The organism is Labrys sedimenti, assembly GCF_034424805.1.
GTDB lineage: Bacteria > Pseudomonadota > Alphaproteobacteria > Rhizobiales > Labraceae > Labrys > Labrys sedimenti.
In genome coordinates this window covers 283766-341148 of sequence record NZ_JAXOUF010000004.1, presented here as the reverse complement: position 1 = coordinate 341148, position 57383 = coordinate 283766, and the positions used below count along the sequence as shown (strand labels likewise).

At 63.8% G+C, this 57383-nt stretch carries 50 protein-coding genes and 1 pseudogene (2 of these 51 running past the window's edge); 28 read left to right on the top strand and 23 right to left on the bottom strand.

All coding sequences use genetic code 11. The annotated features are described in order from the left end of the window. The 5 genes from U1R88_RS16595 to U1R88_RS16575 all read right to left on the bottom strand — a co-directional run. Positions 1 to 1304, bottom strand: the 5' portion of a protein-coding gene (locus tag U1R88_RS16595) for an efflux transporter outer membrane subunit (RefSeq protein ID WP_322432224.1). Its footprint begins 214 nt before the window's first position; 1304 of the gene's 1518 nt are visible here — the first part of the coding sequence; it begins with the start codon at positions 1302 to 1304; the stop codon falls past the left edge of the window. Next, entirely contained in the window at positions 1305 to 4451 is a 3147-nt protein-coding gene (locus U1R88_RS16590) for an efflux RND transporter permease subunit (protein ID WP_322432223.1), read from the bottom strand. Positions 4452 to 4467: 16 nt separating this feature from the next. Next, entirely contained in the window at positions 4468 to 5688 is a 1221-nt protein-coding gene (locus U1R88_RS16585) for an efflux RND transporter periplasmic adaptor subunit (RefSeq protein WP_322432222.1), read from the bottom strand. Between the two features lie 214 nt (positions 5689 to 5902). Further along, entirely contained in the window at positions 5903 to 7873 is a 1971-nt protein-coding gene (locus U1R88_RS16580) for a MacB family efflux pump subunit (RefSeq protein WP_322432221.1), read from the bottom strand. A gap of 2 nt (positions 7874 to 7875) precedes the next feature. Next, a complete protein-coding gene (locus U1R88_RS16575; protein WP_322432300.1) occupies positions 7876 to 9054 on the bottom strand; it encodes an efflux RND transporter periplasmic adaptor subunit in 1179 nt (392 codons plus the stop codon). A gap of 494 nt (positions 9055 to 9548) precedes the next feature. On the opposite strand from U1R88_RS16575, the gene U1R88_RS16570 reads away from it, so the two are divergent. From U1R88_RS16570 to U1R88_RS16505, 14 genes and pseudogenes are all read left to right on the top strand, one after another. Beyond that, positions 9549 to 10310: a response regulator gene (locus U1R88_RS16570; RefSeq protein WP_322432219.1), complete on the top strand. Its 762-nt coding sequence runs from the start codon at positions 9549 to 9551 to the stop codon at positions 10308 to 10310. Beyond that, a complete protein-coding gene (locus U1R88_RS16565; protein WP_322432218.1) occupies positions 10310 to 11662 on the top strand; it encodes an ATP-binding protein in 1353 nt (450 codons plus the stop codon). The genes U1R88_RS16570 and U1R88_RS16565 overlap by 1 nt, the downstream gene beginning before the upstream one ends. Before the next feature lie 65 nt (positions 11663 to 11727). Beyond that, entirely contained in the window at positions 11728 to 12636 is a 909-nt protein-coding gene (locus U1R88_RS16560; protein ID WP_322432217.1) for a hypothetical protein, read from the top strand. 354 nt (positions 12637 to 12990) lie between these two features. Beyond that, positions 12991 to 13294: pseudogene (locus U1R88_RS16555) on the top strand (transposase); the annotation flags it as partial. 187 nt (positions 13295 to 13481) lie between these two features. Continuing rightward, positions 13482 to 14561 (top strand): YkvA family protein, encoded by a 1080-nt coding sequence (locus U1R88_RS16550; protein ID WP_322432216.1) that lies wholly within the window; start codon positions 13482 to 13484, stop codon positions 14559 to 14561. A gap of 279 nt (positions 14562 to 14840) precedes the next feature. Continuing rightward, positions 14841 to 15722 carry a glycosyltransferase family 2 protein gene (locus tag U1R88_RS16545; RefSeq protein ID WP_322432215.1) on the top strand — a complete coding sequence of 294 codons (882 nt, stop codon included), beginning with the start codon at positions 14841 to 14843 and terminating at the stop codon, positions 15720 to 15722. After that, positions 15691 to 16647 carry an NAD-dependent epimerase/dehydratase family protein gene (locus U1R88_RS16540; RefSeq protein ID WP_322432214.1) on the top strand — a complete coding sequence of 319 codons (957 nt, stop codon included), beginning with the start codon at positions 15691 to 15693 and terminating at the stop codon, positions 16645 to 16647. Before U1R88_RS16545 ends, U1R88_RS16540 begins: the two co-directional genes overlap by 32 nt. Positions 16648 to 16935: 288 nt before the next feature. Beyond that, complete coding sequence (locus tag U1R88_RS16535; RefSeq protein WP_322432213.1) at positions 16936 to 17763, top strand: phosphogluconate dehydrogenase C-terminal domain-containing protein; 828 nt, start codon at positions 16936 to 16938, stop codon at positions 17761 to 17763. A 144-nt stretch (positions 17764 to 17907) separates the two neighbouring features. Continuing rightward, on the top strand, positions 17908 to 19257 hold the full coding sequence (locus U1R88_RS16530) for an MFS transporter (protein WP_322432212.1): 1350 nt from the start codon (positions 17908 to 17910) through the stop codon (positions 19255 to 19257). An 89-nt stretch (positions 19258 to 19346) separates the two neighbouring features. Next, positions 19347 to 20288: a D-ribose ABC transporter substrate-binding protein gene (locus U1R88_RS16525; protein ID WP_322432211.1), complete on the top strand. Its 942-nt coding sequence runs from the start codon at positions 19347 to 19349 to the stop codon at positions 20286 to 20288. 343 nt (positions 20289 to 20631) lie between these two features. Then, complete coding sequence (locus tag U1R88_RS16520; protein WP_322432210.1) at positions 20632 to 21291, top strand: DUF2291 family protein; 660 nt, start codon at positions 20632 to 20634, stop codon at positions 21289 to 21291. After that, positions 21288 to 22868, top strand: a complete 1581-nt coding sequence (locus tag U1R88_RS16515) for a sugar ABC transporter ATP-binding protein (RefSeq protein WP_322432209.1) — start codon at positions 21288 to 21290, stop codon at positions 22866 to 22868. Before U1R88_RS16520 ends, U1R88_RS16515 begins: the two co-directional genes overlap by 4 nt. Further along, positions 22865 to 23929 carry an ABC transporter permease gene (locus U1R88_RS16510; protein WP_322432208.1) on the top strand — a complete coding sequence of 355 codons (1065 nt, stop codon included), beginning with the start codon at positions 22865 to 22867 and terminating at the stop codon, positions 23927 to 23929. Before U1R88_RS16515 ends, U1R88_RS16510 begins: the two co-directional genes overlap by 4 nt. Next, on the top strand, positions 23929 to 24957 hold the full coding sequence (locus U1R88_RS16505; protein ID WP_322432207.1) for a Gfo/Idh/MocA family protein: 1029 nt from the start codon (positions 23929 to 23931) through the stop codon (positions 24955 to 24957). Before U1R88_RS16510 ends, U1R88_RS16505 begins: the two co-directional genes overlap by 1 nt. A gap of 84 nt (positions 24958 to 25041) precedes the next feature. Here U1R88_RS16505 and U1R88_RS16500 read toward each other — a convergent pair whose 3' ends face one another. Beyond that, complete coding sequence (locus U1R88_RS16500) at positions 25042 to 25764, bottom strand: transcriptional regulator NanR (RefSeq protein WP_322432206.1); 723 nt, start codon at positions 25762 to 25764, stop codon at positions 25042 to 25044. A gap of 205 nt (positions 25765 to 25969) precedes the next feature. Between U1R88_RS16500 and oiaX the strand changes: the two genes are divergently transcribed. Then, the gene (oiaX, locus tag U1R88_RS16495; protein ID WP_322432205.1) at positions 25970 to 27238 is read left to right on the top strand and encodes a 3-oxo-isoapionate-4-phosphate decarboxylase OiaX; all 1269 of its coding nucleotides are present in this window, start codon (positions 25970 to 25972) and stop codon (positions 27236 to 27238) included. 19 nt (positions 27239 to 27257) lie between these two features. Continuing rightward, positions 27258 to 28589, top strand: a complete 1332-nt coding sequence (locus U1R88_RS16490; RefSeq protein WP_322432204.1) for a four-carbon acid sugar kinase family protein — start codon at positions 27258 to 27260, stop codon at positions 28587 to 28589. A 50-nt stretch (positions 28590 to 28639) separates the two neighbouring features. Here the strand turns inward: U1R88_RS16490 and U1R88_RS16485 are convergent, their stop codons facing one another. The 4 genes from U1R88_RS16485 to U1R88_RS16470 all read right to left on the bottom strand — a co-directional run bounded on the left by U1R88_RS16485 (position 28640) and on the right by U1R88_RS16470 (position 33139). After that, positions 28640 to 29368 (bottom strand): CBS domain-containing protein, encoded by a 729-nt coding sequence (locus tag U1R88_RS16485; protein ID WP_322432203.1) that lies wholly within the window; start codon positions 29366 to 29368, stop codon positions 28640 to 28642. 138 nt (positions 29369 to 29506) lie between these two features. Next, positions 29507 to 31873, bottom strand: a complete 2367-nt coding sequence (locus tag U1R88_RS16480; RefSeq protein WP_322432202.1) for a phosphoketolase family protein — start codon at positions 31871 to 31873, stop codon at positions 29507 to 29509. 60 nt (positions 31874 to 31933) lie between these two features. Then, positions 31934 to 32638 carry a helix-turn-helix domain-containing protein gene (locus U1R88_RS16475; RefSeq protein WP_322432201.1) on the bottom strand — a complete coding sequence of 235 codons (705 nt, stop codon included), beginning with the start codon at positions 32636 to 32638 and terminating at the stop codon, positions 31934 to 31936. 99 nt (positions 32639 to 32737) lie between these two features. Continuing rightward, positions 32738 to 33139 (bottom strand): response regulator, encoded by a 402-nt coding sequence (locus U1R88_RS16470; protein WP_322432200.1) that lies wholly within the window; start codon positions 33137 to 33139, stop codon positions 32738 to 32740. 213 nt (positions 33140 to 33352) lie between these two features. Here U1R88_RS16470 and U1R88_RS16465 point away from each other — a divergent pair, with 213 nt between their 5' ends. After that, the gene (locus tag U1R88_RS16465; protein WP_322432199.1) at positions 33353 to 34003 is read left to right on the top strand and encodes a BON domain-containing protein; all 651 of its coding nucleotides are present in this window, start codon (positions 33353 to 33355) and stop codon (positions 34001 to 34003) included. Positions 34004 to 34050: 47 nt separating this feature from the next. Here U1R88_RS16465 and fixJ read toward each other — a convergent pair whose 3' ends face one another. The 3 genes from fixJ to U1R88_RS16450 form a co-directional block, all read right to left on the bottom strand. Then, the gene (gene fixJ / locus U1R88_RS16460; protein WP_322432198.1) at positions 34051 to 34668 is read right to left on the bottom strand and encodes a response regulator FixJ; all 618 of its coding nucleotides are present in this window, start codon (positions 34666 to 34668) and stop codon (positions 34051 to 34053) included. Continuing rightward, positions 34658 to 36163: a sensor protein FixL gene (fixL, locus tag U1R88_RS16455; RefSeq protein WP_322432299.1), complete on the bottom strand. Its 1506-nt coding sequence runs from the start codon at positions 36161 to 36163 to the stop codon at positions 34658 to 34660. The genes fixJ and fixL overlap by 11 nt, the downstream gene beginning before the upstream one ends. A gap of 76 nt (positions 36164 to 36239) precedes the next feature. Then, positions 36240 to 36536: a hypothetical protein gene (locus U1R88_RS16450; protein ID WP_322432197.1), complete on the bottom strand. Its 297-nt coding sequence runs from the start codon at positions 36534 to 36536 to the stop codon at positions 36240 to 36242. 115 nt (positions 36537 to 36651) lie between these two features. Here U1R88_RS16450 and U1R88_RS16445 point away from each other — a divergent pair, with 115 nt between their 5' ends. Then, complete coding sequence (locus U1R88_RS16445) at positions 36652 to 38142, top strand: bifunctional aminoglycoside phosphotransferase/ATP-binding protein (protein WP_322432196.1); 1491 nt, start codon at positions 36652 to 36654, stop codon at positions 38140 to 38142. Between the two features lie 36 nt (positions 38143 to 38178). Continuing rightward, positions 38179 to 39438, top strand: coding sequence for an MgtC/SapB family protein (locus U1R88_RS16440; RefSeq protein ID WP_322432195.1), 1260 nt, complete (start codon positions 38179 to 38181; stop codon positions 39436 to 39438). A 55-nt stretch (positions 39439 to 39493) separates the two neighbouring features. Here the strand turns inward: U1R88_RS16440 and U1R88_RS16435 are convergent, their stop codons facing one another. Then, on the bottom strand, positions 39494 to 40681 hold the full coding sequence (locus U1R88_RS16435) for an acetate/propionate family kinase (protein ID WP_322432194.1): 1188 nt from the start codon (positions 40679 to 40681) through the stop codon (positions 39494 to 39496). Positions 40682 to 40998: 317 nt separating this feature from the next. Between U1R88_RS16435 and U1R88_RS16430 the strand changes: the two genes are divergently transcribed. From U1R88_RS16430 to U1R88_RS16420, 3 genes are all read left to right on the top strand, one after another. Further along, positions 40999 to 41856 carry a universal stress protein gene (locus U1R88_RS16430; protein WP_322432193.1) on the top strand — a complete coding sequence of 286 codons (858 nt, stop codon included), beginning with the start codon at positions 40999 to 41001 and terminating at the stop codon, positions 41854 to 41856. Between the two features lie 146 nt (positions 41857 to 42002). Then, positions 42003 to 42410, top strand: a complete 408-nt coding sequence (locus U1R88_RS16425) for a YeeE/YedE family protein (RefSeq protein WP_322432192.1) — start codon at positions 42003 to 42005, stop codon at positions 42408 to 42410. Further along, positions 42407 to 42847 (top strand): YeeE/YedE family protein, encoded by a 441-nt coding sequence (locus U1R88_RS16420; protein ID WP_322432191.1) that lies wholly within the window; start codon positions 42407 to 42409, stop codon positions 42845 to 42847. Before U1R88_RS16425 ends, U1R88_RS16420 begins: the two co-directional genes overlap by 4 nt. Before the next feature lie 25 nt (positions 42848 to 42872). Here U1R88_RS16420 and U1R88_RS16415 read toward each other — a convergent pair whose 3' ends face one another. From U1R88_RS16415 to U1R88_RS16400, 4 genes are all read right to left on the bottom strand, one after another. Then, positions 42873 to 43982 (bottom strand): calcium:cation antiporter, encoded by a 1110-nt coding sequence (locus U1R88_RS16415; protein WP_322432190.1) that lies wholly within the window; start codon positions 43980 to 43982, stop codon positions 42873 to 42875. 173 nt (positions 43983 to 44155) lie between these two features. Next, on the bottom strand, positions 44156 to 45268 hold the full coding sequence (locus tag U1R88_RS16410) for an ABC transporter substrate-binding protein (RefSeq protein WP_322432189.1): 1113 nt from the start codon (positions 45266 to 45268) through the stop codon (positions 44156 to 44158). 257 nt (positions 45269 to 45525) lie between these two features. After that, entirely contained in the window at positions 45526 to 45813 is a 288-nt protein-coding gene (locus U1R88_RS16405; RefSeq protein ID WP_068284402.1) for a hypothetical protein, read from the bottom strand. A 174-nt stretch (positions 45814 to 45987) separates the two neighbouring features. Further along, positions 45988 to 46881, bottom strand: coding sequence for a LysR family transcriptional regulator (locus U1R88_RS16400; RefSeq protein ID WP_322432188.1), 894 nt, complete (start codon positions 46879 to 46881; stop codon positions 45988 to 45990). Between the two features lie 163 nt (positions 46882 to 47044). On the opposite strand from U1R88_RS16400, the gene U1R88_RS16395 reads away from it, so the two are divergent. Together U1R88_RS16395 and U1R88_RS16390 are read left to right on the top strand one after the other, a co-directional pair. Then, complete coding sequence (locus tag U1R88_RS16395) at positions 47045 to 47821, top strand: class I SAM-dependent methyltransferase (protein WP_322432187.1); 777 nt, start codon at positions 47045 to 47047, stop codon at positions 47819 to 47821. A 6-nt stretch (positions 47822 to 47827) separates the two neighbouring features. Beyond that, positions 47828 to 48475: a pyridoxine/pyridoxamine 5'-phosphate oxidase gene (locus tag U1R88_RS16390; RefSeq protein ID WP_322432186.1), complete on the top strand. Its 648-nt coding sequence runs from the start codon at positions 47828 to 47830 to the stop codon at positions 48473 to 48475. A 158-nt stretch (positions 48476 to 48633) separates the two neighbouring features. On the opposite strand, the gene tsaA is transcribed toward U1R88_RS16390, so the two are convergent. Beyond that, positions 48634 to 49128: a tRNA (N6-threonylcarbamoyladenosine(37)-N6)-methyltransferase TrmO gene (tsaA, locus tag U1R88_RS16385; protein ID WP_068284414.1), complete on the bottom strand. Its 495-nt coding sequence runs from the start codon at positions 49126 to 49128 to the stop codon at positions 48634 to 48636. Positions 49129 to 49643: 515 nt separating this feature from the next. On the opposite strand from tsaA, the gene U1R88_RS16380 reads away from it, so the two are divergent. Next, complete coding sequence (locus tag U1R88_RS16380; protein ID WP_322432185.1) at positions 49644 to 50405, top strand: FkbM family methyltransferase; 762 nt, start codon at positions 49644 to 49646, stop codon at positions 50403 to 50405. Positions 50406 to 50637: 232 nt separating this feature from the next. Here U1R88_RS16380 and U1R88_RS16375 read toward each other — a convergent pair whose 3' ends face one another. The 4 genes from U1R88_RS16375 to U1R88_RS16360 are packed head-to-tail and all read right to left on the bottom strand — an operon-like array spanning position 50638 to position 53644. Next, positions 50638 to 51423: an alpha/beta fold hydrolase gene (locus tag U1R88_RS16375; protein WP_322432184.1), complete on the bottom strand. Its 786-nt coding sequence runs from the start codon at positions 51421 to 51423 to the stop codon at positions 50638 to 50640. Between the two features lie 60 nt (positions 51424 to 51483). Further along, positions 51484 to 52011: an isoprenylcysteine carboxylmethyltransferase family protein gene (locus U1R88_RS16370; protein WP_322432183.1), complete on the bottom strand. Its 528-nt coding sequence runs from the start codon at positions 52009 to 52011 to the stop codon at positions 51484 to 51486. A gap of 32 nt (positions 52012 to 52043) precedes the next feature. Continuing rightward, positions 52044 to 52565, bottom strand: a complete 522-nt coding sequence (locus U1R88_RS16365; RefSeq protein ID WP_425545445.1) for a cytochrome P460 family protein — start codon at positions 52563 to 52565, stop codon at positions 52044 to 52046. A gap of 38 nt (positions 52566 to 52603) precedes the next feature. Continuing rightward, positions 52604 to 53644: an alpha/beta fold hydrolase gene (locus tag U1R88_RS16360; RefSeq protein ID WP_322432182.1), complete on the bottom strand. Its 1041-nt coding sequence runs from the start codon at positions 53642 to 53644 to the stop codon at positions 52604 to 52606. A 315-nt stretch (positions 53645 to 53959) separates the two neighbouring features. Between U1R88_RS16360 and U1R88_RS16355 the strand changes: the two genes are divergently transcribed. The 3 genes from U1R88_RS16355 to U1R88_RS16345 form a co-directional block, all read left to right on the top strand. Then, positions 53960 to 55261, top strand: coding sequence for an epoxide hydrolase family protein (locus tag U1R88_RS16355; RefSeq protein ID WP_322432181.1), 1302 nt, complete (start codon positions 53960 to 53962; stop codon positions 55259 to 55261). Between the two features lie 342 nt (positions 55262 to 55603). Beyond that, positions 55604 to 56818, top strand: a complete 1215-nt coding sequence (locus U1R88_RS16350) for an ABC transporter substrate-binding protein (protein WP_322432180.1) — start codon at positions 55604 to 55606, stop codon at positions 56816 to 56818. Between the two features lie 69 nt (positions 56819 to 56887). After that, on the top strand, positions 56888 to 57383 hold the 5' portion of the coding sequence (locus U1R88_RS16345; protein ID WP_322432179.1) for a branched-chain amino acid ABC transporter permease. 404 nt of this gene lie beyond the right edge of the window; the window shows 496 of its 900 coding nt (coding positions 1-496); its start codon is at positions 56888 to 56890; the stop codon falls past the right edge of the window.

The window sequence follows — 57383 nt, the reverse complement described above, 5'->3', positions numbered from 1 at the left end:
TAGAGCGTGTGGGAGAGCCTGGCCGCTTGCTGGTAGCCCTTCACCGCCTGGCCGAGTTGCTGGGCGTTGCGGCGCTGGGTCGCAAGATTGACGAGCGCGTCCTCGACGTCCCGCAGGGCCGTCAGCACCGCAGAGCGCAGGGCGATGAAATACTGGTCGCGTTGGGCCTGCGCGACCTCGACGGCCGCGCGCAACTGGCCGCCCTGGAAGATCGGGACGGTCAAGGTCGGCCCGAACGACCAGCTGATCGAGGAGGTCTTGGCGAGGTCGCCGATCTTGGTGCCCGAGGTCGAGAGCGAGCCCGTCAGGCTGACGCTGGGATAGAGTGCGGCCTCGGCCTGACCGACCTTCGCCGTATATTGGGCGAGCTGGCGTTCGGCGGTGCGGATGTCGGGCCGGGAGGAGAGGATGTCGGCGGGAATGCCGGTGGGCAGGGCCCGTCCCGGCATCGGGATGGGTGCGGTCCGCTTGAGGCGTTCCGCCAGCGCCGACGGCTCGCGGCCGAGCAGGACGCTGAGCTGGTGCACGTCCTGGGCGAAGGATTGCTCGTAGATGGGAATGTTGGCGGCCGTAGACGCAGCCTCGGCCTCGGCATTGGCGGTATCGACCGCCGAAGCCGAGCCGGCCTGGAGCTTGGTGCGGGTCAGCGCGGCGGTCTCGCGCTGCGAGGCCGCTGTGCGCCGGGCCAGCGCGATGCGGGCCTGGTAACCTCGCGCATCGACATAGGCTGTCGCGACATCGCCGACGAGCGTGACCAGCGTGGCCCTGAGATCGGCTTCGGCCGCGTCGACACCATAGGTTGCCGCCTCGACATTGCGATGGTTGACGCCGAACAGATCGAGTTCCCAGCTGGCGTCGAGGCCTGCGCTGAAGGCATTGGAGGTGCTGCTGCCGCCCGCGCTGCTTGTCGACGTGCCGCCAACCCGGCTACGCGAGGCATCGCCCGAACCGCTCAACGTGGGATAGAGACCCCCGATCGCCTCACGCCGGCTGGCGCGCGCCTCGCGGATCTTGGCCTTGGCCGTGGCCACGTCGAGATTGCCGGCGACCGCCTCCTCGATCAGGCCGTTGAGGATGGGGTCATTGAGGTGTCGCCACCATTGCGAGAGCTCGGGCTTGCGCCGCTGCTGGCTTGCGTCGGCGCCGCTCCAGCGCGACGGCATGGTGAGGCCGGGGGCCTTGTAATCAGGTCCGACCATGGCGCAACCGGAGAGCACGATGGTGGCGGCAAGCAGTGTGGCGATATGCAGGCAAGACCGGAGCGAACCCGGCTTGTCCGACGCCGATTGATTGAGGGACTGCATTCACATCGCTCCTGCGGCTGAATTGGAGTCGAGCTTTTCCTGGGTCTGCGAGGGACGGTGCGAGAAGAGGCGCCGGACCACGACGAACAGGAGCGGGATGAAGAAGACGCCGAGTACGGTGGCGGCGAGCATGCCGCCCATCACGCCGATGCCGATCGAATTCTGGCTGCCCGAGCCGGCGCCCGAGGCCACGGCAAGCGGCGTCACGCCGAGGATGAAGGCGAGGGACGTCATCAGGATCGGGCGCAGTCGTTGGCGCGAAGCATCCAGCGTCGCCTCGATCAGGTCCTTGCCGGCCTTTTGCTGCTCCATCGCGAATTCGACGATCAGGATGGCGTTCTTGGCCGCGAGTCCGATCGTGGTCAGCAGGCCGACCTTGAAATAGACGTCGTTGGACTGGCCGAACCAAGTGGCTGCCAGGACCGCGCCGACGATGCCGAGCGGCACGGAAAGCAGCACGGCAAAGGGGATCGACCAGCTCTCATAGAGAGCGGCGAGCGCCAGGAACACCACCAGCGCGGAGATGAGATAGAGCTGCGTCGCCTGGCTGCCCGACAGGCGCTCCTGTGCGGAGAGACCGGTCCATTGGTGACCATAGCCCGGCGGCAATTGCGCCACCATGGCATCGATCGCGTTCATGGCGTCGCCTGAACTGACCCCTGCGGCGGCCGCCCCCTGGATCTCGACGGCGGAGGCGCCGTTGTAGCGTTCGAGGCGCGGGGAGCCGTAGCTCCACTTGCCGGTGGCGAAGGCCGAGAAGGGCACCATCGCGCTATCGGTGTTGCGGACGAACCAGCGGCTGAGATCCTCGGGCTGCATGCGAAAATCCGCAGCCGACTGCAGATAGACCTTCTTGACCCGGCCGCGATCGATGAAGTCGTTGACATAGGTGCCGCCCCAGGCGGTGGACAGGGTGGCGGTGATGTCGGACAGGCTGAGGTCGAGGGCGCTGGCCTTCTCCTGGTCGATGGCGACCGAATATTGCGGCGTATCCTCCTGGCCATTGGGGCGTGTGCCGACCATGAGGGGGTTCTTGGCGGCCATGCCGAGCAGTTGGTTACGGGTCTGCATGAGCTTGTCGTGCCCGGCGCCGTTGAGGTCCTGGAGGAAGAAGTCGAAGCCGCCGGTGTTGCCGAAGCCGGTAACCGCCGGCGGCGTGAGGGCGAAGACATTGCCGTCGCGGATCTGCGCGAAGGCCTTCATGGCACGGCCGACGATCGCCTGCGCCTTGCCGTCGGGAGCCGTCCGTTCGCTGAAATCCTTCAGCGGGATGAAGGCGAGGCCGACATTCTGGCCCGCACCGCCGAAGCCGAACCCGACCACGGAAAAGACGCCCTCGACATAGGCCTTCTCGTCCTTGAGATAGTGGTTGGTAACCTGTGCCAGCACCTTTTCCGTCCGGTCCTGCGTCGCGCCGGGCGGCAGGGTCACGCTGGTGATCACCACGCCGGTATCCTCCTCCGGCAGGAAGGAACTGGGCAGGCGATCCAGCAGGAAGAACATGCCGCCGGCGATGGCCACGAAGACCGAGAGGAAACGCCAGGGCCGCGCGAGCACGCCGGCAACGCCGGAGCGATAGGCCGTCGCGCTACGGTCGAAGCCGCGGTTGAAAAGACCGAAGAAACCCTTCTGGGTGGCGTGGTCCTTGGGAGGCTTGAGGATGGTGGCGCAGAGCGCCGGGGTGAAGACCAGGGCCACCAGAACCGAGAGCACCATGGCCGAGACGATGGTCACCGAGAACTGGCGATAGATCACGCCCACCGAGCCCGAATAGAAGGCCATCGGCACGAAGACGGCGGAGAGCACCGTGGCGACGCCGATCAGGGCGCCCGTAATCTCGCCCATCGAGCGTAACGTCGCCTCGCGTGGTCCCAGGCCCTCCTCCTGCATGACCCGCTCGACATTCTCGACCACGACGATGGCGTCGTCGACGAGAAGGCCGATGGCGAGCACCATGGCGAACATCGTCAGCGTATTGATGGAATAGCCGAACAGAGCGAGGATGCCGAAGGTGCCGAGCAGTACGATCGGCACGGCGAGGGTGGGGATGATGGTGGCCCGGATGTTCTGCAGGAACAGCAGCATCACCAGGAAGACCAGGACGATGGCCTCCGCCAGCGTCTTGACCACATCCTCGATCGACAGGAGCACGAAGGGGGTGGTGTCATAGGGGTAGTAGACCTTGAGCCCCTCGGGGAAGGTCTGCGCCAGGCCGTTGATCGTCGCCTTGACGGCGTTCGAAGTGCTGATGGCGTTGGCACCCGTCGCCAGGCTGATCGCCAGGCCGGCGGAGGGCTTGCCGCTATATTTGGAGTTGCTGGTATAGCTTTCGGCACCCAGTTCGACGGTTGCGACGTCGTTGAGGCGCACGATCGAGCCCGAACTCGCGCTTTTGAGGATGATGTTCTCGAACTGCTTAGGGGTCTGCAGGCGGCTCTGGGCCGTCACGGTGACGTTGAGCTGCTGGCCCTTGCGCTGGGGATTGTCGCCGAGCTGGCCGGCGGCAACCTGGGTGTTCTGCGCCTCGATCGCCGAGGAGACGTCGCTCGGTATCAGCGCATATTTGGCGAGCTTGTCCGGGTCGAGCCAGATCCGCATGGCATAGCCGGCTCCGAACAGCTGGGTGGTGCCGACGCCCTCCACGCGCGACAGCGTGTCGTTGAGGCTGCTCTTGACGTAGTCGGCCACGTCGGTGGCGGTCATCTTGCCGTCGGTGGAGACGAAGGCGACGACCATCAGGAAGCCGGTGGAGGCCTTGGCCACGGTGATGCCCGTGTTCTGCACGGTTTGCGGCAACTGCGCCTCGACCAGCTGCAGCTTGTTCTGCACCTGCATCTGCGCCACGTCCGGATCGGCGGCGCTGGTGAAGGTCACGGTGATCGAGGCGCTGCCCGAGGAGGTCGAGGTCGAGGTGATGTAGTCGAGATTGTCGATGCCCGTGAGCCCCTGCTCGATGACCTTGGTCACCGAGTTCTCGACGGTCTGGGCGTCGGCGCCCGAATAGGTGGCGCTGATGGAGACCGAAGGCGGTGCGATCTGCGGGTATTGCTCGATCGGCAGGGTGGTGATGGTCAGGATGCCTGCGAGCATCACCGATATGACGATGACCCAGGCAAAGATCGGGCGGTTGATGAAGAAACGTGACATGGCGATGCTCCCGGCCCTATTCGGCCCGGACGGGCGCCGAAGCGTCCGACGGCCTGTCGAGGGCTGAGCTCTGGGAGAGCGGGCGGATATCGCCGGTGGCATCGTCCACGCTCACCTCGGTGGCCGTCACCTCCTGGCCGGCCCGAACCAGCTGGATGCCTTCGACGATCACCCTGTCCCCATCCGATACGCCGGCATCGACAAGCCAGTTGTTGCCGACATTGCGCTGAACCGAGAGGACGCGCTGGACGACCTTGCCGTCACCGCCAACGAAACTCGCGGTCGCCTCGCCCTTGGTGTTGTGGCTGACGGCCCTCTGCGGCACCAGGAAGCTGTTCTGGGCCAGCCCCACCTCGAGGATGGCGCGGGCATACATGCCCGGCAGGAGTAGGCGATCGGGGTTCGGGAACTCGGCCCGCACGGTGAAGGTGCCGGTGGTGGTGCTGACATTGGCCTCGACGAAACGAAGCGTGCCGGCATGGGCGTAGGTCGCACCATTCTCCAGCTTGAGCCTGACGGAGACGCCCGGGCCGGTGGTCTTGATCCGGCCCGATTTCACCGCCTCCAGGAAGTTCAACAGGTTCGCACTCGATTCCGTCACATCGACATTAATCGGATCGAGCTGGCGGATCGTCGTCAGGGCTGTCGACTGCCCTGAGCTGACCAGGGCGCCCTCGGTGATGGTGGAAGCATCGACCCTGCCGCCGATCGGGGCCTTCATCGTGGTGTAGTCGAGGTTGATGCGTGCCGTTTCCAGCGCTGACTTGGCGGCGGCGACATCGGCCTTGGCCTGGGCCAGCGTGGCGCGGGCATCGTCGAGGTCCTGGCTGCTGACGGCGTTCTGCTTGATGAGGTTCTGGTAGCGGTCGACCTTGGCCTGGGCGCTGGGGATGGCCGCCTGGTCCTTCTGCAAGGTGGCCTCGGCACTGTCATAGCTTGCCTGGTAGCTGGCCGGGTCGATCTGGTAGAGCGCGTCGCCGGCCTTGACCTCGGTGCCCTCCTTGAACAGGCGTGTCTTGATGATGCCGGTTACCTGCGGCACGACGTCGGCGGTCAGCGAGGCGCCGACGCGCCCCGGCAGCTCCGCGGTGATGGCGACGGCGCGCGGATGGAGCGTGATCACGCTGACCTGGGGGCGGATGGCGCCGGCCGGTGGTTGAGCCCCCTGTTGCTCCTGGTTGCAGCCGACGACCAGGATGCAGACGGACAACAGCCCGGCCCGACCGAGCATGCGCATGGCGTCTTGATAGCACGGACCAGGTCTATCTGTCCTGCCGGATCGATGTATTTCTGAGTATATATCTAAATTGAATTTGTAATTTTTGGAATTATTTTCATGTAATTTCAATATATTCATCTAATTTCTTTCTAGAATATACGTATTAAGGTCTGGAAAGGCTGTCGGTCGATCTGAATTGTTCGGCAGTTGTGCGGGCAGGGGAGGCCTCGATCTATTCCCGGGCCAGCGCCGTCGCGGGATCGAGGCGAGAGGCGTTTCGCGCCGGCATGTAGCCGAAGACGACGCCGATCAGCATCGAGGACAGGAAGGCGATAGCGATGGAGGCGAGGGAATAGTGCAGGCTGAAGGTCGTGCTGACCGCGTTGAATACGGCCCCGAGGCCGAGTGCCAGGCCGATGCCGGTCAGTCCGCCGATCAGGCAGACCAGCACGGCCTCGATCAGGAATTGCTGCAGGATGTCGCTGCGGCGCGCCCCGACGGCCATGCGCACGCCGATTTCGGCGATACGCTCGGATACCGATACCAGCATGATATTGGTGACGCCGACGCCGCCGACGACCAACGAGATGCCGGCGATCGCCGCCACCAGGAGCGTCAGGACCTGCGTGGTGCTGGTGATGGTGCGACGAATGTCATCCGTGTTGAGAATGAAGAAGTCCTTGGCATTGTGCCTGGCGGCGAGGAGGGAGGAGACGGCCTGCTCGGCGCGATCTGTTGGTGCCTCGTCGACGACGCGCACGGAAATGCTGCGCAGGGAGGTCGTGCCCAGGAAGCGGGCCTGGACCGTCGTATAGGGCAGGTAGACCGACGGGTTGGCGCTCGAGCCGAACCCGCCTTGCTGCGGGCGCGTCAGGCCGACGATGCGGCAGGGTACCTGGCCCACCAGGATGATGCGTCCGACCGGGCTGGTTGAGGCCCCGGCGAACAGCGCCTTGCGGGTATTGTCGTCGATCACCACGTCCTGGGCGATGCGGCGGACACTGTCGGCGTCGAAGAAGGCGCCTGCGGCAAGCTTGGTACCCTTCACCGCGAAATAGTCTTCGCCGACGCCATTGATCTGGGCCGTAACTTCGACCGAACCCAGGCGCAGGGTCTTGCTGGTCGAGACCGTGGGGGAGGCGGCGGCGACATAGGGTTGGCCGGCGAGCGCCTGGGCATCGGTGAGCACCAGCGTGGTGATCTTGCCGGAGCGGACGTCGCCGAAATCCTTGCCGGGAAACACCTCCAGCGTGTTGGTGCCGAGGCTGTTGATGTCGGCCAGGACCTTTTGCTGCGTGCCCGCCCCGAGTGCGACGACGCCGACGACGGAAGCAACGCCGATGATGATGCCGAGCATGGTCAGGATCGTCCGCAGGCGATGGGCGTTCATGGACCGCAGCGCCATCCGGAAGGCTTCCCGGAACTGGTCGATCCGGACGCGCCATGCCGGCGTGGACGCCCGGGCCGCGCCGCCGACCCCGGTGCCGGGTGTGGACGGTTCGGGTTGCGGTCCCCGCCGATTGGACCGGTCGGAGACCACCGCGCCGTCTCGCAGCTCGATGATGCGCTCGGCGCGGCGGGCAACCGCCATGTCGTGCGTCACGATGATGATGGTCTGGCCGCCGGCGTGGAGTTCGTCCAGGATGCGCAGCACTTCCGCGCCGCTGGTGCTGTCGAGGGCGCCGGTTGGCTCGTCGGCGAAGATCACGCCGGCGCCGTTCATCAGGGCCCGGGCGATCGAGACGCGCTGCTGCTGGCCGCCGGAGAGTTGGGTGGGGCGGTGGTCCAGACGATCCGCCATGCCGAGGCGGTGCAGCAGGGCTTGCGCGCGGACCTGCCGTCTCGACGGCGGCAGGCCGGTATAGATCGCCGGCATCTCGACATTGCCGATCGCCGTCATTTCCGCCAGCAAATGGTAGCGCTGGAAGATGAAGCCGAAATATTCGCGCCTGAGCGCTGCAAGCTCGTCCGCCGTGAGCGTGCCGGTGTCGCGGCCGGCGACGCGGTAGCTGCCGCCGCTTGGCCGGTCGAGGCAGCCCAGGATATTGAGCAGCGTCGACTTGCCGGAACCGGAAGTGCCGACGATGGCGACCATCTCGCCGGCCGCGATCGACAGGTCGACATCGTGCAGTGCCACGACCGATCCCTCGCCTGAAGGATAGGCGCGATGCACCCCTTGAAGCAGGATCAGGGGCGATGCCATGGTCACATGCCTCCCGGTGGAGGTCCGGCCATCGTCTTGGTGGCGACGGTCCCCGTCTCGCCGATCACCACGCGCTCGCCCGCCTGCAGACCTTCTCGAATCTCGGCGGTGATCTTGTTGTCGAGCCCTCGCTTGACCAGCCGGCGCGCCACGGTGCCGTCGGCCTCGACGACCCGTAGGCTGAAGGAGCCGTCCGCCTCCGGTCCGCCGAGGGCAGCTGCCGGGACGGTGAGGACGTTCTGGGCCTCGCGGAGCAGGATATGCACCTCGGCCGTCATGTAGGTCTTCAGTTGGCCGTCGGCGTTGGGCACGTCGAAGACGCCGTTGTAGTAGATGGCTTCCGATGAACTGGAAGAGGACGAACTGCTCGTGGAAGTGCTGTCGGTCGAAAAACTGCTGTCGGTCTTGACGGATTCCGGCGCGGGCTCGATCGAGCGCAGGGTTGCGTGCAGGCGGTGCTCCGGGGCGCCCAGAATGGTGAAATAGACCTGCTGGCCCGGACGGACCTTGACCACGTCGGCCTCCGAGATCTGCGCCCGGATCGTCATGGTGTCGAGATCGCCGAGCACCACGAGCGTCGGCGCCGACTGGGTGGCATTGACTGTCTGGCCCTCCTGGACGCCGACCGCGAGCACGGTGGCATTGATCGGAGCCGTGATCCTCGTATAGCCGAGATTGACCTTGGCGGTTGAGACCGAGACCTCGGCTTCGATGATCTGGGCATCGAGCTGGGCAATCTGGGCCTGTGTCGCCTTCACGTCGGCCACGGCGGAATCATAGTCCGCGCGCGAGGAGGCATTCTGAGCGAAGGTCAGCTTCTGCCTGGCGAGCGAGGCCTCGTTCCGTGCCAGGGTTGCTACCTTCTCGTCGCGCTGGGCCCGGACATTGTCGAGCGTGGCCTGGGCGGAACGCAGGTCGTTCTCCTTGGTCAGGGCGTCGATCTCGGCAATGAGTTCCCCGGCCCGAACCTTCTGTCCGACGGTGACCTTGAGGGCGGTGATCCGGCCGGAGACCTGGGCGCCGACGGCGATGAGCCTGACCGGCTTGAGCGTGCCGGTTGCCACCACGCTTTCTTCGATATTGCCGAGCACGGCCGGTGCGGTGATCAGGTCGGCCGCGGGGGCGGGTGATAGCTGCGTCCTGGCAAGCCAGCCGAGCAGCGTGGCGGCGCTCGCTATCATGATCAGGCTTGCAATCCGTCGCCGCCAGTGCCCGCCGCGCGGCGGAGCAGGACTTGGCGATCGGGCGTGCAGCGTCTCGGCGCCGGGCCGAGTGGCTTCGGATCCGTGCTCACGCTTGCCCGGAAGGGCATCGCGCAGGGCGGCGGTACTCTCAGTCCTGGGCATGATCGCGATCTTCGGGCAAGGCTGCCGGTTTGGTTGCCAGGCGCTTGCCGCGCTGACGGCTTTGGGCACGTATGCGACAATCGCCATGCAGTCTCGGACGCTGGGCTGTTCGTGCAGATGAATTCATCTGGAAAAGAGTGGCTCCTGCCGAGGCGGCGCTGGCATCATGCCGCCGCTCGATGGGAAGCCAGGATAGTCCTTGTCCCTGGGGGCTGGGATTAAGTCATGTTACGAATTGTTGCCTTGCTCAGGCGGCAGCTGTGCGGGGCGCAACAAAAAATTATAATAAGGCCGCTGCCGCTCAGGCAGCTCGACGCTAAGATGGCACCATGCCAGCCGAACAGACTTTCATTTCTTCCGTTTCCCAGACCGCGCCGATGGCGAGGCCGCACATACTTTGCGTCGAGGACGACGTCGAGATTGCCCGTCTGCTTGCAGACGTGCTGGAGGAGAACGGTTTCGCCGCCTCCTGCGTCGGCTCGGCGGCGGAGATGGACAGGGTGCTCGAGCGCGGCGGCGTCGAACTCGTGGTGCTCGATTTGATGCTGCCGGGCGAGGATGGCCTCAGCGTCTGCCGGCGGCTGCGGGCCGTATCCGCCATCCCGATCATCATGGTCACGGCGCGCAGCGACCAGATCGACCGTATCGTCGGCCTGGAGATCGGTGCCGACGACTATGTCTCCAAGCCCTTCAATTCGCGCGAACTGGTCGCCCGCATCCGGGCCCTCCTGCGCCGGGCGGCGGCCACCGCGCAAACAGGGCCTTCGCGCGAACGCGGCCTGTGCTTTGCCGGCTGGCGTGTCGATCCAACGGCCCGGGAACTCTATGATCCGGCGGGCGTGCGCATCTCGTTGACCAGCGTCGAGTTCGACCTGCTTCTCGCCTTCTGCCGCCATCCCGGCCAGGTCCTGTCGCGCGAGCATCTTCTCGAACTCGTCCATGGCGGTTCGGTCGGGCCGATCGAACGCAGTATCGACGTGCATATCAGCCGCATCCGCCAGAAGATCGAGGCGGATCCGCGTGATCCCCTGATGATCAAGACCGTGCGGCTGGGCGGCTACGTCTTCACGCCTGCCGTCGGGCCGGACTGATGCAAGCCTGGGAACGTCTGGTCCCGCGCAGCATCACGACGCAGGTCACCGGTCTCGTCGTGGTTTCGGTGCTGCTGGGCACGATCATCAACATCGTCCTCGCGCTCCTGCTGTTCAGCGCGCCACCGCCGGACGATTCTCCGCCAGCGGTGGCCTCGCGCATCGTGCGGGTCACCCAGTTCATCAAGGCGGCGGGAACACCAGCGGAAGCAGACATCGTCCTGGCCGCCATCCGTAACGCGGGCGTGCAGGTGGAGCGGGTACCCCTGTCGGATCTGGCGTCCGCGCCGGAGAGTGCCCACTGGTCTCTATGGAGCAGCCCGGTCTTGCGGCACGTCCGGTCGGGAAATGGCATCGAGGTCCTCGAAGGGCGGCGCTACGCGCCCGGACCTTCGCAGCAGATCGCGGTGCGGCTCGACGCGGCCCATGCCCTGGTCTTCGACGCCGCGATCGGCGCGGCGCCTTGGCCCCTGTTCCTGACGCCGACGGCCCTGGTTCTCTCGATCGTGCTGATCTTCGTGATGCTGCTGTCCGTCTATGCGGTGCGCTCGATCACCGCGCCATTGGCGGCCGTCGCAGCGGCGGCCCAGTCCTTCGGTCGTTCCCCGCAGGATGTGCAACCCATTCTCGGCGGAGGCCCCCGCGAGATCGTGCAGGTCACCGAAGCCCTCAACGATATGCGTACCCGTATCAAGGCCCTGCTGGACGATCGCACGCGCATGCTGGCCGCCATCAGCCATGATTTGAGGACACCGCTCACCAGGCTCCGGCTCCGTGCCGAGCGTGTGCCGGAAGACAGGCTCCGCGAGGGGATGCTGACCGACCTTGCCAATGTCGAGCACATGCTCAACGAGACGCTGGACTATCTGCGCGAGGATGGCCGGTTCGAGGCGATGTCGCGGATCGACCTGCCGAGCCTGCTCCAGACGATATGTTCCCAGTTCGTCGACGTGGGTCATGCGGTGACCTATCAGGGCCCCGCAAAGCTGACCTGGAGCGCGAGGCCCAGGGAACTGACCCGAGCTATCACCAACATCGTCGAGAATGGCGTCAAGCATGGCGGTGTGGTGACCGTCACGCTCATCGACCGTCAGCCCCAGCCTCAGGCCCAGATCGAGATCGACGACGACGGGCCAGGCATTCCCGCCGATCTGCGCGAGCGGGTGTTCGAGCCTTTTTTTAAAGCTGATGCTGCCCGCACGCAGGACGGCGGGGGTTTCGGGCTGGGATTGTCGATAGCCAGGGATATCGTGCGGCGGCACGGCGGCGACATCGTCCTCGCAGACCGTGTTCCGCATGGCCTCAAGGTCAAGCTCTTCCTGTCCGCCGGCGCACTCGATCATCCGCGCTGAACCGTCATGCGCTCGCGCAGCGGGCTTCGGGAGCTTCGCATCGCGTGTCTCACAATGAGGACTTCGTGCCCCGCATTACCGTCCTGTATCTTTGGCGACACGGGAACGATCTTCGTTACGCCAGCGCCTTCTTTCGCAGCATCAGGCGCTTTCCGGCTGGCGCAGAGTATGATTTCGTCTTTGCCGCCAAGGGGTATGCCATCGGCGACCGGCTTCCGCACCAGCCCGACCTCGCGGCTTTGCCCTGCGCCTCCGCCAAGGTGATGCACTTTACCGACGAACGCACGCCCGTCTCGATCTATCGGGAGGTTTCGGAAAGCTGCGGCACCGAGTTCATCCTGGTTTTCAATTCGTGGAGCCGGGTCCTCGCCGCCAATTGGCTCGCGCATTATGTCGGAGTGTTCGATCGCAATGCCGATTGTGGCTTGGTCGGTGCCACCGGCTCCCATGAAGCGGCCTGGGACCAGCCCTTTCCCAACATGGCGATCCGCAGCAATGCCTTCATGGTCCGGACCGTGCTGTTCAACGCATTCGCCCTCGGCGATCCCAGGACGGTCCTGGACGATCACCTGTTCGAGGCTGGTCCAAATGGGATGACCAGGCAGGTCATGGCGCGGGGCCTCACGCCTTTCGTCGTCGATCGCTTCGGCGCCGCCTGGCCGCCGGGGCGCTGGATGCAGAGCCGGACATTTCGCGCTGGGGAGCAGGGAGGGCTCCTCGTCGCAGACAATCGAACGAGCCAGTATGCCTGCGGAAGCCCACGCAAGCGGGCTCGCCTGATCATGCGGGCCTGGGGGAACGATGGGGTGGCCAGCAAAGGCTCGTTCGCCAGGCGGACCGCAGTCTGGCTGTGGTGGCATTATCCAAGAGGTCCGCTTGACATGGTCGGGGACGGCTTTGCCGCTCTCGACCAGTTGTTGCGCAGAATGACCGGGCGGCCAGCCAACCCTGGACGCAGAGTGTTCCCCAACTGAACGCCTGCCGGAAAATCGAGCATCGATTACCGGGCAGAAATGGCCGCTTTCCGCAACCATGGAAGGTCGCTCCAGGCATGACTCGGATCGACCTCGCTATTCCGTAATATTTCTTAATATCTTGAATTGTAAGTAAATAATTTTGAATATTTATTATAGCAAATATATGTCAATATATAGTAATTGTAGTTCAATATTATTTATCAATTATCTTTAATAAATATACGATCCTAAAAGCAATTAATTTTATAGGGGCGATTATTGGAAAGTTAATCCGCGCATTTTGCGAAGGCGGCTCTGCCTGGTGCGCGTACTCATATGCCTGGGCCGGAGTGAATCTCGAGAGGACGTGATATGGCGGAGAGCCTCTATTGGCTGTCAGATGAAGCATGGGGGGGCTCTTGAGCCGCATCTTCCGTACGGGGAGGCCGGAAAACCCCGTGTCGACGACCGTAGGGTGATCTCGGGTATACTCCATGTCCTGAGGACGGGCTGTCGATGGTGCGACGTGCCGTCTGTCTATGGCCGGCCGAGCACGATCTACAATCGTTTCCATCGTTGGTCGCAACGGCATGTCTGGCACCGGATTTTTGCCGGGCTGGCCGCGGCGGGGCCCGTGCCGAAGGACCTTTCGGTCGATGGCGAACATATCAGGGCGCGCCTGTTTGCGCCTGTCTCCAGATGGCGCCGGCAATCTGCGTCCCCCTTTGCCGGAGAGCGCTTGGAATTTCCGGTCGGGTCAAAGGTGGTCGTGAACAAGCCGGATGTCGGCTGAGTCCGGCCGGGATCCGGCATTCGCACCTCAGTCCCCTTCAAACGACCAAATATGCCAACTGCGAGAGACGATGACCGAAAACGGAAAGCGGCGCACTCACATCCTTCTGGCTTGCATGCCGAAGTCCGGATCGACCTTCCTTTCGGACATCATCAGCGAAATCGGAGACTTCAAGCGAGCCGTTCCGCTTCCGGCCGCCGGACGCAGGGAGCAGGAGCTCGACGAATTCTATCTGCAACAGATCGATGATCAGGACTATGTCGCCCAGCTGCACATCCGAAACCATCGCTGGACCGAGGAGATGTGCCAGGACTATGGCATCACCCCCATCGTTTTGGTTCGGAGCCTCTTCGATTGCGTCGTCAGCCTGCGCGATCACATCCGGCGCGAGGGAAATCTGTGGCCGATGATCTGGCTGAGACCGGAACATGCGCATCTGGACGACGCGACCCTGGATCGCATGATCGCTCGCCTCGCCATTCCCTGGTACCTGAACTTCTATGTCAGCTGGCGCAATGCCCCGAACAGATTGCTGATTACCTATGAAGAACTGATCGAGGGTCCTGTCGAGATCACCAAGGAGGTGCTGAACTTCGCACAGGCCGCCGTCTCCGATGACCAGATCAGGCAGGCAGTTCAAGCCGTACAGGGCAAGGCGGCCAGCCGCCTCAATGTCGGGGTTCGCGGCCGCGGCAATGGTCTCGACCACGAAACGGTGAGGGGCATTCTCGAACTGCTGGATTTCTATCCCGAGTCCGCCGACGATCCCTATTTCCAGATGCTCAGGGAGCAGGGGCGCGACATCCTGTCCGGCGATGCGCCGGCACGGCCGAAGAACCTGGCTGGGAGCCGGTCATCCCGGGTGCGGATCGCCAGGAAGCGCAGGCGACGGTGGAAGAACGACCATCTTGTCCGCTTTGTGGCACCGGTGCTGCTCGGTATCGCGGCCGTTTCCTACAGCCTGATGCCCAATGACCTGATCCCCGATTCCGCCTTCTACGGATATGTCGACGATGCGATCATCATCGCATTTCTCGCTTTCCTGGCAGGCCGGCTGACCAAATATAAACGCGGCGGCAGCTCGCTTGCGCGCCGAAGGCCCGATAGCGCCTCCGTGCAGCGAATGCTGCGGCGGCTCGAATATCAGTAGATCAGCAGTAACAACCTCACGTCGGCGAGAGATATTCCTGCGACATAACAAATCGTAATAAGTCTTAATCGAGATGCCAAGTTTCAGTCACCGTTCACGTCCTTAGTTCTGATGTTCCGGCCACCCAAGGCCGAGAATACGGATCATACGAAGGTTGCAAGACTTTAGAGTTCCGGCCGGTGCCTTCCGTTCAATCCCACAACGTTCACGTGGTGCGCTGCACGGCGCCCGGGATGCCGGGGCGCTTTTCTGTCCATCGGGTGCAGGTAGATAAATGCAATGACTGCGAAAGTGATAGTAGGTGTTCCAGTCTATAATGGCGCGGAGCAGCTGCGAGACTGTCTTGAGTGCCTGATATCTCAGACATTTCGAGATATCGAGATACGCATATACGACAACGCTTCTCAGGACTCCACGCCGGAGATTGCGCAGGAGTTCGCAGCCAGAGACAGCCGCGTCAAATATATCAGGCATCCGGAAAATATTCGGGCAATGCCCAATTTTCTCAGTGTCCTAAGAGATTGCGAAGCCGAGTTCGTCATGTGGCGTGCTCATGATGATCTGTGCGCGCCGGACTATATCGAGAGGCTCTACGTTTCTCTCGTGGCTGAGCCGAGCGCAAACGTTGCCGTGCCGACCACGCGCACGCAAACCCTCAGCAGGACAGTGCGCGTCAGCCGCCCAAAGCCCTTTGTCGGTAGATCAAACCTGATCTCGATCATCCAGCTCATGTTCAATTCGCATGCCGGATGGTTCTACGGTCTGTGGCGCCGGGACCGGCTGCTTGCGGATTTCGAGGAATGCTGGCGCGCATTCTCCCACCCTTGGGCCCTCGATCATTTGATCCTGTTCCCGTCGCTGCTCGAGAAGGCGGTCGTCGTCGTGCCCGAGGCGCTCTTCGTTCAGCGCTTGGTCGTCAAGGGTTATTCGCCCCAAAAGGGGACCTCTCCCCCGCTTGCATTGATGACCGAGCTTCGCAAGAAATTTTCCGCGCAGTGCCGCCTCTATATCGAACGGTCTCAGTATTCCGAGGTTGAGAAGCTGATCTTGCGATCAATATTGCCAATCTATGTTGACCGTCGGGTCTACAAGATTCGCAAGGTTATAAAGAGAAAGCTGCTCATGGATCTTGGCGGCGCCAGCTACAATACAGATTTCTGAGCAATATCATGGGCAGGCAATAATGCGTGTACTCGTTACAGGCGGGACGGGGTTTATTGGCAGATGGGCTGCCGCGTCGCTCGCGGCGGCGGGGCACGAAGTCTTCGTCGTCTCGCGTAAACTCGCGACCATGCCGGGATGCAAGATCATCGTCGCCGACCTGCTCGATCCCTCGATGGCGGAGGTCGCCCTTGCCATATCCAAGCCGGAAGTCGTGCTTCACCTGGCCTGGGATGTGGAACATGGAAAGTTCTGGGACGCGGAGGCAAATCTGCGATGGACGGTGGCGACGATCCAGCTCGTTTCCGCCGCCCACCAGTCGGGGGTGCGGCGCATCGTGTGTGCAGGCACCTGCATGGAATATGACCTCTCGTCGGGTCATGCCTGCAGCGAAGTGGAAACCAATATTCGACCAAGCACGCTCTATGCTGTTTCCAAGGACGCCGCGCGCCGGATCATCGAGGAATTGGCCGCAACGCGCGGTATCGAGTTCGCCTGGGGCAGGTTGTTCTTTTTGTTCGGGCCGAATGAACACCCTAACAGGCTGGTCTCCTCGATCGTCATGAATCTTCTGGCCCGGCGTCCCGTGCTGATGTCCTCGGGCGTGCAGGTCAGGGATTTCTCCAATGTGCGCGACGCCGGCGAAGCCCTGGCGAGGCTTGCCGTGTCGAGGGTCAACGGCGCGGTCAACATCGCTTCGGGAGAAGCTTTGTGCATCAAGGAATTGGCTGAAGAGATCCGCGCGGTTGCGGGCGGTGTCGGAGAGCTCCGCTTCGGCGCCCTGCCGGATCGCCCCAACGAACCGCCGGTCATCGTTGCCGATGTGACGAGGCTGCGCAACGAGGTCGGATATCGACCGATGGGGACCATGCGCGACCGGCTATCGGAGACGATACAATGGTGGCAGGCGCGCCTGGAAGCGTAGCGCCAACACAGCAGTCTGCCTAAGGCACGTCGCCGCCATTGGCGAGTGATAAGCGTTGCCTTTGCTTCCTGATGATAAAATTACAAAATTCCCAATAAGACATTGATATATTTATAATAATCTATCTGCCGCGTGCGTTGTCTCGCGCGGCAGGTGGCCGTTCGCCGGCATGGTGGCATCGGCACCCGTGAGCGGAGAAAATGGCGAGAGAACATCATTATCATAAGTGATGATTGACTCATCATACCAGTAGATCTATAAGCCTCTCGAATTCGAGAGGAGATCTGCATGACGACGATCGCGCTCTTTGGCGCCGGGGGAAAGATGGGCTACCGGCTGGCCAGCAACCTCAAGGCATCCCGCTTCGAGGTCCGGCACGTCGAGGTGAGCGCGGCCGGCCAGGAACGTCTCAAGACCGGACTTGGCCTCGACAGTGCCGCGCCGGATGCGGCTCTGGACGGGGCCGACGTGGTCGTCCTCGCAGTGCCCGATACGCTGATCGGCAAGGTTGCGGCCGGCATTGCCGACAAGCTCAAGCCCGGCACCATGGTGGTCGTGCTCGACGCCGCCGCGCCTTTTGCCGGTCACCTGCCCGATCGCCCCGACCTGACTTATTTCGTCACCCATCCCTGCCATCCGCCGATCTTCAATGACGAGACGGAGATGGCCGCCAAGAAGGATCATTTTGGCGGGATTGCTGCCAAGCAGCACATCGTCAGCGCGTTGATGCAGGGCCCGGAGAGCGCCTATGCGATCGGCGAAGAGATCGCCAAGGTGATCTGGGCTCCGGTGATGCGCTCCCATCGCGTCACCGTCGAGCAGATGGCGCTGCTGGAACCGGGCCTGTCGGAGACCGTCTGCGCGACCCTTCTGGTGGTGATGCGCGAGGCCATGGACGAGGTCGTGGCACGGGGCGTGCCCCATGAGGCGGCCCGCGATTTCCTGCTCGGGCACATGAACGTGCTGGGCGCGGTGATCTTCGACGAGGTCAAGGGTGTGTTCTCCGACGCCTGCAACAAGGCCATCGCCTTCGGCAAGCCGGCCCTCATGCGGGACGATTGGAAGCGGGTCTTCGAGCCGAGCGAGATCGCCGACAGCATCCGCCGCATCACCTGAACCGGATCCTGCAGCAGCCGTCACCCCTGGGTGGCGGCTGCCTGCTTTCGACCAGGCTTGCCGACGATCCGTCGAGCAGCCAGCCGCCGGCGCCCTCCATACAAGAACATAGGGGAGGAAGCGCTTTGCTCATTGGGAGGAAAAATGAGCTCGAACACCCTCGCGATCGCCCCCGTCGAACGGTCGGCCATTCGTAAGGCCACCTGGCGCCTGGCGCCGTTCCTGGGCCTGATGTTCTTCATCAATTTCCTGGACCGGACCGCAATTTCCTTCGCCGGCCCACACGGCCTGACCAAGGACCTCGGGCTTACCGCCACGCAATTCGGCTTTGCCGCCGGCATCTTCTTCATCGGCTACATCCTGCTCGAAATTCCCAGCAACCTGGCCTTGCACAAATTCGGCGGTCGCCGCTGGCTTGCCCGCATCATGGTGACCTGGGGCATCGTCTCGGTGCTGTTCACCTGGGTCAGCGGGGTCACCGAGCTTTATGTCCTGCGCTTCCTGCTGGGCATTGCCGAAGCAGGCTTCTTCCCGGGCGCGATCCTCTATCTCAGCACCTGGGTGCCGGCCCGCCACCGGGCCAACATCCTCGCCCTTTTCTACATCGCCCAGCCGATGACGACGGTGATCGGCGCGCCGCTGGCCTCCTCGCTGATCCAGGCCCATGGCTTTTTCGGCCTCGAAGGCTGGCGGATCATGTTCTTCGGCGTCTCGATCCCGGCCATCCTGGTCGGCATCGTCACCTGGTTCTACCTGCCGGACTCGCCCAAAGATGCGAAGTGGCTCAGCGCCGAGGAGAAGGCCTGGCTCACCGGCGAACTCGCCCGCGAGGACAGCACCAAGCGCGAGCCGCACAATGGCTCGATCGGCGCGGCCCTGTCGAGCGGCCGGGTCTGGATCCTGGCGCTCATCTATTTCGGCATGATCTATGGCCTCTACGCGCTGGCCTTCTTCCTGCCCACCATCGTTTCCGGTTTCGAGGCGAAGTTCGCCACCAAATTCACGGTGTTCCAGGCCGGGTTGGTCATTGCCGTTCCCTATCTGCCCGCGGCCATCGCTCTCTATCTGTGGAGCCGTGACGCGACGAAGCGCGGGGTTCGGGCCTGGCATATCGGTATTCCAGCCCTGATCGGCGCGGTCAGCATCCCGCTGGCGCTCTATATGCCATCGCCTGAGACCACGGTTGCCTGCATCACCGTCACGGCCTGCGCCATCTTCTCGGCCTTGCCGAATTTCTGGTCCCTGCCGGGGCGTTTCCTGTCGGGCGCGGCGGCCGCCGCCGGCATCGCCCTCATCAACACCATCGGCAATGTGGCCGGCTTCGCCGCGCCCTATGTCACCGGCGCCGTCAAGGACTACACCGGCCTCTACCAAGCCCCGATGATCATCGTGGGAGCCTTCATGCTGCTCTCGGCCATCCTCGCCTTCCTCGTCGGGCGGGAGATCAGGAAAAGCGGGGAGGGCGCGCGGGCCTATGCGCCCCTCAGGCCCTGAGGGCGGCCCGCATCCTGGCAAAGAATGATCCGCCGGACACAACCGGCGGCCATCCGGACTGAACCGTCGACACATAATGGGAGGACGACATGAGCTTGAAACGACTTCTGCTGGGAGCCGCGCTCGCCGGCGTCATGGCATCGGCGACAATGGGCACGGCCCTGGCCGCCGATCTCATCGCCATCATCACGCCATCGCACGACAACCCCTTCTTCAAGGCGGAAGCGCAGGGGGCCGAGGTCAAGGCCAAGGCGCTGGGCTACGACACGCTGGTGCTGGTGCATGACGACGATGCCAACAAGCAGTCGCAGCTGATCGACACAGCCATCGCCCGCGGTGCCAAGGCCATCATCCTCGACAATGCCGGCGCCGCCGCCACGGTGGCCGCCGTGCAGAAGGCCAAGGATGCCGGCGTGCCCTCCTTCCTGATCGATCGCGAGATCAACGTCGCCGGCATCGCCGTCGCCCAGATCGTCTCCAACAACTACCAGGGCGCCCAGGCCGGTGCGCAGGAGTTCGTCAAGCTGATGGGCGAGAAGGGCAATTATGTCGAGCTGGTCGGCCGGGAGGCCGACACCAATGCCGGTATTCGCTCCAAGGGCTACCATGACGTCATCGACGACTATCCGGACCTCAAGATGGTGGCGCGCCAGTCGGCCAATTGGAGCCAGACCGAGGCCTATAGCAAGATGGAGACCATCCTGCAGGCCAATCCTGACATCAAGGGCGTGATTTCCGGCAACGACACCATGGCGATGGGCGCGATCGCCGCGCTGCAGGCCGCTGGCCGCAAGGATGTGATCGTGGTCGGCTTCGACGGCTCCAACGATGTGCGCGATTCCATCAAGCAGGGCGGTATCAAGGCCACCGTCCTGCAACCCGCTTATCTCCAGGCCCAGACCGCCGTCGAGCAGGCCGACACCTACATCAAGACCAAGAAGGGCCCCGCCCAGGAAAAGCAGCTGATGGATTGCGTGCTGATCACGCCCGACAATGCCGGCAAGCTCGAAACCTTCGCGCTGGCGAATTGACGTTGCGATGAAAGTCGCTCGGGACCCGCCTCGCGATCTATCGACTTCGACTTCACACATCTCGACCAAAACGAGTAAGGCGCCGCAATCCCTCCCCGACTTCGGGGAGGGTGGGCCGGCAAAGCCGGCTCGGGTGGGGTCGAGTGGCGCGATCTCACCAGGTTCGGACCTGCAGGCGTCACTCTCCCCCTTCCGTCATTTCTACGAAATGACACCTTCCCCGAAACCGGGGAAGGATCGTCGCACTCTTTCTTGCGAAGTTGAGATGTGTGACTGCGATAGGCCTCGCGGGAGGCGTCCCGGGCCTGTTCCTGATCCCGACAATCGAGGCCGGAGCCAATCCATGCCCAGGCTTGCCAACAGGCTGATGATCGCCGCGATGGCGCTCACCCTTGCAGCATGCAAGATCGTGCCGACCGCCGAGGTCGAGGCCGCCAGACAGGTCGGCGCTTCGGGCGCGGGCCCCGTCTTCGACCCGGACAAGGCCGTCGACGCGATCTGGGCAGCCAAGGTCCTGCCCCATCTCAAGGCGAAGGCGGGCGACTTCGTCGTCGTCCGCGACCTTGCCGCCAAGAGTGCGGACGAGGCCGGGCAGAAATATGGGTATCGGGCCAAGGAGGGCACCGTGCCCTGGACCTATGTGGTCAAGGCCGAGGGCCGCATCGTGGCAGCGAATACCGGATCGCGCGCCGCCACCATCGACGTCGATGTCGATGGGGACGGCAAGGCCGACATGGTGGTGCAGATCGGACCGGCCGTGCGCGGCACAGCCCTGCGCGACAGCCTGGATTTCGTGTCCTTCAATGCCTTCACCAACCAGATCGAATACGCCCAGTTCGGCAAGGCCTTCAATGCCCGGGTCAATGCGGACGTGCTGCAGTCCCTGCCGCGCGAAAAGCTGGCCGGTCGCTCCGTGACGGTGCTCGGTGCCTATGTGTTGGAGCCGGGCGGCAAGCCGCCGCTGGTAACGCCCGCCGAACTGAGCCTCGGGGCAGCGTCATGACGGGGGAGGGCTACCCTGCCGCGCCCGATGACGACGTCGTCCTGCGCCTGGAAGGCGTGTCGAAGGTGTATTCCGGCACGGTCGCCGTCAGGCATGCCGATTTCGACGTGCGCCGCGGTGCCGTGAACGTGCTGGTCGGCGAGAACGGCGCCGGCAAGTCAACGCTGATGAAGATCATTGCAGGGGTGGTGCAGCCCACCGACGGGCGCATCCTGCTTGACGGCAAGCCCGTCGCCTTCCGAGATGCCGGCGAGGCGGTGGCGCATGGCATCGGCATGGTGTTCCAGGAGCTCAACCTGTTCGGCAATCTCTCCGTCGCCGAGAACATCTTCGCCGCCCGCGAAATCGTGCGGCTGCCCTATGGCATCGACCATCGCGAGCAAGAACGCCGCGCTGCCGAGTTCCTGGAGCGGCTCGAGGCCGGCATCGATGCCCGCACGCCGGTGGAGGATTTGCGCATCGGCCAGCAGCAACTGGTCGAGATCGCCAAGGCGGTGGCGCAGGACGCCCGCATCCTGATCATGGACGAGCCTACCTCCGCGCTCAGCGCTGCCGAGGTCGAGATCCTCTTTCGCGTCATCGCCGACCTCAAGGCGCGGGGCGTCGCGATCGTCTACATTTCCCACCGGCTCGAAGAGCTCATCCGCATCGGCGACTACATCACCGTGCTACGCGATGGCCGCGTCACCGGGCAGGAGCGCATCGCCAATGTCGACGTGCCCTGGATCGTGCACCAGATGATCGGCTCCGACGCCAAGGACTTCGCCAAGACCGAGGATCATCCGCTCGGTCCGGAAGTCTTCCGCGCGGAGGATGTCTGCCTGCCGCGCGTGAGCGGGGGCCTCGCGGTCGACCATGTCTCGCTGTCGGTCAGGCAGGGCGAGATCGTCGGCATCTATGGATTGATGGGCGCCGGGCGCAGCGAATTCTTCGAATGCGTGATGGGACGCCATCGCCATGCCACGGGCCGCCTCTTCGTCGACGGCAAGCCCGTGGCGGAAAAGGACGTGACGGGACGCATCCGCCGGGGCCTGGCCCTGATCCCGGAAGACCGTCAGAGGGAGGGGCTGGTCAGCATCCTTTCGATCGCCGCCAACCTGTCCATGGCCGCCCTCGGCCGCTTTCTCGCCGGCTTCCATATCCGGCGCGGGCGCGAGCAGGCCGCCATTCGCGCCGCCGTCAAGGACCTGTCGATCAAGGTGGCCGATCCCGAGCTGGAGGTGAATTCCCTGTCCGGCGGCAACCAGCAGAAGGTGGTGATCGGAAAGGCGCTGATGACCGGCCCGAAAGTGCTGCTGATGGACGAGCCCAGCCGCGGCATCGATGTCGGCGCCAAGGCCGATGTCTTCCGCACCATGCGGCGGCTCGCCGCCGATGGTCTCGGCATCCTGTTCGTGACATCGGACCTCGACGAGGTGATGGCGCTGTCGGACCGCATCGCCGTGATGAGCAACGGCAAGCTCACCGCCCTGTTCGAGCGGGCCGAGGCCACGGCCGCCAAGGTGGTAGCCGCCTCCGCGCTCGGCCATGGCCCTGTTCCTACTTCTTCTTCTGCCAATCACGGAGCGCAGGCATGACAGTCGCGCAGGAAACCTTGAACAATCCGTCCGCGGGAAGCGGCTCGCTTGCCCTGAACCTGATGAAGCTGCGCACCTTCATCGCCCTGTTCGCCGTACTGATCTTCTTTTCGCTGGCGGCGCCGAACTTCCTCAGCACGGCCAATCTCATCCTGATGTCGAAGCATGTGGCGCTGAATGCCTTCCTGGCGATGGGCATGACCTTCGTCATCGTCACCGGCGGCATCGACCTGTCGGTCGGATCGATCGTTGGCCTGTGCGGCATGGTCGCCGGCGGGCTGATCCTCAACGGCCTGGACCTTCGCATCGGCTACACCATCTTCTTCAACATCTACGAGGTGATGGCGATCACCCTGCTGGTGGGCATCCTGATCGGCGCCGTCAACGGATTGCTGATCACCAAGCTCAATGTCGCGCCCTTCATCGCGACGCTTGGCACGCTTTATATCGCCCGCGGCCTGGCGCTTCTCTCATCCGATGGCGCGACCTTCCCCAATCTGGTCGGCCGCGCCGATTTCGGCACCCAGGGCTATGCCGTCCTGGGAGCAGGACGCCTCCTCGGCCTGCCGGCCTCGGTGTGGATCCTCGCCGTGCTGGCGCTGGCTGCCGCCTATATGGCGCGCTGCACACCACTCGGCCGCCATATCTTCGCGGTCGGCGGCAATGAGCGCGCCGCGGGCCTGTCGGGTATCCGGGTCAACCGGGTGAAGCTCTTCGTCTACATGTTCTCGGGCTTTTGCGCCGCCGTCGTCGGCCTGGTGGTTTCCTCCGAATTGATGGCGTCGCATCCCGCCACGGGCGAGAGCTTCGAACTCAACGCCATCGCCGCGGCGGTGCTCGGCGGTACCTCGATGTCGGGTGGGCGCGGCACCATCGGCGGCACCGTCATCGGTGCCTTCGTCATCGGCATTCTCTCCGACGGGCTGGTGATGATGGGGGTCAGCGAGTTCTGGCAGATGGTGATCAAGGGCCTGGTGATCGTCATTGCCGTGGTGGTGGACCAGGCCCAGCGCCGGCTGCAGCAGCGCGTTGCCTTGCGCCAGATGGCGAGGCTGGCCTGATGGAGTCCTATCGAGGTGCCCTGATCGGTTGCGGCTTCTTCGCCATCAACCAGCTCCATGCCTGGCGAGACGCCGAGGGCGTCGACATCGTTGCCCTCTGCGACCGCGATCCGGAACGCCTTGCCCAGGCGGGCGACCTTTTCGGCATCGACAGGCGCTATGGCGATGCCGAGCAGATGCTCGAGGCGGAGAAGCCGGATTTCGTCGATATCGCCACCACTGTGGCGAGCCACCGCCCGCTGGTCGAGCTCGCAGCGAAGATGAGAATTCCCGTGATCTGCCAGAAGCCCTTCGCGCTTTCGATGGCGGATGCGCGCGCGATGGTCGAGGCCTGCCGCCTCGCCGGCGTACCGTTGATGGTGCACGAGAATTTCCGCTGGCAGAGTGCGATCCAGGCCGTGAAGACGCGTCTCGACGCCAATGCCATCGGCCGGCCTTTCTGGGCGCGCGTGTCCTTCCGTTCCGGCTTCGACGTCTTCAGCGGCCAGCCCTATCTCGCCGAAGGCAAACGTTTCATCGTCGAGGACTTGGGCATCCATATCCTCGACATTGCCCGCTTCCTGTTTGGCGAGGTGACTCAGCTGAGCGCGCGCACCCAGCGCGTCAACCCCGCCATCAGGGGCGAGGATGTCGCCACGATGCTGCTCGATCACGAGGGCGGCCTGTCCTCTGTGGTCGATTGCAGCTATGCCACCAGGCTGCCGGTCGATCCTTTCCCCGAGACGCTCGTCGAGATCGACGGTTCGGCGGGCACGCTGCGGCTCGGTACGGGCTATCGCCTTGTCGTGAACGGACCCGGCGGGCGGGAGGAGGTCGACCTGTCGCCGCCATTGCTGCCCTGGGCCTCGCGCCCGTGGCACAACATCCAGGAGAGCGTGCTCGCCATCCAGCGCCATTGGCTGCATTGCCTGCACAACGGCGAGGAACCCTCCACCAGCGGGCGGGACAATATCGCCACGATGGCCCTGGTCGAGGCGGCCTATGCCAGCGCCGCCAGTGGCCAGACGATCGAGATGGCCTCGATCTGATTCAACCGACACATAGATGACGTGCCTCCCTGGGGTCGCAGGCGCGGAGCGCTTGAGTCTGCGCCTCGCTTCTTCGACGCTTTCTCACGCCAACGCTACGGTCTGGTGAACGTAGAGCGAGGCGGAACGATCGAGGTGCCTGACCATCGCCTGTTCGGCCCCGTCCGGATCGTGCGCGATGATGCGATTGAGGATGTCCTCATGCTCGGACAAGGTGTAGTTCTCCTTGCCGGTCCAGATCAGCAAGTCGGTGTGATACTGCTTCAGCCAGCCGAGCATGGCCTCGCTCATCGCCTCGAACAGCGGGTTGCCGGAGATGGCGGCGATGCGCGTGTGGAACAGCATGTCCGCATTGATGAAGGCATCGGCGTCGCCAAGGCTTGCGCGCTGGCGCGCCAGGGCTTCCTGCAGGCCGATGACCGCCTGTGCGTCGGCCTTCTGCGCCGCCTGACGCACCATGCCCAGCTCGAAGAAGCGGCGCGCCTCCTTCAGATGCTCCAGCGAGGCCGGGGAACTCGACAGGAGCACGCTGGCGGCATCGTCGACCTGCTGGAAGATCGACCTGGCGGTCGGCTGGCGAACGCGTGCCCGCTCGCCGTGAGAAATGGTGAGCAGGCCGAAAATGCTCAGCTGCTGCATGGCTTCGCGGATGGCGGGACGGCCGACACCGAGGCGGTCCATCAATTCGCGTTCGGAAGGGAAGGGGTCTCCCGGCTGCAGTTCCCCGCCGGTGATCAGCGCCTTGAGGCGGTCGAAAACCTCATCGGAGAGCTTGCGACGGACAATGCGTTGATCGGTGAGGGGCATGGGGCATTCCGATTGAGGCCGTGGGTTCGGCGGTCTTTGCCGCCTGTTCTTCCGCGAGGCAAGTCCGCTCCTGCAACAGTGCCACCGCTGTCTGGAAACAGACAAGGCGAATTTCCGTTGCTTCAACTTAAGTCATGATATACTCATCATACCTGTTAAGCAATTCCAGACCAGGCGCTGTGAGCGCCCAGACTGAATGGGTACCATGTCCGTCATCCGCATGACCTATCGCATCGAGACGGCCGGCGATGTCGAGAAGCTGGCCGCCAAGATTGCCAGCGATCAGTCGACCGGTACCTTCGTCAGCCTGCCGGGCGAGACGCCGGAGCTCAAGGCGCGTGTCGCCGCACGCGTCGTGGCGATCCGCCCCCTGGAGGCCTTGGATGTTCCCTCGATTCCCGACCCGTCGGCACCGGTCGGCGCAATCTACAGGCGTGCCGATGTCGACATCGATTTTCCGATCGAGGCGATCGGCACCGATCTGGCGGCTTTGATGACGATCACCATCGGTGGCGTTTACTCGATCAAGGGGTTCAGCGGCATCCGCGTCACCGGCATGCAATTGCCGGGGGCCTTCACGGCTGCCTATCCCGGCCCGCAATTCGGCATGGCGGGTACCCGGCGGCTGACCGGCGTCGTCGACCGGCCGGTGATCGGCTCCATCGTCAAGCCTGCCTTGGGGCTGCGCCCGCCCGAATCGGCCGAGCAGGTGCGCGAACTCGTCGAAGCCGAGGTCGACTTCATCAAGGACGACGAGAAGCTGGCGAGCCCGGCCTATTCCAGCCTCGAGGATCGCGTGAAGGCGATCATGCCTGTCATCCTCGATCATGAGCAGAAGACCGGCAAGAAGGTGATGTATGCCTTCGGCATCTCGCACAGCGATCCCGACGAGATGATGCGCAACCACGACATCGTCGTGCGGGCAAGTGGCAATGCCGCGGTGATCAACATCAATTCGATAGGCCTTGGTGGCCTGTCCTTCCTGCGCAAGCGCTCCCATCTGGCGTTGCATGCCCATCGCAATGGCTGGGATATCCTCACGCGGCATCCCGGCCTCGGCATGGATTTCGAGGTCTACCAGCAGTTCTGGCGGCTGCTCGGCATCGATCAGTTCCAGATCAACGGTATCCGCGCCAAATACTGGGAGTCTGACGAATCCTTCGTGCGCTCCTTCCAGGCCGTGACGACGCCTCTGTTCGAGGGCGATGTCTGCCCCGTGCCGGTCGTTTGCTCGGGCCAATGGGGTGGCCAGGCGCCGGATACCTATGCCCGCACCCGGCAGACCGTGGACCTGCTCTATCTGTGCGGTGGCGGGGTGGTCAGCCATCCAGGCGGTCCGGCGGCGGGTGTGCGCGCTGTCAGACAGGCCTGGGAGGCCGCCGTCGAGGGCGTCCCACTCGACGCCTATGCGCGCGAGCATCGCGAACTGGCGCAGTCCCTGCAGAAATTCGGCACCGACGCCGCCGCGTCCTGAGATCTCCAAGGAAAGAACGATGTCGGGCTTGCTGCTCTCCTATTATGGCGACGACTTCACCGGCTCCACCGATGTGATGGAGGCGCTGGCCTCCCATGGCGTGCGCACCACCCTGTTCCTGCAGCCGCCCACCGCGGCGCAGCGCGAGCGCCTGGGTGAGTGCGACGCCATCGGCCTCGCCGGCACCAGCCGCAGCCAAAGCCCGGCCTGGATGGATGCCGAGCTTACCCCGGCCTTCGAATGGCTGAAGCAGCTCGGAGCAGGCGTCTGCCACTACAAGGTCTGCTCCACCTTCGACTCCAGCCCGGCGATCGGCAATATCGGCCGCGCCATCGAGATCGGCAGCAAGGTCTTCGGACAGCACCAGGTCCCGCTGGTGGTCGGCGCGCCCCAGCTTCGGCGCTATACCAGCTTCGGCACCCTGTTCGCCGCCTATCAGGGCCAGGTCTATCGCATCGACCGCCATCCGGTGATGAGCCGCCATCCGGTGACGCCGATGGATGAGGCGGACCTTCGCCTGCACCTTGCTCGGCAGACGAAGGGGAGCATCGGCCTTGTTGACATTGCGGCGCTGGTGGCGGTCGATGCCGACGGCATCGTCGATGCCGTGCTGGCGAGAGGCGAGGACATCGTCCTCCTCGATGTCAACGACGATGCCACCCAATTGCAGGCAGGGCGCCAGCTCCTGCGCCTGCAGCCAAGGCTCGGGCCCTTCGTGGCCGGGTCTTCGGGGGTCGAATATGCGCTGCTGCGCGCCTGGCAGGAAAGTGGCTTGGTCGGCGGGAAAAGCTCCTTTGCCGCGCCCGGCATTGCCGATCGCATCGCCGTGGTATCGGGGAGCTGCTCCCCCACCACGGAGCGGCAGATCCGCCATGCCACCGCTAACGGGTTCGACGGCGTTGCGCTGGATCCGCGCGCGCTCATCAGCCATGGCGAGGCGGCCATTGCCGAAGCCGTCGCCAGCGGCCTTGAAAGGCTGGAGCAGGGACGCAGCGTTATCCTCTACACCGCGCTCGGACCGAGCACCGATATTGGTGACGGGTTCGAGGATGACGGGGACCGCAACCGCATCGGCGTGGCGCTGGGCCGGATCCAGAAGGCCCTCGTCGAACGGGCGGGCCTGCGCCGGGCGGTCATTGCCGGCGGCGATACGTCGAGCCACGCCTTGCGCGAGCTCGGGATCTTCGCGCTGACGACGAGGCTGCCCTTGCCCTCCTGTCCTGGCTCCCCCCTATGTACGGCCTATGCGGACGCGCCGGCCTTCGAAGGGCTGGAGATCGCGCTCAAAGGCGGGCAGGTCGGCGGCGACGACTATTTTTCGATGATACGCGACGGCCGTGGCTCGGCTTGATCACGACGGCCGGTCGCGTTTCTCTCATCCGGTGCAAAGCAGAGAAGGGCTCAGTGCGTCTTGTCCTGGGTTTCCGGGGCAGACAGGACAATACCCGTCATCGGTTCGACCCAGCTGATATTGTCGCGCACCGATTGCACGCCGGGCGTGTTCTCGGCGATGATCCGGATGGCGTTGCGCTGGTTTTCATCGGTGATGATACCGCTTAGTTCCACCCGGCCATTCTGGACCTCGACCCGGATGGCGCCGGCCGGCGCCCATGGCTGGGCCTGGAATTCGGCCTCGATGGCGGCCTTGATGTCTTCGTCGCTCACCGGTTGCTCTTCATAGGGCTGGCGCAGGAACTCGGCCAGGGTCCGCACCAGATCCGCGCGGGACAGCAGGCCGACGACCCTGTCGTTTTCGACGACGGGCAGGCGCTTTATGCCGTGCTGCTCCATGAGGAGCACGGCTTCCTCGAGCCGCTCGTTCGGGGCGACGACGATGACGTCCCTGGTCATCACCTCATCGACCCGGCGCCCATGGGTCTGCGCATAGGCCTGGGCCAGGTGCCCCGCTTTGAACAGGGAACTGAACCAGCTTGCCCCGATCTTCTCCGTGCCGAGCTCGGGGCGGCGAAGCAGGTCCCCTTCGCTGAGAATGCCGGCCAGCCGGCCGTCTTCACCGATGACCGGCAGGGCGCTTATGTGCGAGTGGACCATGACGTCGATCGCCTGGGATAAAGTGGTTTCGGGTGTCACGCTGACGATGTTGCGTGTCATCACGTCTGCGACCCGCATGGTGGCCTCCTTGCTGTTGGTGGGCGGCTGGCATAGAGCGCGACCCGGTAGTTGCTGTTGGATACCGCGCTGACGCGTGGATCGCGTTGATCTCACGCAAACCTGTGTTGCTGCTGCTGTAGTAGGGCCGGGCAAGCCTCAGTTCGTGCCGTGCGGCCAGACCCAGTTCTTGATCTCGGGCATGTCGTCGCCATGGCGCCGGACATAGTCCTCATGCTCGATCAGCTTGTTGCGCAGCGCCTGCTTGACATGGGCGGCCGCCGGCAGCAGGCCGGGAATGCGATCGATGGCGGCAATGGCGAGATGGAACCGGTCGAGACCGTTGATCACCGTCATGTCGAAAGGCGTCGTCGTCGTGCCCTCTTCCTTGAAGCCATGCACGTGGAAATTGTCATGATTGGTCCGCCTGTAGGTCAGGCGATGGATGAGATAGGGATAGCCGTGATAGGCGAAGATCACGGGCTTGTCGGTGGTGAACAGCCCGTCGAATTCGCGCTGCTCGAGCCCATGCGGATGCTGGCTGGGATCCTGCAGGGCCATGAGATCGACAACGTTGACGACGCGGATCTTCAGCGAGGGGCAATGCTGGCGCAGGAGATCGACGGCGGCCAGCGTTTCCAGCGTCGGCACGTCGCCGGCGCAGGCCATCACCACGTCCGGTTCGCTGCCCTGGTCGTTGCAGGCGAAATCCCACAGGCCGATCCCGGCGCGGCAATGGCGCACCGCCGCTTCCATGTCCAGCCATTGGGGAGCGGGCTGCTTGCCCGCCACGATGACGTTGATGCGGTCATAGGTGTGCAGGCAGTGGTCCGCGACGTAGAGCAACGTGTTGGCGTCCGGCGGCAGATAGATCCGGACGATGTCGGCCTTCTTGTTGGCGACGAGATCGATGAAGCCCGGATCCTGATGGCTGAAGCCGTTATGGTCCTGGCGCCAGACATGGGAACTGAGCAGATAGTTGAACGAGGCGATCGGCTGACGCCAGGCCAGCTCGCGCGACACCTTCAACCATTTGGCATGCTGGTTGAACATCGAATCGACGATGTGGATGAAGGCCTCGTAGCAATTGAACAGGCCGTGGCGGCCCGTCAGCAGATAGCCTTCCAGCCATCCCTGGCACAGATGCTCGCTCAGCACCTCCATCACGCGCCCGTCGGGCGACAGGTGGACGTCTTCGGGCAAGCGTGGCTCCATCCAGGTACGGTCCGTTACCTCCAGCACGGCGTCGAGCCGATTGGAGGTGGTCTCGTCGGGCCCCATGATGCGGAAATTGCGGGCCTCGGCATTCAGGCGCATCACCTCGGCCAGATAGCGCCCGAGGACCCGGGTCGCTTCCGCGCTGGTCTGGCCCGGCGAGGCCACCGTCACGGCAAAGGCGCGCGGGTCCGGGCAGCGCAGATGAGATTTCCGGCCGCCATTGGTGTGGGGATTGGCACCCATGCGCCGGTCCCCCTTGGGAGCCAGTTCCTTCAGCTCCGGCAGGAGACGGCCTTCGGCATCGAAGAGCTGGCCGGGCTCATAGCTTCGCATCCAGGATTCGAGCAGAGCGAGATGGCCGGGCTTTTCGGCGAGGCCGCTGAGCGGCACCTGATGGGAACGCCAGAAGCCCTCGGTCTTGAGGCCGTCGACCTCCTTGGGGCCGGTCCAGCCCTTGGGACTGCGCAGCACGATCATCGGCCAACGGGGACGTCCTGTTTCGTCCCTGGTACGGGCTGCATGCTGGATGGCGCGAATACGGGCAAAGGCCTGGTCGAAGGCTCCCGCCATGGCCTGATGCATCAAGGCCGGCTCCGAGCCCTCGACGAAGAGGACTTCGTGACCGAGGCCTTCGAAAAGCTTGCGGATTTCATCGTCTTCGAGGCGCCCTAATATGGTGGGGCCGGCGATCTTGTAGCCGTTGAGGTGAAGGATCGGCAGCACCGCGCCGTCATGGACGGGATTGACGAACTTGTTGGAGTGCCAGGAGGCGGCGAGGGGCCCGGTTTCAGCTTCGCCGTCGCCGACCACGCAGGCGACGATCAGGCCCGGATTGTCGAAAGCCGCGCCATAGGCATGGACTAGGGCGTAGCCCAGTTCACCGCCTTCGTGGATCGAGCCGGGCGTATCCGGAGAGGCGTGGCTGGGAATGCCGCCCGGGAAGGAGAACTGGCGGAACAGGCGGCGTAGCCCATCTTCGTCCTCCGCGATCTCCGGATAGATCTCGCTATAGCTGCCTTCCAGATAGGTATTGGCCACCATGGCCGGTCCGCCATGGCCCGGTCCGCAGATGAAGACGATGTCGAGATCGTCCCGCCTGATGATGCGGTTGAGATGCGCATAGAGGAAGTTTAGGCCCGGCGTGGTGCCCCAATGACCGAGCAGGCGCGGCTTGACATGGTCCAACGTAAGCGGATCGCGCAGAAGCGGATTGTCGAGAAGGTAGATTTGTCCGACCGATAGATAATTGGCGGCGTGCCAATAGCGGTCGATGAGGGCGAGTTCTTCGGGCTTCAGGGCTGCGGTCATGGCAAGGTCTTCGAGATTTCCAGGAGGGCGGGACAGGGTGCTGGTCGAAGGTGCTTCCAGTTAAACGGTCATGGCGCCGAGAAGTTGCCGATTGCGCAAAACGATCCGACGGGCATTGGATAGGCCGAGGATGCCCCTGCCGTGAAGCTGGGAGATGACGCGTGACACGGTTTCGAGTGTGAGGCCGAGATAATCGCCGATATCGCGGCGGCACATCGGCAGTTCGAACATGCCGGCCACGGCAAGCCGCCGATCCATTTCGAGCAGGAAGGTGACGACACGCTCGAGCGCCGTCTTGCGGCCGAGCAGGATCATGTGATCTTCGGCATGTCTGAGATCCCGCAAGGCGAGAGTGCGCAAGGCATTGGCAACGCCGATATCCTTGAGGGCGGTCGCTTCCAGGCTCTTGCGCCGCACCAGGCGCAGCATGGTATCGGTGACGGCGTCGGCGGTCATGCGATGCGTCGAGTCCGTTTCCAGGCCGAAAATGTCGCCGGGCAGATGGAAGGCACCGATCTGCCGGCGGCCGTCGTCCAGGAGCTTGCAGGTACGAACCGCGCCGCTGATGACTTCGTAGACATAGTCGGCAGGTTCGTCGTCACCGTAGATCTCCTCGCCCTTGTCGTAACTATGCACCGTTCCAAGCAGGCTGGGCAGGGGCGTGAAGCAGGAAGAGCCGACGGGTGCGATATCGGTTGCGATTGGCGGAAGTGCATTGGGCCTAACTGCATTCGACCGGGCGGGCATCTGGTTGCTTGAGAACATCGTGGCCATCTCCTGGGCGCGTCGGATGACCAAGTCGTAGGCCTGAATGGGGGCCTCGAAAATTTCGGTCGACCCCCTAGGGGACGGCCCCTAAGGGCCTTAACGGATATCGCGAGGGAAACCTTTGTCGGCGATGGCGGCCCGGACATTCGCCACTAGGCTTTCCGCAATGTGGGGCTTGAGGACGACGTGCTGGATGCCCGCGCGATGGGCTTTGTGTTCGATCATCTCGTCCGGATAGCCGGTGATCAGGACCACCGGACCGTCCTGCCCTCCTTTGCGCAAAAGCTGCGCGAGCTGGAGGCCGTCCATCCCGTCCATTTTGTAGTCGATGACGAAGCAATCGGGTGCGAAAGAAGCCATTTGCGACAGGCAGTCGGCGCCACTCAAATAGGTCTGAACCTTGAAGTCCTCGGCCTCCAGCAGGAAACGGAGCGATCCGAGCACGTCACGGTCGTCATCGATAACGGCAATAAGACAGAGGGGTTGAGAGGACGTCATTGGCGGTTCCCGGCACCGCAAGAACCCGGGCGGTGCAGCGAGAGAGAATACCTCTTCTTGCGCAGCCGGAATTGACTCAGCGCAAGGTCCGGTCTGTCCCATCCCCCGGCTTGATCGGCATCAAGGTAGGTTCCTGCGCTTAATGAAACCTTGTCGAATGCCGGGCGGCGCGCCGAGCGCCTGGGCCGGCAATGGGATGATGAGGAAAGGCCAATGTCGAACGATAGCAAACTGCAGCAGGCCGTGTTTGATGAACTCGCTTGGGAGCCGAGCGTGTCGGCCGCCCATGTCGGCGTGACGGCCGTGGATGGCGTGGTGACGCTCACGGGACATGTTTCGAGCTTCGCCGAGAAGAGCGCAGCGGAAGCGGCGGCCCGGCGAGTCAAGGGCGTCAAGGCCGTGGTCGAACATATCAAGATCAAGCTTCCAGGAGATATCCGTATCACCGACGACGAGATTGCCACCTCAGCCGCTGCGCGCCTGAGCGAAGATGTCTACGTGCCCGCGGACTGTGTTCAGGCCGTTGTCGAGGAGGGCTGGATCACACTCAATGGCGAAGTGGCCTGGAACTATCAGAAGGAAGCGGCCGAGCAAGGCGTGTGGCGACTGCCAGGCATTGTGGGCGTCACCAATCTGATACCCATTAGGCCCACGGTAGATGTCTCCAATATCCGGGACGACATCACCCATGCCCTGAACAGGTCATGGTTTTTCGATCCGCAGACTATCGAGGTGCGGGCCGAAGGTGGCCGGGTCAAATTGAGCGGTACGGTTCAGTCACAGCATGAACGTCAAATTGCTGCCGCAACCGCCTGGCGCGCACCGGGGGTGACGGAGGTCTTCAACGATCTGGTGGTGGCCTGACCTGAAGCAAGGGCTCTCCAGCGGTGCCCGAAAAGATATGCGATCAATCAGTCGCCCAAGGCACCGCTGCGTATCGCCTGCCTGACCAGTTCCGAGATGCTGCCTGCCTGCATCTTCATCATGACATTGGCACGGTAGACCTCGACCGTGCGCGGGCTGATCTCGTATTCCCTGGCGATCTCCTTGTTCGAGAGACCGGCAACCAGGCCATCCAAGACCTGGCGCTCGCGCGGGCTGAGGGAAGCGAGCCGGGCGGCGAGGTCGCTTGCGTCCGCGGCGACTTTCGTAGCTTTCGTGCTTTGTTCGAACGCCGCATGCAGGATATTGATGAGCCGCTCATCCTCGAACGGCTTCTCCATGAAGTCCATTGCACCCAGCTTCATGGCCTCGACGGCGAGAGGGACATCGCCATGGCCGGTCATGACAATGACCGGCAGATGAGCGGCCGTGGCCTTCACACGCTTGAGCAGTTCGATGCCGTCAACATCAGCCATGCGAATATCGGTGATCACGCAACCGAAGCCGAGCCGGGGCAGGGCATCGAGAAAGTGCTCGGCCGTCTCGAAGGGCGTGACGGCAAAGCCGGAGGTCGACAGGAGAAAGGCCAGCGAATCCCGCACGGCCGCGTCGTCGTCGATGATAAAGACCCTTGCATTATTCGGCATCGGAAGAGGTCTCTGTCAAGTTCTGGGAGTCGGCGACAGTGCCGACTGGCAGGGAGAAATGGAATGTGGCGCCACCGGATTGATTGGTCTCGGCCCACATCTTTCCGCCATGGGCTTCGATGATGGAGCGACTGATGGAAAGACCGACGCCCATTCCAGTCTGCTTGGTGGTGAAGAAGGGCTGGAACAGGTTTGACCGGACCTCCTCGGCAAAGCCATGGCCGGTATCCTCCACGCGGATGCGTATCATGTCGTCGTCGATCGGGGCGTTGGCAACCGTCAGCTCGCGCCGTGCGGATCCCTGCATGGCCTCGAGCGCATTGCGGAAGAGGTTCACAAGGACCTGCTGGATCTGGACCCGATCCGCCAGAACGAGGTCGCAGGATGGATCGAGATCGAAACGCAGGACAATCCCCTGCTCGCGGGCGCCGACCAGGCCGAGTGCCCCCGCCTCCTCGACCAACTTGGCGATGCTCTCGATCCTTTTCTCGGTCTCGCTTCTCGTCACGAAACTCCGCAGGCGCCGGATGATCTGTCCGGCCCGCAGAGCCTGTTCCGCCGCCTGGTCGAGCGCGGTTTCGATCCTGTCGAGGCCCTCAAGGTTAGAGGCGCTCAACAGGCGTCGCGAGCCCTTGAGATAGTTGCTGATCGCGGCCAGCGGCTGGTTGAGCTCATGGGCGAGCGCGGACGCCATTTCTCCCATGGCGCTCAGCCGCGACATATGAACCAGTTCCGACTGCAGTTCGGAAAGGCGGGCCTGTGTTTGCTGATATTCCGTCAGGTCCCGCACGAAACCGGTGAAGTAGCGGCGCCCGCCCGACTGCATCTCGCCGACCGACAAATGCATCGGAAAGGTGGAACCGTCCTCGCGCTTGCCGGTAACGATGCGACCGATGCCGATGATATGGCGATGGCCGGTATCCTGATAGCGATGCAGATAATCATCATGCCGCAAGCGGTCCGGTTCCGGCATCAGCTGCTTGACGTTCCGGCCAATGGCTGTGGAGCCGGTATATCCAAACAGCCTCTCTGCAGCCCGGCTGAAATACTGCATGATACCGGCCTCGTCGATGACGATCATGGCATCGGGAACGGTTTCGAGGATCGAGCGGAGATGCTCCTCGCGCGTGCGCAACGCTTCTTCCAGCTGCTTCTCTTCATCGATGTCGATCACAATGCCGCCCAGACAGGCGGGCGCGCCGTCCTCGGCCTTCAGGACGCCCCCCCGAAGCCGCAACCAGTGGCTGGCTTTGTTGGGAGCGCTGATGCGGCAGGCAATGTCGAAGGAGGTGCCGGATGTCATCGAGGCCTTCAAGGCCGCCGTCGCCGCCTCGACGTCCCTGGGATCGAGCAATGAGAGGAATATGTGGTAGTCAAGGGGGGGATCGGCCCGATAACCTAGAAGCACGCGCGTCGTCTCCGACACATTCAGGGTCTGCGAGGCAATATCGAAAGTCCAGGTGCCGATGCCCGTGCATGCGAGGCCGGTTCGGATCGCATGATCCTCCTGGTCTGAGACAGACCCATGCTGCAATGGTGCGACCACGTCCAGCCTCCGCGAGGGATTTCCTCTATAGAGACTCTATAGAGAGAGGCAGGCATGATCTTTCAAGAAGAATTGTTCGAAGCAGGATGGTGGTGATCTTATCCGGCACGCCGCGCAGGCTTTCTTCGCAAAGTGGCATGGTCTTCGACGGCATCCGACGATTGCCTGCAAAGTCCTGGCACGCTGCCTTCCTCTTGGCTGCACCGCTTGTGTCCACGGTATCTAATTCGACAATATTGCGCTGAATCAATTCGTTCGGATCGCCGAACCCCTTCAATGGACCGATATATCGACTCGGCATCGTTGAAGAGGGATGAGCCATGGCAGCCTCCACGATCTTGAAAATATCCCCTCCCGCGTTCAGCCACGTCGTCGCCGATCAAAATGAGGTGATCGATTTTCTGCTTTCGCCCTCTACGCATGGCAGGACCGACCCGGTGCAACGCATCGATACCCACGGCGCGATCGTCTTCCTGGCGGGAGATCGGGTCTACAAGCTCAAGCGTGCCGTCGATTTTCCATTCATGGACCTTTCGACGGTGGACCGCCGAGGGCGGGCCTGCGAGCGGGAGGTCGAGGTCAACAGCGCCTATGCGCCTCAGATCTATCTCGACGCAGTCCCGATCACCAGGTCCCGTGACGGCCTGCAGTTGCGCGGCGACGGAGAGATCGTCGACTGGGTCGTGCGGATGAAACGCTTCGACGAGAACGCCACGCTCGATCGTCTCGCCGACCAGAATGGCATCGGCGAGAGCCTGCTGGCCGATATCGTCCCGGCGGTGCTGGCTTCCCATGAAAAGGCTCCGGTCCGCGACGGGCTTGAGGCGACCCGAAGCCTCGAGCGCTATATCCGTCAAAACGACCGGGCATTTCGCGAAAGCCCGTCTCTGTTTCCGCAGCAGGACATCGAGGCTCTGACCGCAGCGGCCAGCCAAGCTTATCGCAATTGCTTCGATCTCCTGGTCGAGCGCGGCAAGGCTGGTTTCGTCAGGCGGTGCCACGGGGATCTGCACTTGCGCAACATCGCCGTCATCGACGGGCGCGCCACCTTGTTCGACGCGATCGAATTCGACGAGGCGATCGCGACCTGTGACGTGCTGTACGACCTGGCATTCCTGCTGATGGACCTGTGGGACCGTGGACTGCATCGCCAAGCCAACATGGTGCTCAATCGTTATTTGTGGGAAGCATCCGAAGCCCATCTGGCAGGCCTTCAGGCCTTGCCTCTATTCCTGTCCATCAGGGCCGCCTTGCGGGCCAAGATCGCAGCTGCAGCGGCAATGGTCCAGGCACCGTTGGAGGCCGAGGCAAGCCGGCTGGAAGCCCGGCGCTATTTCGAGCTCGCGCGTCGTTTCCTGGTCAAGCTGCCGCCACGGCTGGTGGCGATCGGCGGCCTGTCGGGCACGGGCAAGACCACATTGGCGCTGGCATTGGCCCCGTTCCTGGGCCGGGCGCCCGGTGCCGTCGTCCTGCGCAGCGACATCGAGCGCAAGCGCCTTGCCGGCATCGCGCAGACGCAGAAGCTGCCATCCTCGACCTATACGCCGTCCTCCAGCCTCGCCGTCTATGACGCGCTCAGCCGCAAGGCCGATCTTGTCCTGGCAACGGATTGCAGCGTCATCCTGGATGCCGTCTATGCGAATTTGCCCCAGCGGCACGTTGCGGAGGGCATAGCGCTACGTGCCGGGGTCGGCTTCACCGGTTTCTGGCTGCACGCGCCGCTGCCCGTCATGGAGCAACGCGTCTCCAGCCGCGAGAAGGACGCCTCCGATGCCGATGTCGATGTGGTCCGCAAACAGGCGGGCTATGATCTGGGGCGTATTTCATGGCATCGTCTCGATGCCACGTTGCCGCGCAAGGATATCGAAGATGAAGCCCTGTCGTGCCTGGCGCTCAGATGCGCGAATGGGCAGTCGCGCAACGGCTGAGCCAGGCGAAGAAAAGCCCGGCGAGGCAAGATCGGCATGAGCCAGACCGAGATCCTTGCCCGCCTTGCGGTTGCCCTCGGTATTGGCCTGCTCGTGGGCCTGGAAAGGGGCTGGCGGACCCGCGAGGAGGAGGACCACCAACGGGTTGCCGGGCTTCGCACATTCGCGCTTACCGGGCTCATCGGAGGCGTCGCCGGCGCCTTGTCCCATGCGACCGGTCCAGTGATCCTCGGCTTCGTGTTCCTGGGGTTCGCCGGTGCCCTCACGACGTTTCATTGGCTGGAGGCGAAGGCCGAGGGTAATTTTTCGGCGACCTCGCTGGTGGCGGGATTGCTCACCTTCCTCCTCGGCGCCTATGCGCTGACGGGTGATGTCCAGATCGCTGCCGCCGGTGGCGTGGCGATGACGATCCTGCTCGCCTTGCGGGAGCAGTTGCATGGCCTGGTACGCGGCCTGACCTGGCCGGAAATCAAGGCCGTGCTGGTGCTCCTCGCCATGTCCTGCGTGCTATTGCCCATCCTGCCGGACCGAACCGTCGACCCGTGGCAGACCCTCAATCCATGGCAGCTCTGGCTGTTCGCGATCCTGATCGCCGGGATCTCCTTCGGCGGATATGTCGCCATCCGCCTGTTCGGTGACAGGCTCGGCGTCATTTTGGCCTCCCTCGCCGGAGGCCTGTCGTCCTCGACGGCGACCACGATGGCGCTGGCCCGCATGGCCGGAACCCATCCGCAATCCTGGTCGATCCTGGTTGCGGGTATGCTGTCGGCGGGCGCCATCATGGTGCTGCGTGTTGGCCTCATCGCCTCGCTCCTCAACCCGGCCTTGCTTGCTGGCCTGGCTGCTCCCGTTCTGGCTGCCGCGGCGGTCCAGGTGCTCGGTGCATGTGCCTTGGCCATCAGGCGCGTGGATCATGGGGCACCCAAGCTACAACTCTCCAATCCGCTCGAGATTGGCTCCGCCCTCAAGCTGGCGGCCTTCATGGCTGTCGTCCTCGTGGCAGGCAAATTGCTGCAGCAGACCTATGGCGGCGCGGGCGTCATGATGCTCGCGGCGGTGTCGGGATTGGCGGATGTCGACGCGGTGACCGTTTCGATCGCCCGCATGAGCCTCGCCGATCTTGGCCCTGGTTCCGCCGCCTTGGCCATTGGCCTGGCCGTCGCCGTGAATGCCCTGGCCAAGGTGGGCATGGCCGCCTATGCCGGGGGATGGCGTTGTGCCCTACCTTTTGGGGCGATCAGCCTGCTTGCCGTGGCGGCGGGAGGAGCGGCCAGTTATCTGGCGAGCATGCGCTAACCCGGACATGCCCATCCCTATGCCCGATGCCGTGCGGGAGAGGGGAGGAGGCCTGCTATTCGCCTTCGCGCCTGACGAGAAGCGCGAGGGTCTCTTCGGCTATGACCTGTTCCTCGTTGGTCGCTATCACCAAGGCGCATATTTCGCTGGTGCCGGCGCTGATCCGGCGTGCATTCGCGTTGTTGGCCTCGAAATCGAGATCGAGGCCGAGCCAGGCCAGGTGGTCGCAGACCTTCTCGCGGATGGTGGGCTGATTCTCGCCGATGCCGGCCGTGAAGACCAGGGCATCCAGCCCACCGGCGGTCGTTGCCAGCGCGGCGATCTCGCGGGCGATGCGCAGGCAGAACACATCGATGGCTTCGGTCGCCTCGGCTGCATCGCTGGCCAGGAGGTCGCGCGTATCGGCGCTAATCCCTGAGATCCCGAGCAGGCCGGAGTGGTGATAGAGCAGGTCTTCGAGAGCCTCGGGCGAATAGCCGCGCTGCTTCATGAGATGGAGCGGGACGCCGGGATCCAGGGCACCGCAGCGCGTGGCCATGGGAATGCCGTCCAAAGTCGAAAACCCCATCGAGGTGTCACGGCTGACCCCATTGGCAAGCGCGCACAGGCTGGCCCCGCTGCCCAGATGGGCGACCACGACTCGTCCCGTGGCCAGGCGAGGGGCGATTTCCCTCAGCCTGCCGGCGATGAATTGATAGGAGAGGCCATGGAAGCCATAGCGCTTGATGCCCTGGTCGAAGAGTTCGCGGGGCAGCGCGAAGCGACGGACGATATCGGCCTGGGCGTGATGGAAGGCGGTGTCGAAGGACGCCGTCTGCACCAGATGGGGGCGAAGGTGCCGGATGGCACGGATCAGTCGCACACTTTGGGGTTGGTGCAGCGGAGCCAGGGGAACCAGATCCTCGATGGCGTTCAAGGTGGTATCGTCGATCACCGCAGCCCGCGAGAAGACGTCGCCGCCATGGACGACGCGGTGGCCGACGGCCACCAATTCGTCGAGAGAGAAATGTCTGCCCAACAGGTCGAGGGTCTCGGCGATGACGTCGTGGAAGTCGTCGCTGACTGGAGCTTTCAGCGGAATATCGACGACCTCGGGACCCTCCACCATATGGAGACCGAGCGGCTTGCGGCGGAGGTCGATGATGCCCATGCCCAGGCGTTCGAGCGTCCTGTCCTCACGCTTGAAGAGTCCCAACTTGATGCTGGAGGAGCCGGGATTGCAGGTCAGGAGGATGCCGTTCATCGAGGGGACTTTCCTTTGGCTGCCAATCTGGCGAGTGCGATCGAGATAAAGCAACGTCGACCGAGTATGATCTGCCGGTGAGGATGCCTGGTGTCAGAGCGCAGAAGGCGGGATCCGCCGCATCTGTCTCTTTTGGTAAATCAATTGCCGGCCCGGGATGTTCCCGGCACGGAGACCCGGCACGACCAGAGTGTCCATTGGTCCTGCGCGAGCGGCAGGCCAACCTATTCGAGAGCGCCTTTGGCTGGCCTTGATGCAGCTCAATGTCGGGGGAAACGCCGAGCCTAGAACAAGAGTGTCATCCAAGGAGATCCGCCGTGCCACTTCGCTGCATTCTGGTTCCCACCGGCCCGGGCATCCGGCCCGAGCGTCGTCTCGCGGCCGCATTGGGGCTCGCCAAGCGCACGCATGCCCATATCAACGCACTCTACGTCAGGCCCGATCTGGAGATCGTCGCTCCGCCCGTTCTTCTGGTCGGCGCAAGCGGCGTTCCGCCCCAATGCAATACCTCCTGCGAGGCCAAGGCTCTGGCCACGGCCGGCCGGCAGGCATTCGAACGCTGGTGCTCCAGCAGCCGGGTCGAGATGCAGCCTAATCGCCGGCTCGATGCCACTTTCGCCTCCTGGACCGAAAGGGGCGGCGACGTCGAGACGCTCGTGGCGCTCAACGGGCGCGTCAATGACCTCATCATCGTCGACAACCCCGCCCAAGGCGGGCCTTTCGATGCAGCGGCGTTCGATGCGGCGGTGTTCTCGTCGGGGCGGCCGACCCTGATGCTGGGGGAACGCCTGCCGGACAATCTGCTCCGGCATGTCGTGATCGCCTGGAACGGCAGCCTGGAAGGGGCGCGTGCCGTCGGCCAGTCCATCTCATTGCTGCATGAGGCGGAGCGCATCTCGATCGTCACCGTCCCCTCCGAAGCGGACCGGCAGAACGGCATCGCGGATCTGGCCGACTATCTGCACTGGCACGGCGTGGTCGTGGAGAAGGCGGGGTTGGTGCCGGATCTCGCCGGAAGCGATGGCGAAAAGATCCTGGCAGCCTGCGACCAGGCTGGCGCGACGCTGCTGGTCATGGGGGCCTACACCCATAGCCGCCTGCGCCAGGCCTTCCTTGGCGGCTTGACCCAGCATGTGCTCGACAGAGCGGAACTCCCCGTTCTGATGGCGCATTGATTGGGATGGCTGGCAGTAGTGCGTTTCCGGCCTGCGAAGGCGAAAATTAGGATCTGCGAACCTATGCTCGCCGAACGGACGAGAAGCGGGATGAGGCGGCCTGTACCGGAAGGTTGTGCCATGCCTGATCAGGCAGGAAGGATGTCATGGCGGCTTATTGGAACGCGTTGTTCGGCGGAATGCTGATCGGAGCCGCCGCCGTGCTCCTTCTGCTTGCCAATGGCAGGGTGGCGGGCATCAGCGGCATCGCCGGTCGCCTTCTGGGTGGCCAACTCGTCGTCGACAATGGCGCCTTTGTCGTCGGACTGGTGCTCGGCCCGATCGTCTTTGCCGTCTTGAGCGGATCTCTGCCGGCCATGACGGTATCCACGCCATGGCCGCTGGTTGCGCTGGCAGGCCTGCTGGTCGGCCTCGGCACGCGGATGGGATCGGGTTGCACGTCCGGGCACGGCATCATTGGCCTCGCCCGCTTTTCGCGGCGCTCGATCGCTGCAACCGCCATGTTCCTGGGCAGCGGCCTGCTCACGGCATCCTTGCTGGAACTGGTGCGATGAGGGGTGGCGACCTGTTCCGGCCGGCCGTATCGCTGGTGGCCGGCATGATTTTTGGGCTGGGGCTTGCGATATCGGGCATGATCGACCCGGCCAGGGTGCTCGGCTTCCTGAATGTGGCCAGCGGCCATTGGGATCCGAGCCTGGTCTTCGTCCTCGCGGGCGCGGTGCTGGTCGCCATTACCGGCGTTTTCCTGCAGCGCCGCCTGTCCCGTCCCTGGCTTGGTGAGCGTTTCCATCTTCCCGCCACGACCAGGATCGACCGGCCGCTTCTCCTTGGCGCCTTGCTCTTCGGCGTAGGCTGGGGCCTTGCCGGATTTTGCCCCGGGCCGGCGATCGCCGCGCTGTCGACGGCGAGGCCGGTCGTGTTGCTGTTCGTCGCCGCAATGATTCTGGGAATGCTGGCCTGGTCCCGCCTTTTCGCGAAAGCGGGAGATTGACCTGCGGCATCGGACGGCATGTTTCTCACGGGCTGAAGACCAGGACCAGGAAGACGAAGAACACGCCCAGATGCACGGCGCCTTCCAGCATCGTCGTCCGGGTGCCCGTGAAGGTGAGCGTCGACAGCACGAGCGTCATCGCCAGCAAGATCATGTTGGTCGCTGAGAGCCCAAGCACCACATTCTGCCCGGTCAGGAGGCCGATCACGAGGATGGCCGGCACGGTGAGGCCCAGCGTAGAGGCGGCCGCACCGAGACACAGATTGATGGCCCGCTGCAGCTGATTGGCGGTGATGGCCCTCAGCGCCGTGATGCATTCCGGCGTGAACACGATCATGGCGATCAGAATGCCACCGAGAGCCGTCGGGGCGCCGAGGCGGGCGATGCCGAAATCGAGCACCTTGGCCAGGCTCTTCGCCAGGAGGACGATGGGCAGGATGTTTAGCAGCAGCAGAAGGAGAGGCATTGCGATCGGGCCGCCCGCCGCAACCTCCTCGATTTCTGTGTCCTCCTCCTGTGCCGGAGGCGCATCGCTGGACGGCTCGCGATAGAACTCGGCATGGCGGCCGGTCTGGAGTACCAGGAAGGCACCGTAGAGGAGGAGTGTGAATATCGAAAAGCTGATCGCCTGAAAACGCGTCAGCGAACCGTCGCTGACGGAGGTGGTGAAATTCGGCAGGATCAGCGGGATGACGGCCAGCGGAATGATGATGGCGAGATAGGACGAGGCGCCCTTCAGATTGTAGCGCTGGGCGAAGTGCTTCATGCCGCCGAGCAGAAGGCCGAACCCGACCACCCCGTTGAGGACGATCATCAGCACGGCGAACATAGTGTCGCGTCCGAGCGTTGGTGCTCCCTTGGCGCCCAGCATCACGGCGGAGATCAGTGCCACCTCGATGATGACGATCGCGAGCGTGAGGATCAGCGTGCCGTAGGGCTCGCCGAGACGATGCGCCAGCACTTCTGCCTCATGTACGACGCCGAAGGCCGTCCACATGATCACGGCCAGAAGCCAAAGAAAAACTGCCACCGCGATGGGCGGCGTGTCGAGGTGCCCGAGCAGGGGATCCGCCAGGAATTGGAAGGCGGCGACGCTGGCCCATGCGGTGGCGAGGCGGAGAATCAGGATCGGCATGAAGGAGATGACCTCTGATGTCGAACAGGATGTCGCAGAATGGCTCGCCAGCCGCTCCGCGGCAAATCGGGCGCCGAGATGCCCTATGATCGCAGGAGGATATCTCGATATGCAAAAGCACGTCGAAGCAAGGAGCCAAGGAGAAAAGGCAGCAGCCGGACCTTCCCGCCTCCTCATCGGACGTGGAGGATCCGGAAACGGTCCGGTTCCGCTGGATCTCGATCGACGACCTGGACTGGCGGCCAGGCCCACTGCCAAACGCCGATGCCCGGCACGCGCGAGAACCGGATCTCGCCACGAGTGCCTTCCACGGCAAGACTCGGCCAGGATTCGACAATGCGTGCCCGATCCGGGCCGTGAACGCGCAGGGCAGCAGCAAGGACGGCGATGGCGTCATAGCCTTCGAAGGCGACGAAGGAGGGGGCTTCGCCAAGCCGCTGGTGGAGAAGGATCTTCGTGCGGACACCGAGCGGACCCAGGCGCTCGGGCAAATAGCGCAAGAACGGGATGGCGGCGCCGTCGTTGCCGAGCAACCCTGTCCATTCGGCGAACTCAGGCTGCCCCGCCGGTGCACCGATCATTATCCCGGCGAGCCGCCGATCGCGGCGGACGGCCTTGACGATCGGCACGGCGGGCTCCGGGTAGCTGGCCAGCAGCAGCAAGGCTGTCGCGCCAATGCCGGCGAGTTCGTCGCACATTGCTCCGTGGGTGAACGAGGCCATGTCGAGTTCGATGACGGTGCCGCCGCAGGAAGCGAAGAACTGCCGCAGAATTCCGGTGCCAGACGCCCAATAGACACTCGGCTGGGTCGCTACGGCAATGTGCCTATGGCCCGTGCCGAGGAGGAAGTCGGCATAGACCTGCCAGCCATGGGACTGAGCCGGGGCGAGGCGCGCGACCCGGTCCGTCGGCTGTTCGGCAAGCGCATCGAGAACCGCCGACGAGCAGAGGAATGGCAGGCCGAGAGCATCGGCCCTGGCAGCCACAGCGCGAGCGACGACGCTGTGATATTCCCCCACCAGGGCAGCCACGCCCAGGCGATCCAATTCATCGACCGCCGCAATGGCTCGTTGTGGGTCGGCGGCCGTGTCCCGGACCAGCAGTTCGAGTGACCTCCCGCCGATACCGCCGGCGGTATTGACCTCGCTGACGGCCAATTCGAGCCCGACAAGCAAATGCCGGCCTGCCTCGACCCAGCCTGGCCGGGTAAGCGGAGCCAGGGCCCCGATCCGTATAGTCGGCCCATCGGTCGGCTTCGGGCCGGGCGGAAACCGGGGCGTCTTCATCGGAGTCTCCCCTGGATCTGGTCGTCAATCCCCCCAAGACCGACGGCTCGGGACCTTCTTGCCGCAACCCGTTGCTGCCGCTCGCTGACGGCCTGATACAAGTGCATATTCAAGGCGCGCAGGAACAGTTCCGTGCATTTGCGCCGATCTGTATGGCCGAGGCGAGCCGTACGGTTTCCGGACATTGCCCGGCCTGTGCCGCCAAGGCCTAGTGGCTTCCCGCAAGGCCCGTGGCCAGATCCGCAAGCTTGCTATGCTTAGTCCGGCGCCGCACCGATCGGTGGTCCGCCGGGCGGGCGGTGCAGGAAGGTGATCGAGGCATAGGCGCCGAGCCATGATCCCAGCGCTGCAAAGGCGACATAGACCCAGTTCTCGGTATAGCTGATGACGGCATACGACGACAGCAGGTACCAGACACTGCTCCAGGTCGCGGCTGGAACGCGCTTGCGCGCCACCACCGCAGCGGTGAACATGACATAGACCGCATCCGTGGCGGCGGTTGCCAGCAGGACGGCGCCGGCGGTCACGGGATCGATGGCAGCCATTGCAACTTCTCCAAAGTCGGACAGGGGGAGAAGTGGATTAAGCCATAGTTGCGGGTTGCTGGCGCGCTCTTATCGAGACTCCTTCGTCCTGGGGGGAGCTTTGTTCGGCGTGGCGACTCGGTGCTTGGCGTCCTCCCGGTTTGCGGCGCGGCACGGGCCCATGAAAACGACGATTCAGCTTGGTGCAGTCGGCGGGTCGGATTTCAGAAACTCGATGGCTTCGGTGCGAAGCCAGTCGCAAAACAGGCTGGACTTGCGGTTGCGCCTCGCCCGGCGCAGGGCGACATAGGTGTGGCCGCTGTCGAGGAAACCCATCGGTGCCTGCAGGCGGCCGGAATGGATGTCCTCGCTGACATAGGGCCATGGTGCAACGCAGACGCCGAGGCCCGCCCGGGCCGCCTCCAGCATGAAGTAGAAATGCTCATATTCGACGCGCGGCCCTGCTCCGATCGATTGCCCCGAGTATGCATGCCAATCGTCCCAGGCCCGCAGCCGCGTTCGCGTGTGAAGCTGGGGTACGCCGCCAAGGCCCCTGGATGATGCTGCAGCCAGCGGTGGAGCGAGCACCGGGCCAGTCTGCTCGGGAAACAGGCCGATGACGTCGGCTCCTTTCGGCCAGGGCGGTGCGCCCACACGTATGGCGACGTCGAAGCCGTCCCTGCTGAAATCGACCGGGCGGGACGAGGCCGTCAGGCGCACCTCGATCTCGGGAAACTCGGCCTGGAAGCGGTAGAGCCGCGGAATGAGCCAGCGCATGGTGAAGGTGCCGGGGCACGAGACGTCCAAGGGACCCTGCTCGGTGTCGGCTACCGAGCGAACCGACATGTCGATCTGGTCGAACGCCTTCACCAGCCCCGCCAGCAGGGTTGTGCCTGCATCGGTCAGACGCAGCCTGTTCTTCGGGCCCTCGAAAAGCGGTACGCCGAGAACCTGCTCCAGATGCTGGATCTGGCGGCTGACGGCGCTGTGCGTGACGTTCAGTTCCTCGGCCGCGCGCGTCATCAGGCCGCGGCGGCCTGCCGCTTCGAAGGCACGCAGCGCGTTCAGCGAGGGGATATGCCTTGCCATGTGCAATTTCCGAACAATGAGTGTTCGATCATATCGATTTTCATCCTGTAAATCATGATGCTTTCTGTGTTCCGGAAGATAGGTATCGCCATTTTGGAACAGAGGAGGGCGACGCGGCGAGCGTGCGGTTCGCCTTGTTCCAAGCCAGCACAGGAGAGAGGGCATGTACGGCAGACATGAGGATGGCAGCGCCGGTGACGCGAATTACGGCGTGATCGGCGGTGGCTACAGGACCTACCGCCAGCCCGATCCCCACATCGCGCAATTCATCCTGGAGGCTTTGGGCGATGCGGCAACCGTGCTCAATGTCGGCGCTGGAGCGGGGTCCTACGAACCGGTCGACCGCAAGGTGACGGCGGTCGAGCCTTCCGCCTCGATGCGGGCACAGCGGCCGCCCCGTCTGTCGCCGGCAATCGATGCGACGGCCGAACGCCTGCCTTTCCCCGACCGGAGTTTCGATGCCAGCATGGCGACCTTCACGGTGCACCAATGGGCGGATCTCGGGCAGGGGTTGAGGGAGATGCGCCGCGTCACGCGAGGGCCGGTCGCGATTCTCAGCTGCGATCCCGATGCGTTGGAACGCTGTTGGCTGCATGCCTACGCCCCGGAGATGATCGCCGTCGAGGCACGCCGTTATCCAGCCATGGCCGCGATTGCCGACGCGCTCGCCGGCGGTATCGAGATCAGGCCCGTTCCCATCCCCTTGAACTGCGTCGACGGCTTCGGCGAAGCCTATTACGGCAGGCCGGAGCGTCTGCTCGAGCCCGGTGCACGGCTTGCCAACTCCGCCTGGAGTTTTGTCGACCCCTCCGTCGGCGAGCGTTTCGTCGCCGATCTCAGTCGCGACCTGAAGGACGGAACCTGGGACAAGCGCTATGGCAAACTCCGCAGCCAGCCCTTCTTCGAAGGCTCGCTGCGGTTGATCATGTCGAGGCCATGAGGGGCGATGATGAAGGACGAATTACGCCGCTTGAATTCGCTGGCCGGTCCCCTTCCGGCCTTCGACATGGATGAGGTACCGGACGATCCGCGGCTTTTGTTTTCCTCGTGGTTCCGAGATGCGGTGCAGGCCGGCGTGCAAGAACCGCATGCCATGGTGCTCTCGACCGTCGACGAGCAGGGCGCGCCGGATGCGCGCATCCTCGTCCTCAAGCATCTCGATCATCGCGGCTGGCATTTCGCGACCACCGATCAGAGCCCGAAGGGAGGCCAGATTGCGCTCAACCCCCAGGTGGCGCTGACCTTCTATTGGATGCGACTCGGGCGCCAGGTGCGCGTTCGCGGCTCGGTCGAACGAGCGGGCCCGCATGAGCGCGACGCCGACTTTCTCGCCCGCCCGGCAGGCGCACGGGCAATTGCATTGACCGACAGGCAGAGCGAGCCGCTGGTGTCGGCAAAAGATCTTGAGGATGCGCTCGAATTGCAGCTAGACCGTATGCGGCAAAGGCCGGATCTGGTTGCGCGGCACTGGGGTCTTTTCATCGTGGCTCCGCGCGAGGTGGAATTCTGGCAAGGCGATACGGAGCGTCGGCATCGACGCCTGCGCTACCGGCAGGAAGCGACGGGATGGACACGCGAAAAGCTGTGGCCCTGATTTCCCGTTTCCTGTCCGCCGGCGATATTGCGGGGTAGGAAGAGGAGGGAACTAGAGCAAAGCGCGTTTAGACGGAAACGTTGTTTTTGCTCTAGCTCTTTGATTCGACGCGTCTTTGCGATTCTTGGTGATTCCACCAAATCGCAAAACGCTTTAGCTCAGGCCTGTGTCTCCCGATCGCCTGGCTGCTCCGGTGCGATCGGCTTGAACAGGGCGCGATCGGGCTTGAGGTCCAGCAAGGGGGTGCCATCCAGGCAATCCAGCCCGCGAACCAGCAGCGTCGATCCTTCAAGGGCCACCAGCGTCGCGATCGATGTGCCGATCGGGTTCGGGCGGACCGGCGAGCGGAGTGCGAATGTGCCATGGGTGGTGCCGTTGTCGGCGGGACTTTGACGGACGAGATCCCGGCGCGACAGGTGCAGCCAGTAGAGGACCTCCAGGCGTTCGAAGCGCTCGATGCCGTCGAGTGCTGCCTGCCATGGCTCGAAGATCTCGATGCGGCAGACCGGCCCGTCCGGCCGGCCCTGTCGCGGAGCCATCAGCCTCGACGTCCATGGTGTCCGTATCAGGCCAATGAAGACAAGCCCCGCATCGGTCGGCTCGGGAGGGGTAACCGCCACCTCGTTCCGCCGGATTTCGCTTTCACGAACCATGCTCGGATCCTTCTCGCGAAGCTTGCCCTCGCGTGTATATCACCGGGCCTTTCATATCAGCCCTCTATCGACAGAACGCTGTCATTCCTGGTCCAGCCAAAGGCGGCGGGGCCGGGATCCAGGGCCAAGGCCTGTGCTCGCCAGCCCCTGGATCCTCTTCCCCTCGCCATGCTCGGCCGAGAATGACGAGTCGCCTATTCTGCGGATTGGTAGCAAGCGCGGTAATCCTGATGCTGCGTGAAAGTTCCTGTCCCAGTCCCGGTCGACGATAGCAGATACTCGTCGTTGCGGCCGGCACGACCTTCGTCGTCAAGCCGGGGATCGGCGTGACCCTGGCAATCTCGGCATCGGTTTTCTATGGTGCTTCACCACCCTGGCGGTCGTGGGATGGCGGACGCATCGTCGTCGGCCAGCCCCGCACCGGCCGCGACGCCCGGCAAGCAGTCGCCCCTGGAGGACCATGTCCTTTCGGAGTGGTGCCGCTTCACCACGATCAAAGAAAGTGACGAATTGCGATGAACCGACCTGCCTATCCCGGCGTTGCCGGCCTTTCGAGTTCGGTGTTCTGCAAGAAGGAGCCGCGCAACACGAAGTTCATCTTCGCCGAGATCGTCGATTACGTGCTCTCCATGATCAGACCCGACGGGGCGCCGGTCACCTTCGTGCAGGTCGGCGCCAATGACGGCATGCGCGGCGATCCCATCAGCCGGCATGTGATCCAAGGCGGCTGGCGCGGACTGCTGGTCGAGCCGGTACCGGCTGCGATGGAACGGCTGCGTGCCCATTACGGCACAGGCCCTGGGCTGGTTTTTCGCGACGAGGCGATCTGGTCAGAGGAGGGCAGGCGCGATTTCCACATTGTTCGCGGCGAGGACGTGCTGAGCAGCTTCTCATTGCCGACGATCATGATGCACGAACTCAAATATGATGATCTGGCGGGGATGATCGAGACCGTTCCGGTCGCCACGCGCCGGCTCGACTCGCTCTGCCGGGAAACAGGATTCGAGACGGCGGATTTGCTGGTGGTCGATGTCGAGGGTTGCGACGACATCGTGTTGCGCACCTTCGATTTCGACCGTCACCGCCCTTCGGCGATCTTGTTCGAGCATGTGGCGCTCTCGGCCGAAGCGTCGCAGGCGATCGGCGAGTTTCTCGAGAAACTCGGCTATGAGATCATCTACGACCGCCACGACTGCCTGTGCCTTCTGGGCGAACGGTTCGAACCGCGGCTGGTCGAGTTCCTGGCACGGGTCGTCGGGGCCGCGCGCGACAATTGAGGAGCCGGCGGCACGGCGAACGGACCGTCACACATCCCTTTACCGTCTGTACCGATATTTGTCGGGTGCCGTCCCCTCCAAGGGGGGCGCCGGGTTTTCCGACACCTGTCCTGGATGAAGCCGTCCGGTTTCGAAATCCGGACGGCTCCCTTTCGTTGAAAGTCCCGGGCATCGTGTGGGCTACGGGAGAGCCGCGGTCGCCGAAGCCCCATGTCCTTACGGCAGTGCCAGTCTATTTGGCCGGTGCACCCTGCGCCGCCGTCTCGATCAGCTTGGCGACCGCAGCCGGGTTCGACACCATCACCACATGCGAAGCGCCCTTGACCACCACGGTCTGCTTGGAATGGGCCCGCTCCGCCATGAAGGCGAGGGCCTGCGGCGGGATGTTGCGGTCCTTGTCGCCATAGACGAACCAGGAGGGGATGGTCTTCCAGGCCGGCTCGGTCGAGGCTTCGCCGAGCGCGGCCTCGGCGATCGGGCGCTGCGTGGCGGCCATCAGCTTTGCCTCGCCCTTGGGCACATCGGCGGCAAACTGATCGGGGAATTTGGCCTGCTGGATATAGAGATCCTTGCCGCTGCCTGAGATCGGCACCGGCGGGGCCAGTGTCGGTCCGAGCGTCGAGCCGGGGAACTTGCCGGTAAGGCCGATGGCGGTCTCGCTCGTATCGGGTGCAAAGGCGGCGACATAGACGAGGGCCTGGACATTGGCCTTGCCGGTGGCGGCCTCGCTGATGACCGAGCCGCCATAGGAATGGCCGACCAGGACCACGGGCGTCTTGATGCTGTCGATCAGGCTGGCCACCGAGTCGGCGTCACCGCGCACGCTGCGCAGCGGATTGGCGGCGGCGACGACGGGATAGCCGTCCTTTTCGAGGCGCTGGATCACGCCGTTCCAGCTCGAGGCGTCGGCAAAGGCGCCATGCACGAGCACCACGGTCGGCTTGGCTGTCTCGGCCAGCGCGGGCGCACTCAGCAGCAGGGCGCCGGCGATCGCCAGCCCCTTCACGAAGTTCTTCATCGGATTTTCCTTCGGGTTGTCACCCGCAGCCTGTGTCGGGTGGAGGATGAAAACGCCCGGCTACATCTCGGGGGCGAAGGTGGCGCGCATGGCGGCCTCTTCCTGCCGGATGCGGGTCACCAGGGGAATGAGATAGAGAGGAATGCCGATCACCAGCGTCCAATAGGCATTGAGAGCTAGAGAAAAACCAATGAGTTCCGGCAGGATGTTCAGAAAGTAGTTGGGGTGCCGTACGAACGAGAACAGGCCGCTCTGGACCCGTCGATGCTGCGGGCTGATGATGATCTTGATCGTCCACAGGCCGCCGAGCGAGCGGATGACCGAGACGAGGACGAGGGCGGAGGCGAGATAGACCACGATGCCCGCGGCAGACACCAGCGTGTTCGGCTCATGTAGGCCGGCCGCCGCCTCGGCGACCGCGCAGATGTAGTAGAGCACGTGAGAGGCAGCGAGGAAGATGCTGTTCTTCGCGCCATATTCGGTCGCGCCGCCCCTCTTCAAGGCCTTTTCGTGCCGTGCCGAAATCACGAGCGTGATGAGGCGCCAGGCAAAGGCGGCGACGGCGAACAGGATGAGATGAAACGGCATGGAAATTCCCGGATCCTCTGGAGCAGGGCGCCTTATGGCGCCAGCCTGGTAAAGACATAGTCACGGGCCTTCACGCGCGCCTCGTGGCAGGCAAAGCAGGTCTCGTGCTGCGCCTGGTCCACTGGCTTGCCGTCGATGAAGCGCCCGAAGCCCCAACCGCCGGTGGCGGCATATTTCTTCGAATCCTTGACCATGACCTGCACCGTGGTCGCCTGCCCCGGTACCAAGGCGGATTCGAATTCGGGCGACTGGACATGCTTCCAGGCCAGCTTGACCAGTACCGTCCCATCGGGAAAGGGCAGGGTTCCGGCGCGATAGGCGTCGAGCGCGGTCTTGTTGCCGAGCACGGTGCGCAACTCGTTCAGGGGCTCGTGCTCCAGCGCCGGGGCGACCAGTTCCCATTGCCGGTAGCCGTCCGGAATGGTGACCCCATAGATCGGCGATGCCGGCTTGGAGGCACTTGCGGATGTGCTCGTGGGGCTGCTCGTACCTTGGGCGAGCGCCCCGGCCGTGGCGACGACCGCCGCCGCCAGGAGGGCTCCGGCCAAGGGCATGATCACTGAGGTCTTCATCATCGGGGTCCTGGTCCGGATCAGAAACGGGCGACGTCGAGCATTGCCTTGGCGAAGGCTTCAGGAGCTTCCTGCGGCAAATTGTGGCCGATGCCGCCGGTGATCAGGCGGTGCTCGTAGCGCCCGGAGAACCGCTTGGCATAGGCCGCCGGCTCCGGATGAGGCGCACCATTGGCATCGCCTTCCATGGTGATCGTCGGCACGGTGATCGTCGGCAGTGCGGCGAGCTTCTTCTCCAGCGCGTCATATTTGGCTTCGCCCTGCGCCAGGCCGAGCCGCCAGCGATAATTGTGGATCGAGACCGCGACATGGTCGGGATTGTCGAAGGCCTGCGCCGAGCGGGCGAAGGTCGCGTCGTCGAACTTCCATTGCGGCGAGGCGAGCTCCCAGATCAGCCGGGCAAAGTCATGGGTGTATTTCGCATAGCCGGCTTCGCCGCGATCGGTGGCGAAATAAAATTGATACCACCACTGCAGTTCCGCCTTCGGGGGCAGGGGGGCCTTGTTCAGTGCCTGGCTGCCGATGAGATAGCCGCTCACCGAGACCAGGGCCTTGCAGCGCTCGGGCCAGAGGGCAGCGACGATGTCGGCCGTGCGGGCACCCCAATCATAGCCGCCGATGACGGCCTTCTCGATCTTCAATGCGTCCATGAACGCGATGACGTCGCTCCCCAGCGCCGCCTGCTGGCCATTGCGGGGCGTCTCGGCCGACAGGAAGCGGGTGCTGCCATAGCCGCGCAGATAGGGCACGATCACGCGGTAGCCGGCGGCCGCCAGGATGGGGGCAACATCGACATAGCTGTGGATGTCATAGGGCCAACCATGCAGCAGCAGCATGGGAGCGCCATCGGCCGGCCCGGCCTCTGCATAGCCGACATCGAGCACGCCGGCCTTGACCTGCTTGAGCGCGGCGAAGGAGGTGTGCGCGCCGCGGCCGGAGGCGGTCGAGGTGGAATTGGCCTGCGCGCTGGCGGCGCCGATCGCGCCGAGCTGCGCGAGAACGGCTCCGAATGCCATGGTGCCGAGCAGGCCGCGGCGCGATTGTTCGATTTGTTCCGACATCGACATGAATCCCGATTGCTGAAGTTGTGGCCGTAAGAAGCCGCAACACTGTATCGGCCTTATGTCGCCATCAGCTGGATTTGAAAGGCTATGTAAGCCCCTTCCGCCTCTATACACAGTGATACAATCGGCCCAATGCGGCTGCTGGTCTGGGGAGCCCATTTAGGCAGTACCTGTATGGCAATGTATCTGCAGGCAGGCCGGATACAGCAGGATGCCGATCGGGGGCGGCGAGGACATATCGGGCAAACATGGCATCGCCAAAGACGGGGGGCACCGGCAGCAGGGCTGCCGCGAAATGAATGGAGTTGCCCCATGTCTTCAAACAGCGTGTCTTCAAACAATATGCCTTCGCTCAGGTTCGACACATCGCGACGCACTTTGCTGAAGTCGGCCGCCGCCGCGGCGCTCGTCGGCCTGATCCCCACCGCGCTCTATGCGGCGGGAGCCGGAAGTGATGTCAGGCCCTTCAAGATCGCGATCGCCGAGGCAGATCTCGTTGATTTGCGCCGGCGCCTGAAGGCCGCGCGCTGGCCCGAAGAAACGGTGTCGGATTTCTCGCAGGGCGTGACGCTGGAACGGCTGAAGCCGCTGGTCGCCTATTGGGCGGATTCCTATGACTGGCGCAAGGTGGAAGCCAGGCTCAACGCGCTGCCGATGTTCGTGACCGAAATCGACGGCCTCGACATCCATTTCATCCATATCCGCTCGCCGCACGCCAATGCCATGCCGATGATCATGACTCATGGCTGGCCGGGCTCGATCCTGGAATTCATGAAGGTGATGGATCCGCTGGTCGACCCAACCAGATATGGCGGCAACGCCAATGACGCCTTTCACCTGGTGGTGCCCTCGATCCCCGGCTTCGGCTTCTCGGGCAAGCCGACGGCCAAGGGCTGGGGCTCCGACCATATCGGCCGGGCCTGGTCCGTGCTGATGCGGCGCCTGGGCTATGAGCGCTATGTTTCGCAGGGCGGCGATTGCGGCTCGGTGATCTCCCACCGCATGGCCCTACAGAAGGTGCCCGGCCTGATCGGCATCCATGTCAACATGCCGGGAACGGTGCCCAAGGAGATCGCCGCGATCCTGACGGCGGGCGGTCCGGCGCCGGCAAGCCTCACGCCGGACGAGTGGCGGGCCTTCGACGCCCTCGATGTCTTCTACAAGGACAGCTCGGGCTACGCGACCATGATGGTCACGCGCCCGCAGACCATCGGCTATTCCCTGGTGGATTCACCCGTGGGCATGGCTGCGTGGATGTATGAGAAATTCGCCACCTGGACCTATAGCGGCGGCGATCCGGAGAAGGTGCTGACCAAGGACGAGATGCTCGACGACATCTCCCTCTACTGGTTAACCCAGACGGGCGCTTCGGCGGCGCGCATCTATTGGGAAGACCACTCCAACAATTTCAACGCCGTCGACATTCCCGAACTGCCGGTCGCCGTGACGGTCTTCCCGGGCGAGATCTATCGCGCGCCCCGGAGTTGGGCGGAGCGGTGCTATCACAACCTCGTCTATTTCAGCGAGGCTGGGAGTGGCGGCCATTTCGCAGCCTGGGAGCAGCCGGGCCTCTTCGTGCAGGAAGTTCGCGCCGCCTTCCGGTCGCTGCGCTGACGCGATCACTATCGGCGCCCGTTCCCATCCAGGCGGGCGCCATTGAAACCCTGACGTTGTTGTTTGCCCGCTCTGGCAGCTTTCGTGGAGAGATCCGCAAGGGTTGCATCGGTCATGCCGTTCTTCGCCGAGAAATACGGCAGGCAATGGTGAGCTTCCCGGCAACAACTGGCCTGTGTTCGCGGCTTCCGCCACGCGCGATGAGCCGAAGGTGACGAAGAAATTGTAATGATATTATTGATCTCAACAACACCCGCCGCTCCGGCAGGTGACTTTTTATTTGCAATTCATGAACGGGTGTAATTGTCTGAAAAAAACAAGCAGGAAAAGGGGGACATCGGCATGAACCGCTCGATCCGCAGGCGTCTCGGGGCGCTCGCAATTCTTGCCGCCTCGCTGGCCGTGACGCCGGTTCTGGCCGAGGAGCCCATCGCGCTCGGCTGGGTAGGGCCCCTATCGCCGCCCGGTAACTATTCCGGCGGGCAGGAAATGCAGTGGGCCGTGCAGCTTGGTGTCGACGAGATCAACAAGGCCGGCGGCGTGCTCGGCCGCCAGCTCCAGGTCACCTATGAGGACACCAAGGGGCAGCCGGCGGAAGGCAGCGCAGCCGCGGTCCGGCTGATCACCAAGAACAATGTCTCGGCGATCTTCGGGGAGTTCCATTCCTCCGTGGCGCTCGCGGAAATCGAAGAGGCGCACAAATATGGCGTGCCCTGGGTCGGCACCGATGTCTGGGCCGACGACGTCACCGCCAAGCAATATCCGGAAGTCTTCCGCGTCTCCCCCGCCAACTCGCTGGTCTATGTGAAGGCCGCGGACTGGACGGTCGAACAGGGTTTCAAGAACGTTGCCATCATCGCCGAGAACACCGATTTCGGCCAGGGCGGCGCCAAGATCATCGCCAGTGAGCTCCAGGCCAAGAACGTCGCCAACACGCTGGTCACCATCGACCTCAACCAGCAGGATTTCACTCCCGCCTTGCTGCGCCTGATGAGCCAGAGCCCGCGCCCCGACGCCATCCAGATGGTGATCGCCGGCCAGGCCCAGTACCAGCTGGTGAAGCAGGCCTGCCAGCTCGGCCTTGCCCCGACCGCCGAGACCAAGCTGATTGGCTCGTCCGGCCTCTTGCAGAAGGAGGTCTGGGAGGTCACTGGTGCCTGCGCCAAGAATCTCTTGATCGTCAACGTCGCCCAGCCGAAGTCGCAATGGAACGACAAGGCCAAGACGTTCGTGGCGGCGTTCACCGAGCGCTACAAGCGGGCGCCCACGGGCGTCGCCCTGGAAGCCTATGACACGCTGGGCGTGGTGGTCGAGGGCATCCGCAAGGCCGGATCTGCCGATCGCGCCGCGATCGTCAAGGCTCTCGAGGCGGTTAAGTTCGAAGGCGCCAACGCCACCTATAATTTCCCGGCGACCAAGGCCCCGGCCTGGGCCTTCCATCAGTTCATGGACGTGCCCTTCACCATCATCCAGTACACCACGGAGAACCAGAGCCCGGAAGAGGCGGCCATCGTCTATCCCAAGAACTGGGCGACCACGGACAAGATCCTGCCTTGATGGAGCGTGCCGACGGATGCCGGCTTCGACCGCCGGCCCTAGCCCGCTGCAGCCGATGGTGACCCGGTCATGAGTTATTTTCTTCTCCTCGCCGTCAACGGACTGGTGATCGGCCTCATTTACGCGCTCATCGCCTCGGGTCTGACGCTGGTCTTCTCCGTGCTGAAGGTGGTCAATTTCGGCCATGGCTCGCTCTACATGCTGGGCGGCTATGCCTCCTACTACCTGATCACCGGCCTCGGCCTGCATCCGCTGCTCGGCGTCATCGGCGCGATGATCGCCCTGTTCCTGTTCGGGATCGCCTTCGAGCGGCTGGTGATCGCGCCGATGTATACCGACAAGGTCGAGCGCAAGGACGAATACGCCATCATCGTCACCTTCGGGCTCACCATCCTGCTCACCAATCTGGGTCTCGTCGTCTTCGGACCGTTCGCCAAATCGCCGCCCTCCTTCATGGCAGGGGTCTTGATCGCCGGCCCGCTGATCCTGCCCTATGATCGGCTGATCGCGGCTGTCGTCGCGGCGATCCTGCTGGTGGGGCTCGCCCTGTTTCTCAAGCGCACCA

Coding starts and splice junctions, on each gene's coding strand:
- U1R88_RS16465 (WP_322432199.1), top strand. CDS start 33,353: ATGTCGAACGATAGCAAACTGCAGCAGGCCGTGTTTGATGAACTCGCT.
- U1R88_RS16425 (WP_322432192.1), top strand. CDS start 42,003: ATGGCGGCTTATTGGAACGCGTTGTTCGGCGGAATGCTGATCGGAGCC.
- oiaX (WP_322432205.1), top strand. CDS start 25,970: ATGTCCGTCATCCGCATGACCTATCGCATCGAGACGGCCGGCGATGTC.
- U1R88_RS16405 (WP_068284402.1), bottom strand. CDS start 45,813: ATGGCTGCCATCGATCCCGTGACCGCCGGCGCCGTCCTGCTGGCAACC.
- U1R88_RS16365 (WP_425545445.1), bottom strand. CDS start 52,565: ATGCCCTTGGCCGGAGCCCTCCTGGCGGCGGCGGTCGTCGCCACGGCC.
- U1R88_RS16510 (WP_322432208.1), top strand. CDS start 22,865: ATGACAGTCGCGCAGGAAACCTTGAACAATCCGTCCGCGGGAAGCGGC.
- U1R88_RS16370 (WP_322432183.1), bottom strand. CDS start 52,011: ATGCCGTTTCATCTCATCCTGTTCGCCGTCGCCGCCTTTGCCTGGCGC.
- U1R88_RS16585 (WP_322432222.1), bottom strand. CDS start 5,688: ATGCGCATGCTCGGTCGGGCCGGGCTGTTGTCCGTCTGCATCCTGGTC.
- U1R88_RS16500 (WP_322432206.1), bottom strand. CDS start 25,764: ATGCCCCTCACCGATCAACGCATTGTCCGTCGCAAGCTCTCCGATGAG.
- U1R88_RS16515 (WP_322432209.1), top strand. CDS start 21,288: ATGACGGGGGAGGGCTACCCTGCCGCGCCCGATGACGACGTCGTCCTG.
- U1R88_RS16415 (WP_322432190.1), bottom strand. CDS start 43,982: ATGCCGATCCTGATTCTCCGCCTCGCCACCGCATGGGCCAGCGTCGCC.
- U1R88_RS16410 (WP_322432189.1), bottom strand. CDS start 45,268: ATGAAGACGCCCCGGTTTCCGCCCGGCCCGAAGCCGACCGATGGGCCG.
- U1R88_RS16400 (WP_322432188.1), bottom strand. CDS start 46,881: ATGGCAAGGCATATCCCCTCGCTGAACGCGCTGCGTGCCTTCGAAGCG.
- U1R88_RS16565 (WP_322432218.1), top strand. CDS start 10,310: ATGCAAGCCTGGGAACGTCTGGTCCCGCGCAGCATCACGACGCAGGTC.
- U1R88_RS16380 (WP_322432185.1), top strand. CDS start 49,644: ATGAACCGACCTGCCTATCCCGGCGTTGCCGGCCTTTCGAGTTCGGTG.
- U1R88_RS16360 (WP_322432182.1), bottom strand. CDS start 53,644: ATGTCGGAACAAATCGAACAATCGCGCCGCGGCCTGCTCGGCACCATG.
- U1R88_RS16490 (WP_322432204.1), top strand. CDS start 27,258: ATGTCGGGCTTGCTGCTCTCCTATTATGGCGACGACTTCACCGGCTCC.
- U1R88_RS16530 (WP_322432212.1), top strand. CDS start 17,908: ATGAGCTCGAACACCCTCGCGATCGCCCCCGTCGAACGGTCGGCCATT.
- U1R88_RS16440 (WP_322432195.1), top strand. CDS start 38,179: ATGAGCCAGACCGAGATCCTTGCCCGCCTTGCGGTTGCCCTCGGTATT.
- U1R88_RS16575 (WP_322432300.1), bottom strand. CDS start 9,054: ATGATAGCGAGCGCCGCCACGCTGCTCGGCTGGCTTGCCAGGACGCAG.
- U1R88_RS16350 (WP_322432180.1), top strand. CDS start 55,604: ATGAACCGCTCGATCCGCAGGCGTCTCGGGGCGCTCGCAATTCTTGCC.
- fixJ (WP_322432198.1), bottom strand. CDS start 34,668: ATGCCGAATAATGCAAGGGTCTTTATCATCGACGACGACGCGGCCGTG.
- U1R88_RS16545 (WP_322432215.1), top strand. CDS start 14,841: ATGACTGCGAAAGTGATAGTAGGTGTTCCAGTCTATAATGGCGCGGAG.
- U1R88_RS16580 (WP_322432221.1), bottom strand. CDS start 7,873: ATGGCATCGCCCCTGATCCTGCTTCAAGGGGTGCATCGCGCCTATCCT.
- U1R88_RS16475 (WP_322432201.1), bottom strand. CDS start 32,638: ATGTTCTCAAGCAACCAGATGCCCGCCCGGTCGAATGCAGTTAGGCCC.
- U1R88_RS16535 (WP_322432213.1), top strand. CDS start 16,936: ATGACGACGATCGCGCTCTTTGGCGCCGGGGGAAAGATGGGCTACCGG.
- U1R88_RS16505 (WP_322432207.1), top strand. CDS start 23,929: ATGGAGTCCTATCGAGGTGCCCTGATCGGTTGCGGCTTCTTCGCCATC.
- tsaA (WP_068284414.1), bottom strand. CDS start 49,128: ATGGTTCGTGAAAGCGAAATCCGGCGGAACGAGGTGGCGGTTACCCCT.
- U1R88_RS16480 (WP_322432202.1), bottom strand. CDS start 31,873: ATGACCGCAGCCCTGAAGCCCGAAGAACTCGCCCTCATCGACCGCTAT.
- U1R88_RS16525 (WP_322432211.1), top strand. CDS start 19,347: ATGAGCTTGAAACGACTTCTGCTGGGAGCCGCGCTCGCCGGCGTCATG.
- U1R88_RS16435 (WP_322432194.1), bottom strand. CDS start 40,681: ATGAACGGCATCCTCCTGACCTGCAATCCCGGCTCCTCCAGCATCAAG.
- U1R88_RS16390 (WP_322432186.1), top strand. CDS start 47,828: ATGATGAAGGACGAATTACGCCGCTTGAATTCGCTGGCCGGTCCCCTT.
- U1R88_RS16470 (WP_322432200.1), bottom strand. CDS start 33,139: ATGACGTCCTCTCAACCCCTCTGTCTTATTGCCGTTATCGATGACGAC.
- U1R88_RS16520 (WP_322432210.1), top strand. CDS start 20,632: ATGCCCAGGCTTGCCAACAGGCTGATGATCGCCGCGATGGCGCTCACC.
- U1R88_RS16420 (WP_322432191.1), top strand. CDS start 42,407: ATGAGGGGTGGCGACCTGTTCCGGCCGGCCGTATCGCTGGTGGCCGGC.
- U1R88_RS16450 (WP_322432197.1), bottom strand. CDS start 36,536: ATGGCTCATCCCTCTTCAACGATGCCGAGTCGATATATCGGTCCATTG.
- U1R88_RS16485 (WP_322432203.1), bottom strand. CDS start 29,368: ATGCGGGTCGCAGACGTGATGACACGCAACATCGTCAGCGTGACACCC.
- U1R88_RS16550 (WP_322432216.1), top strand. CDS start 13,482: ATGACCGAAAACGGAAAGCGGCGCACTCACATCCTTCTGGCTTGCATG.
- U1R88_RS16395 (WP_322432187.1), top strand. CDS start 47,045: ATGTACGGCAGACATGAGGATGGCAGCGCCGGTGACGCGAATTACGGC.
- U1R88_RS16375 (WP_322432184.1), bottom strand. CDS start 51,423: ATGAAGAACTTCGTGAAGGGGCTGGCGATCGCCGGCGCCCTGCTGCTG.
- U1R88_RS16590 (WP_322432223.1), bottom strand. CDS start 4,451: ATGTCACGTTTCTTCATCAACCGCCCGATCTTTGCCTGGGTCATCGTC.
- U1R88_RS16570 (WP_322432219.1), top strand. CDS start 9,549: ATGCCAGCCGAACAGACTTTCATTTCTTCCGTTTCCCAGACCGCGCCG.
- U1R88_RS16355 (WP_322432181.1), top strand. CDS start 53,960: ATGTCTTCAAACAGCGTGTCTTCAAACAATATGCCTTCGCTCAGGTTC.